This is a genomic window from Escherichia sp. WS338 (genome assembly GCF_046486405.1).
GTDB classification, from domain to species: Bacteria; Pseudomonadota; Gammaproteobacteria; order Enterobacterales; family Enterobacteriaceae; genus Escherichia; species Escherichia coli.
Genome location: NZ_JBJQLL010000013.1, coordinates 57672 through 114880, shown reverse-complemented (window position 1 = coordinate 114880; position 57209 = coordinate 57672). Strand labels below are relative to the sequence as shown.

Annotated in this window: 55 protein-coding genes and 1 pseudogene (1 of these 56 only partly in view); 34 read left to right on the top strand and 22 right to left on the bottom strand. The window is 50.6% G+C overall.

Going from position 1 to position 57209, the window contains the following annotated elements:
- Nucleotides 1–798: the 5' portion of a nitrogen regulation protein NR(II) gene (glnL, locus tag ACJHWT_RS13870; RefSeq protein ID WP_000190577.1), read on the bottom strand. Its footprint begins 252 nt before the window's first position; the window shows 798 of its 1050 coding nt (coding positions 1–798); its start codon is at nucleotides 796–798; the stop codon falls past the left edge of the window.
- 173 nt (nucleotides 799–971) lie between these two features.
- Complete coding sequence (gene glnA / locus ACJHWT_RS13865) at nucleotides 972–2381, bottom strand: glutamate--ammonia ligase (RefSeq protein ID WP_001271708.1); 1410 nt, start codon at nucleotides 2379–2381, stop codon at nucleotides 972–974.
- A gap of 372 nt (nucleotides 2382–2753) precedes the next feature.
- Between glnA and typA the strand changes: the two genes are divergently transcribed.
- From typA to ACJHWT_RS13845, 4 genes are all read left to right on the top strand, one after another.
- Complete coding sequence (gene typA / locus ACJHWT_RS13860) at nucleotides 2754–4577, top strand: ribosome-dependent GTPase TypA (RefSeq protein WP_000570668.1); 1824 nt, start codon at nucleotides 2754–2756, stop codon at nucleotides 4575–4577.
- A gap of 216 nt (nucleotides 4578–4793) precedes the next feature.
- The gene (locus ACJHWT_RS13855) at nucleotides 4794–5504 is read left to right on the top strand and encodes a GntR family transcriptional regulator (RefSeq protein WP_000829798.1); all 711 of its coding nucleotides are present in this window, start codon (nucleotides 4794–4796) and stop codon (nucleotides 5502–5504) included.
- 7 nt (nucleotides 5505–5511) lie between these two features.
- Nucleotides 5512–6492, top strand: coding sequence for a sugar phosphate isomerase/epimerase family protein (locus tag ACJHWT_RS13850; protein ID WP_000256394.1), 981 nt, complete (start codon nucleotides 5512–5514; stop codon nucleotides 6490–6492).
- A 101-nt stretch (nucleotides 6493–6593) separates the two neighbouring features.
- The gene (locus tag ACJHWT_RS13845) at nucleotides 6594–7859 is read left to right on the top strand and encodes an MFS transporter (RefSeq protein ID WP_000956312.1); all 1266 of its coding nucleotides are present in this window, start codon (nucleotides 6594–6596) and stop codon (nucleotides 7857–7859) included.
- 59 nt (nucleotides 7860–7918) lie between these two features.
- Here ACJHWT_RS13845 and ACJHWT_RS13840 read toward each other — a convergent pair whose 3' ends face one another.
- A complete protein-coding gene (locus ACJHWT_RS13840) occupies nucleotides 7919–8707 on the bottom strand; it encodes a DeoR/GlpR family DNA-binding transcription regulator (protein ID WP_000022286.1) in 789 nt (262 codons plus the stop codon).
- A gap of 39 nt (nucleotides 8708–8746) precedes the next feature.
- Nucleotides 8747–9643 carry a sugar kinase gene (locus ACJHWT_RS13835; RefSeq protein ID WP_001318158.1) on the bottom strand — a complete coding sequence of 299 codons (897 nt, stop codon included), beginning with the start codon at nucleotides 9641–9643 and terminating at the stop codon, nucleotides 8747–8749.
- A 172-nt stretch (nucleotides 9644–9815) separates the two neighbouring features.
- Between ACJHWT_RS13835 and yihU the strand changes: the two genes are divergently transcribed.
- The 10 genes from yihU (at nucleotide 9816) to fabY (ending at nucleotide 19503) form a co-directional block, all read left to right on the top strand.
- Nucleotides 9816–10694 carry a sulfolactaldehyde 3-reductase gene (yihU, locus tag ACJHWT_RS13830; protein WP_001318159.1) on the top strand — a complete coding sequence of 293 codons (879 nt, stop codon included), beginning with the start codon at nucleotides 9816–9818 and terminating at the stop codon, nucleotides 10692–10694.
- Between the two features lie 24 nt (nucleotides 10695–10718).
- Entirely contained in the window at nucleotides 10719–11606 is an 888-nt protein-coding gene (locus tag ACJHWT_RS13825; RefSeq protein ID WP_000094544.1) for an aldolase, read from the top strand.
- Nucleotides 11607–11638: 32 nt separating this feature from the next.
- Nucleotides 11639–12649, top strand: a complete 1011-nt coding sequence (locus ACJHWT_RS13820) for a zinc-dependent alcohol dehydrogenase (protein WP_000357981.1) — start codon at nucleotides 11639–11641, stop codon at nucleotides 12647–12649.
- Between the two features lie 69 nt (nucleotides 12650–12718).
- Nucleotides 12719–14152, top strand: coding sequence for an MFS transporter (locus tag ACJHWT_RS13815; protein WP_000078443.1), 1434 nt, complete (start codon nucleotides 12719–12721; stop codon nucleotides 14150–14152).
- A 98-nt stretch (nucleotides 14153–14250) separates the two neighbouring features.
- Nucleotides 14251–15600 (top strand): MFS transporter, encoded by a 1350-nt coding sequence (locus tag ACJHWT_RS13810; protein WP_001291199.1) that lies wholly within the window; start codon nucleotides 14251–14253, stop codon nucleotides 15598–15600.
- The gene (locus ACJHWT_RS13805) at nucleotides 15590–16477 is read left to right on the top strand and encodes an aldose 1-epimerase (RefSeq protein ID WP_001318160.1); all 888 of its coding nucleotides are present in this window, start codon (nucleotides 15590–15592) and stop codon (nucleotides 16475–16477) included. The genes ACJHWT_RS13810 and ACJHWT_RS13805 overlap by 11 nt, the downstream gene beginning before the upstream one ends.
- Before the next feature lie 140 nt (nucleotides 16478–16617).
- Nucleotides 16618–17217, top strand: a complete 600-nt coding sequence (gene yihX / locus ACJHWT_RS13800) for a glucose-1-phosphatase (RefSeq protein WP_001315111.1) — start codon at nucleotides 16618–16620, stop codon at nucleotides 17215–17217.
- Nucleotides 17211–18083: a virulence factor BrkB family protein gene (locus ACJHWT_RS13795; protein ID WP_000920762.1), complete on the top strand. Its 873-nt coding sequence runs from the start codon at nucleotides 17211–17213 to the stop codon at nucleotides 18081–18083. Before yihX ends, ACJHWT_RS13795 begins: the two co-directional genes overlap by 7 nt.
- Nucleotides 18080–18517 carry a D-aminoacyl-tRNA deacylase gene (gene dtd / locus ACJHWT_RS13790; protein ID WP_000560983.1) on the top strand — a complete coding sequence of 146 codons (438 nt, stop codon included), beginning with the start codon at nucleotides 18080–18082 and terminating at the stop codon, nucleotides 18515–18517. The genes ACJHWT_RS13795 and dtd overlap by 4 nt, the downstream gene beginning before the upstream one ends.
- A 44-nt stretch (nucleotides 18518–18561) precedes the next feature.
- Entirely contained in the window at nucleotides 18562–19503 is a 942-nt protein-coding gene (gene fabY, locus ACJHWT_RS13785; protein ID WP_001297068.1) for a fatty acid biosynthesis protein FabY, read from the top strand.
- Between the two features lie 63 nt (nucleotides 19504–19566).
- Here fabY and ACJHWT_RS13780 read toward each other — a convergent pair whose 3' ends face one another.
- Nucleotides 19567–20475, bottom strand: coding sequence for an alpha/beta hydrolase (locus ACJHWT_RS13780; protein ID WP_001318161.1), 909 nt, complete (start codon nucleotides 20473–20475; stop codon nucleotides 19567–19569).
- Between the two features lie 228 nt (nucleotides 20476–20703).
- Here ACJHWT_RS13780 and ACJHWT_RS13775 point away from each other — a divergent pair, with 228 nt between their 5' ends.
- The 3 genes from ACJHWT_RS13775 to ACJHWT_RS13765 all read left to right on the top strand — a co-directional run bounded on the left by ACJHWT_RS13775 (nucleotide 20704) and on the right by ACJHWT_RS13765 (nucleotide 22129).
- The gene (locus ACJHWT_RS13775; RefSeq protein ID WP_000897305.1) at nucleotides 20704–21015 is read left to right on the top strand and encodes a hypothetical protein; all 312 of its coding nucleotides are present in this window, start codon (nucleotides 20704–20706) and stop codon (nucleotides 21013–21015) included.
- The gene (gene nadS, locus ACJHWT_RS13770; RefSeq protein WP_000356397.1) at nucleotides 21016–21306 is read left to right on the top strand and encodes a NadS family protein; all 291 of its coding nucleotides are present in this window, start codon (nucleotides 21016–21018) and stop codon (nucleotides 21304–21306) included.
- A 604-nt stretch (nucleotides 21307–21910) separates the two neighbouring features.
- On the top strand, nucleotides 21911–22129 hold the full coding sequence (locus ACJHWT_RS13765; protein ID WP_001295676.1) for a CopG family transcriptional regulator: 219 nt from the start codon (nucleotides 21911–21913) through the stop codon (nucleotides 22127–22129).
- A gap of 214 nt (nucleotides 22130–22343) precedes the next feature.
- On the opposite strand, the gene fdhE is transcribed toward ACJHWT_RS13765, so the two are convergent.
- Genes fdhE through fdnG form a run of 4 tightly spaced genes read right to left on the bottom strand, consistent with a single transcriptional unit; the run spans nucleotide 22344 to nucleotide 27867 of the window.
- Nucleotides 22344–23273, bottom strand: a complete 930-nt coding sequence (fdhE, locus tag ACJHWT_RS13760; protein WP_000027720.1) for a formate dehydrogenase accessory protein FdhE — start codon at nucleotides 23271–23273, stop codon at nucleotides 22344–22346.
- Nucleotides 23270–23905, bottom strand: a complete 636-nt coding sequence (gene fdoI, locus ACJHWT_RS13755; RefSeq protein WP_000829013.1) for a formate dehydrogenase cytochrome b556 subunit — start codon at nucleotides 23903–23905, stop codon at nucleotides 23270–23272. Before fdoI ends, fdhE begins: the two co-directional genes overlap by 4 nt.
- Nucleotides 23902–24804 (bottom strand): formate dehydrogenase O subunit beta, encoded by a 903-nt coding sequence (gene fdoH / locus ACJHWT_RS13750; RefSeq protein WP_000331377.1) that lies wholly within the window; start codon nucleotides 24802–24804, stop codon nucleotides 23902–23904. The genes fdoI and fdoH overlap by 4 nt, the downstream gene beginning before the upstream one ends.
- Nucleotides 24805–24816: 12 nt before the next feature.
- Complete coding sequence (gene fdnG / locus ACJHWT_RS13745; protein ID WP_077249483.1) at nucleotides 24817–27867, bottom strand: formate dehydrogenase-N subunit alpha; 3051 nt, start codon at nucleotides 27865–27867, stop codon at nucleotides 24817–24819.
- A gap of 193 nt (nucleotides 27868–28060) precedes the next feature.
- Here fdnG and fdhD point away from each other — a divergent pair, with 193 nt between their 5' ends.
- From fdhD to ACJHWT_RS13730, 3 genes and pseudogenes are all read left to right on the top strand, one after another.
- Nucleotides 28061–28894, top strand: a complete 834-nt coding sequence (gene fdhD / locus ACJHWT_RS13740) for a formate dehydrogenase accessory sulfurtransferase FdhD (RefSeq protein ID WP_000753582.1) — start codon at nucleotides 28061–28063, stop codon at nucleotides 28892–28894.
- An 88-nt stretch (nucleotides 28895–28982) separates the two neighbouring features.
- Nucleotides 28983–29676, top strand: a pseudogene (locus ACJHWT_RS13735) (YiiG family protein); the annotation flags it as partial.
- Between the two features lie 353 nt (nucleotides 29677–30029).
- Nucleotides 30030–31424: a carbohydrate porin gene (locus ACJHWT_RS13730; protein ID WP_000749944.1), complete on the top strand. Its 1395-nt coding sequence runs from the start codon at nucleotides 30030–30032 to the stop codon at nucleotides 31422–31424.
- A gap of 40 nt (nucleotides 31425–31464) precedes the next feature.
- Here the strand turns inward: ACJHWT_RS13730 and rhaM are convergent, their stop codons facing one another.
- The 4 genes from rhaM to rhaB all read right to left on the bottom strand — a co-directional run bounded on the left by rhaM (nucleotide 31465) and on the right by rhaB (nucleotide 35799).
- Nucleotides 31465–31779, bottom strand: a complete 315-nt coding sequence (gene rhaM, locus ACJHWT_RS13725) for an L-rhamnose mutarotase (RefSeq protein ID WP_000619506.1) — start codon at nucleotides 31777–31779, stop codon at nucleotides 31465–31467.
- Between the two features lie 9 nt (nucleotides 31780–31788).
- Complete coding sequence (gene rhaD / locus ACJHWT_RS13720) at nucleotides 31789–32613, bottom strand: rhamnulose-1-phosphate aldolase (RefSeq protein ID WP_001179750.1); 825 nt, start codon at nucleotides 32611–32613, stop codon at nucleotides 31789–31791.
- Nucleotides 32614–33073: 460 nt separating this feature from the next.
- A complete protein-coding gene (gene rhaA / locus ACJHWT_RS13715; RefSeq protein ID WP_001318162.1) occupies nucleotides 33074–34333 on the bottom strand; it encodes an L-rhamnose isomerase in 1260 nt (419 codons plus the stop codon).
- Nucleotides 34330–35799 carry a rhamnulokinase gene (gene rhaB / locus ACJHWT_RS13710; RefSeq protein ID WP_000144044.1) on the bottom strand — a complete coding sequence of 490 codons (1470 nt, stop codon included), beginning with the start codon at nucleotides 35797–35799 and terminating at the stop codon, nucleotides 34330–34332. The genes rhaA and rhaB overlap by 4 nt, the downstream gene beginning before the upstream one ends.
- Before the next feature lie 287 nt (nucleotides 35800–36086).
- On the opposite strand from rhaB, the gene rhaS reads away from it, so the two are divergent.
- The gene (gene rhaS, locus ACJHWT_RS13705; RefSeq protein WP_000217148.1) at nucleotides 36087–36923 is read left to right on the top strand and encodes an HTH-type transcriptional activator RhaS; all 837 of its coding nucleotides are present in this window, start codon (nucleotides 36087–36089) and stop codon (nucleotides 36921–36923) included.
- A gap of 73 nt (nucleotides 36924–36996) precedes the next feature.
- A complete protein-coding gene (rhaR, locus tag ACJHWT_RS13700) occupies nucleotides 36997–37845 on the top strand; it encodes an HTH-type transcriptional activator RhaR (RefSeq protein WP_001346583.1) in 849 nt (282 codons plus the stop codon).
- On the opposite strand, the gene rhaT is transcribed toward rhaR, so the two are convergent.
- A complete protein-coding gene (rhaT, locus tag ACJHWT_RS13695; RefSeq protein ID WP_000063508.1) occupies nucleotides 37842–38876 on the bottom strand; it encodes an L-rhamnose/proton symporter RhaT in 1035 nt (344 codons plus the stop codon). The two genes, rhaR and rhaT, sit on opposite strands and share 4 nt — an antisense overlap.
- A 285-nt stretch (nucleotides 38877–39161) precedes the next feature.
- Between rhaT and sodA the strand changes: the two genes are divergently transcribed.
- The 3 genes from sodA to yiiM all read left to right on the top strand — a co-directional run bounded on the left by sodA (nucleotide 39162) and on the right by yiiM (nucleotide 41848).
- Complete coding sequence (sodA, locus tag ACJHWT_RS13690; RefSeq protein ID WP_001318164.1) at nucleotides 39162–39782, top strand: superoxide dismutase [Mn]; 621 nt, start codon at nucleotides 39162–39164, stop codon at nucleotides 39780–39782.
- Between the two features lie 259 nt (nucleotides 39783–40041).
- Complete coding sequence (gene kdgT / locus ACJHWT_RS13685) at nucleotides 40042–41025, top strand: 2-keto-3-deoxygluconate transporter (RefSeq protein WP_001166063.1); 984 nt, start codon at nucleotides 40042–40044, stop codon at nucleotides 41023–41025.
- A 148-nt stretch (nucleotides 41026–41173) separates the two neighbouring features.
- Nucleotides 41174–41848, top strand: coding sequence for a 6-hydroxyaminopurine reductase (gene yiiM, locus ACJHWT_RS13680; protein WP_001270237.1), 675 nt, complete (start codon nucleotides 41174–41176; stop codon nucleotides 41846–41848).
- Between the two features lie 105 nt (nucleotides 41849–41953).
- Here yiiM and cpxA read toward each other — a convergent pair whose 3' ends face one another.
- Together cpxA and cpxR are read right to left on the bottom strand one after the other, a co-directional pair.
- Nucleotides 41954–43327, bottom strand: a complete 1374-nt coding sequence (cpxA, locus tag ACJHWT_RS13675) for an envelope stress sensor histidine kinase CpxA (RefSeq protein ID WP_000580417.1) — start codon at nucleotides 43325–43327, stop codon at nucleotides 41954–41956.
- Entirely contained in the window at nucleotides 43324–44022 is a 699-nt protein-coding gene (gene cpxR / locus ACJHWT_RS13670) for an envelope stress response regulator transcription factor CpxR (protein ID WP_001033720.1), read from the bottom strand. The genes cpxA and cpxR overlap by 4 nt, the downstream gene beginning before the upstream one ends.
- 149 nt (nucleotides 44023–44171) lie before the next feature.
- Between cpxR and cpxP the strand changes: the two genes are divergently transcribed.
- The 5 genes from cpxP to cdh all read left to right on the top strand — a co-directional run bounded on the left by cpxP (nucleotide 44172) and on the right by cdh (nucleotide 49037).
- Complete coding sequence (gene cpxP, locus ACJHWT_RS13665) at nucleotides 44172–44672, top strand: cell-envelope stress modulator CpxP (RefSeq protein ID WP_001223800.1); 501 nt, start codon at nucleotides 44172–44174, stop codon at nucleotides 44670–44672.
- A 148-nt stretch (nucleotides 44673–44820) separates the two neighbouring features.
- Nucleotides 44821–45723, top strand: a complete 903-nt coding sequence (gene fieF / locus ACJHWT_RS13660; RefSeq protein ID WP_001076742.1) for a CDF family cation-efflux transporter FieF — start codon at nucleotides 44821–44823, stop codon at nucleotides 45721–45723.
- Between the two features lie 180 nt (nucleotides 45724–45903).
- Entirely contained in the window at nucleotides 45904–46866 is a 963-nt protein-coding gene (pfkA, locus tag ACJHWT_RS13655) for a 6-phosphofructokinase (protein ID WP_001318165.1), read from the top strand.
- A gap of 319 nt (nucleotides 46867–47185) precedes the next feature.
- Nucleotides 47186–48175 carry a sulfate/thiosulfate ABC transporter substrate-binding protein Sbp gene (gene sbp / locus ACJHWT_RS13650; RefSeq protein ID WP_001045701.1) on the top strand — a complete coding sequence of 330 codons (990 nt, stop codon included), beginning with the start codon at nucleotides 47186–47188 and terminating at the stop codon, nucleotides 48173–48175.
- Between the two features lie 106 nt (nucleotides 48176–48281).
- On the top strand, nucleotides 48282–49037 hold the full coding sequence (gene cdh / locus ACJHWT_RS13645) for a CDP-diacylglycerol diphosphatase (protein WP_000708998.1): 756 nt from the start codon (nucleotides 48282–48284) through the stop codon (nucleotides 49035–49037).
- A 54-nt stretch (nucleotides 49038–49091) separates the two neighbouring features.
- On the opposite strand, the gene tpiA is transcribed toward cdh, so the two are convergent.
- Together tpiA and ACJHWT_RS13635 are read right to left on the bottom strand one after the other, a co-directional pair.
- On the bottom strand, nucleotides 49092–49859 hold the full coding sequence (gene tpiA, locus ACJHWT_RS13640) for a triose-phosphate isomerase (RefSeq protein ID WP_001216325.1): 768 nt from the start codon (nucleotides 49857–49859) through the stop codon (nucleotides 49092–49094).
- Between the two features lie 107 nt (nucleotides 49860–49966).
- Nucleotides 49967–50566 carry a YiiQ family protein gene (locus tag ACJHWT_RS13635; RefSeq protein ID WP_000802221.1) on the bottom strand — a complete coding sequence of 200 codons (600 nt, stop codon included), beginning with the start codon at nucleotides 50564–50566 and terminating at the stop codon, nucleotides 49967–49969.
- A gap of 100 nt (nucleotides 50567–50666) precedes the next feature.
- Between ACJHWT_RS13635 and ACJHWT_RS13630 the strand changes: the two genes are divergently transcribed.
- The 3 genes from ACJHWT_RS13630 to uspD all read left to right on the top strand — a co-directional run bounded on the left by ACJHWT_RS13630 (nucleotide 50667) and on the right by uspD (nucleotide 52073).
- Nucleotides 50667–51107, top strand: a complete 441-nt coding sequence (locus ACJHWT_RS13630; RefSeq protein ID WP_000155257.1) for a DUF805 domain-containing protein — start codon at nucleotides 50667–50669, stop codon at nucleotides 51105–51107.
- Between the two features lie 211 nt (nucleotides 51108–51318).
- Nucleotides 51319–51618: a DUF406 domain-containing protein gene (locus ACJHWT_RS13625; RefSeq protein ID WP_000655986.1), complete on the top strand. Its 300-nt coding sequence runs from the start codon at nucleotides 51319–51321 to the stop codon at nucleotides 51616–51618.
- 26 nt (nucleotides 51619–51644) lie between these two features.
- Nucleotides 51645–52073, top strand: a complete 429-nt coding sequence (uspD, locus tag ACJHWT_RS13620) for a universal stress protein UspD (RefSeq protein WP_000323555.1) — start codon at nucleotides 51645–51647, stop codon at nucleotides 52071–52073.
- A 4-nt stretch (nucleotides 52074–52077) separates the two neighbouring features.
- Here the strand turns inward: uspD and fpr are convergent, their stop codons facing one another.
- From fpr to glpF, 4 genes are all read right to left on the bottom strand, one after another.
- Nucleotides 52078–52824, bottom strand: coding sequence for a ferredoxin--NADP(+) reductase (gene fpr, locus ACJHWT_RS13615; protein ID WP_000796345.1), 747 nt, complete (start codon nucleotides 52822–52824; stop codon nucleotides 52078–52080).
- A gap of 96 nt (nucleotides 52825–52920) precedes the next feature.
- Complete coding sequence (gene glpX, locus ACJHWT_RS13610; RefSeq protein ID WP_001250644.1) at nucleotides 52921–53931, bottom strand: class II fructose-bisphosphatase; 1011 nt, start codon at nucleotides 53929–53931, stop codon at nucleotides 52921–52923.
- A 170-nt stretch (nucleotides 53932–54101) separates the two neighbouring features.
- Nucleotides 54102–55610 carry a glycerol kinase GlpK gene (glpK, locus tag ACJHWT_RS13605; RefSeq protein WP_000136788.1) on the bottom strand — a complete coding sequence of 503 codons (1509 nt, stop codon included), beginning with the start codon at nucleotides 55608–55610 and terminating at the stop codon, nucleotides 54102–54104.
- 22 nt (nucleotides 55611–55632) lie between these two features.
- Nucleotides 55633–56478, bottom strand: coding sequence for a glycerol uptake facilitator protein GlpF (glpF, locus tag ACJHWT_RS13600; RefSeq protein ID WP_000084268.1), 846 nt, complete (start codon nucleotides 56476–56478; stop codon nucleotides 55633–55635).
- Nucleotides 56479–56903: 425 nt separating this feature from the next.
- On the opposite strand from glpF, the gene zapB reads away from it, so the two are divergent.
- Entirely contained in the window at nucleotides 56904–57149 is a 246-nt protein-coding gene (gene zapB, locus ACJHWT_RS13595; RefSeq protein WP_001296623.1) for a septal ring assembly protein ZapB, read from the top strand.
- Nucleotides 57150–57209: the final 60 nt, after the last annotated feature.

Here is a 57209-nt window from a genome sequence, read left to right as displayed (position 1 = left end):
TGTGCGGGTACGCAGAATGATTTCACCACCCTCTGGCCCCAGCGCCTGTAGCGCATTGCGCACAATATTCAGGAGCACTTGCTCAATTTGATCCGGGTCGTGCGCCAGTTCCGGCAGGCTGGGGTCGTAATCACGAATCAACCGCACGTTGTCCGGCAGTTCCATCGACACCAGCGTCACCACGCGTTCAGCCACTTTATGAATACTTTCGGTAACGCGCGTACCGGGCAGTTGCGGTCCCAACAGACGGTCGACCAGATTTCGCAGCCGGTCCGCCTGTTCGATAATCACTTTGGTATATTCGAGTAGTGACGGGTCAGGTAATGCTTTGCTGAGCAGCTGCGCCGCGCCACGTAAACCGCCAAGCGGATTTTTAATCTCATGTGCCAGGCCGCGCACTAAATCACGGGCAGCAACCTGCTGGGCGTGCTGTAGCTGTTCCTGACTTAAGCGGCGCTGGTTATCCATCGGAGCCATCTCCAGCAGGATCATGCCGTCCGGCATACGCTGGGCCGTCACAGAAAGGATATGCGAGCGCCCGTCGATGACCAGCGTCACTTCGTTATCGGTAAAGCCTTGCCCCGCCTCCAGACTTTCTTGCATCAGCTCGATATTTAATGAGAAGTAGCTCAACAGTTCCGGTAACGGTGTACCAAACAATTTGCGGGAGCTTTGGGCGAGCAGTTGTTGCGCGGCGGGGTTGGCGTAATGGATCGCCAGGTTGTCATCGATTAACAAAATACTGTTAATCAGCGAGTTGAGGATCTGCCCAGCATCGGGCTGCGTGCCTGTTGCCATAAAGCAGTCTCCTGAACAGGTTGCACCATTTTAGTGCATTATAGCTTTTTACGGATAAAAAGCGCGAAGCATCAGAGAATTGACGGAGAAAAAAGCCCATGCAGAGATGGGCTGAAAGTTTCCACGGCAACTAAATCCCGGCGTTGTTGCGCCGGGTAGTACAACTTCAACTATTAGACGCTGTAGTACAGCTCAAACTCTACCGGATGCGGAGTCATACGCACGCGGTCATCTTCTTCGCGACGCAGAGCGATGTACGCATCGATCGCTTCATCAGTGAACACGCCACCGGCTTTCAGGAACTCGCGGTCCAGATCCAGTTCGTTCAGTGCTTCTTCCAGAGAACCAGCAACCTGTGGGATCTCTTTCGCTTCTTCCGGCGGCAGGTCATACAGGTTTTTGTCCATCGCTTCGCCCGGATGGATCTTGTTCTTGATACCGTCAAGACCGGCCATCAGCAGGGCAGCAAAGCACAGGTACGGGTTAGCCGCCGGGTCCGGGAAACGGACTTCGATACGACGTGCTTTCGGAGAAGAAACCACCGGAATACGGATAGACGCAGAACGGTTACGCGCAGAGTAAGCCAGCATTACCGGTGCTTCGTAGCCCGGGACCAGACGCTTGTAAGAGTTGGTGGTCGGGTTTGCCAGGGCGTTAATCGCTTTCGCGTGTTTGATGACGCCGCCAATGTAGTACAGCGCCTGTTCAGACAGACCTGCATATTTGTCGCCCGCGAACAGGTTAACGCCATTTTTAGCCAGCGACATATGGCAGTGCATACCGGAGCCGTTATCACCGAACATCGGTTTTGGCATAAAGGTCGCGGTTTTACCGAAGCGGTGCGCTACGTTGTGCACAACATATTTGTAGATCTGAATTTCGTCAGCTTTTTTGGTCATGGTATTGAAGCGGGTAGCCACTTCGTTCTGACCAGCAGTCGCTACTTCGTGGTGATGGGCTTCAACCACCAGACCCATCTGTTCCATCACCAGACACATTTCAGAACGAATATCCTGAGCAGAGTCTACCGGCGGAACCGGGAAGTAACCGCCTTTCACTGCCGGACGGTGACCTTTGTTACCACCTTCGTATTGGGTGGAGGAGTTCCATGCGCCTTCGATATCGTCGATAGCAACGTGAGAACCGGAGATAGATGATCCGAAACGGATGTCATCGAACAGGAAGAATTCAGGTTCTGGCCCGAACAGTACGGTGTCGGCAATGCCAGTGGAACGCAGGTAATCTTCGGCGCGCTTCGCAATAGAGCGCGGGTCACGGTCATAGCCTTGCAGGGTGCCAGGTTCAAGGATGTCGCAACGGATAATCAGGGTAGAATCGGCGAAGAACGGGTCAATCACTGCGGTGGATGCGTCTGGCATCAGCACCATGTCGGATTCGTTAATGCCTTTCCAGCCGCCAATCGAGGAGCCGTCAAACATTTTGCCTTCTTCGAAGAATTCAGCATTCACCTGATGAGCAGGGATAGTGACGTGCTGTTCTTTACCTTTGGTGTCGGTGAAGCGCAAATCAACAAACTTCACTTCGTGCTCGTTCAGCATCGTCAGTACGTGTTCAGCGGACATACTTTAACTCTCCTGGATTGGTCATGGTCGTCGTGGTAACGAAATCTGCAATTATTTTGGCCGTGTCGCCGTAAAAAAGATAAAGCGAAAACTGTGCCAACTTTTAAATTGCCCCTAAAAGGCGTTATCATGCTTAACATCGTGCAAAAGGGCTGCACCATGATGTGAATGTTGCACCAATATAGTGCTTCAATGGAAACATTAAGCACCATATTGGTGCAATGACCTTTGGATAACCCTTTTTATGCTCCGTGAAAGCGATCACAAAGGGACTCTGCAATACTTGTTTGCGGAGGATGTTTGTGATCCTGTTTTGTAGTGCGATTAATCCGTGTACAATAACGCGCTATTTCTAATGCCTGAGGCAAAGTTGTGATCGAAAAATTGCGTAATATCGCCATCATCGCGCACGTAGACCATGGTAAAACCACCCTGGTAGACAAGCTGCTCCAACAATCCGGTACGTTCGACTCTCGTGCCGAAACCCAAGAGCGCGTGATGGACTCCAACGATTTGGAGAAAGAGCGTGGGATTACCATCCTCGCGAAAAACACCGCTATCAAATGGAATGATTACCGTATCAACATCGTTGATACCCCGGGGCACGCCGACTTCGGTGGTGAAGTTGAACGTGTAATGTCCATGGTAGACTCAGTGCTGCTGGTGGTTGACGCATTTGACGGCCCGATGCCGCAAACGCGCTTCGTAACCAAAAAAGCGTTTGCTTACGGCCTGAAGCCGATTGTTGTTATCAACAAAGTTGACCGCCCTGGCGCGCGTCCTGATTGGGTTGTGGATCAGGTATTCGATCTGTTCGTTAACCTCGACGCGACCGACGAGCAGCTGGACTTCCCGATCGTTTACGCTTCTGCGCTGAACGGTATCGCGGGTCTGGACCACGAAGATATGGCGGAAGACATGACCCCGCTGTATCAGGCGATTGTTGACCACGTTCCTGCGCCGGACGTTGACCTTGACGGTCCGTTCCAGATGCAGATTTCTCAGCTCGATTACAACAGCTATGTTGGCGTTATCGGCATTGGCCGCATCAAGCGCGGTAAAGTGAAGCCGAACCAGCAGGTTACTATCATCGATAGCGAAGGCAAAACCCGCAACGCGAAAGTCGGTAAAGTGCTGGGCCACCTCGGTCTGGAACGTATCGAAACCGATCTGGCTGAAGCTGGCGATATCGTTGCGATCACGGGCCTGGGCGAACTGAACATTTCTGACACCGTTTGCGACACGCAAAACGTTGAAGCGCTGCCGGCACTCTCCGTTGATGAGCCGACCGTTTCTATGTTCTTCTGCGTTAACACCTCGCCGTTCTGCGGTAAAGAAGGTAAGTTCGTAACGTCTCGTCAGATCCTGGATCGTCTGAACAAAGAACTGGTACACAACGTTGCGCTGCGCGTAGAAGAAACCGAAGACGCCGATGCGTTCCGCGTTTCTGGTCGTGGCGAACTGCACCTGTCTGTTCTTATCGAAAACATGCGTCGTGAAGGTTTCGAACTGGCGGTATCCCGTCCGAAAGTAATCTTCCGTGAAATCGACGGTCGTAAACAAGAGCCGTATGAAAACGTGACGCTGGACGTTGAAGAACAGCATCAGGGTTCTGTGATGCAGGCGCTGGGCGAACGTAAAGGCGACCTGAAAAACATGAATCCAGACGGTAAAGGCCGCGTACGTCTCGACTACGTGATCCCAAGCCGTGGTCTGATTGGCTTCCGTTCTGAGTTCATGACCATGACTTCCGGTACTGGTCTGCTGTACTCCACCTTCAGCCACTACGACGACGTACGTCCGGGCGAAGTGGGTCAGCGTCAGAACGGTGTACTGATCTCTAACGGTCAGGGTAAAGCGGTAGCGTTCGCGCTGTTCGGTCTGCAGGATCGCGGTAAGCTGTTCCTCGGTCACGGTGCTGAAGTTTACGAAGGTCAGATTATCGGTATTCACAGCCGCTCTAACGACCTGACTGTAAACTGCCTGACCGGTAAGAAACTGACCAACATGCGTGCTTCCGGTACTGACGAAGCCGTTGTTCTGGTTCCGCCTATCCGCATGACTCTGGAACAAGCTCTGGAGTTCATCGATGATGACGAACTGGTAGAAGTGACTCCGACCTCTATCCGTATTCGTAAACGTCACCTGACGGAAAACGATCGTCGTCGCGCCAACCGCGCACCGAAAGACGATTAATTTCGCTTTTCAGTCATAAAAAACCTGCCATCGCTGGCAGGTTTTTTTTTACCTGTCGTGAGCGCACACCAATGCGAGTATCTCCCTTATAAGTCTGTGATTACGTCAATAGAGAGCTTTGTCACAATTATCTGCAAAGTCATACGCCGTTAATTGCTTTCTTTTTTGGCGTAAGCGTAAGATGCCTCATCTGGTTTAAACCAAAAGGATTAAACAATGGCGGAGAATCAATCCACCGTAGAAAATGCAAAAGAGAAACTGGATCGGTGGTTGAAAGATGGCATCACCACGCCGGGTGGAAAACTCCCTTCAGAAAGAGAGCTGGGAGAACTGCTGGGCATTAAACGTATGACGCTGCGCCAGGCGTTGTTGAACCTCGAGGCAGAATCCAAAATCTTCCGTAAGGATCGTAAGGGGTGGTTCGTGACCCAGCCGCGATTTAATTACAGTCCGGAGCTGTCAGCGAGCTTTCAGCGGGCCGCAATTGAGCAAGGACGAGAGCCTTCCTGGGGGTTTACCGAGAAAAACCGTACCAGCGATATTCCCGAGACGCTCGCGCCACTGATTGCAGTGACACCATCAACTGAACTCTATCGCATCACCGGCTGGGGGGCGCTGGAAGGACATAAAGTTTTCTATCACGAAACATATATTAATCCTGAAGTTGCTCCGGGTTTTATTGAACAACTTGAAAACCACTCATTTTCTGCAGTCTGGGAAAAGTGCTACCAAAAAGAGACGGTAGTAAAAAAATTGATTTTCAAACCCGTCAGAATGCCGGGCGATATCAGCAAGTATCTTGGCGGTTCTGCGGGTATGCCAGCGATCTTAATTGAAAAGCATCGCGCCGACCAGCAAGGCAATATTGTCCAGATAGATATTGAATATTGGCGATTTGAGGCCGTAGACCTCATCATTAATCTGTAGGTGTTTTATGGTGACAATAAATAACGCAAGAAAGATTCTACAACGTGTCGACACTCTTCCTCTTTATTTACATGCTTATGCCTTTCATTTAAATATGCGGCTGGAAAGAGTGTTGCCTGCTGATTTACTTGATATCGCAAGTGAAAATAATCTACGTGGCGTCAAAATCCATGTTCTGGATGGCGAGCGTTTTTCTCTTGGTAATATGGACGATAAAGAACTCTCTGCCTTTGGGGATAAAGCCCGCCGTCTGAACCTTGATATTCATATTGAAACCAGCGCTTCAGATAAGGCATCTATTGACGAAGCCGTCGCCATTGCGTTGAAAACTGGGGCATCGTCCGTACGTTTTTATCCACGTTATGAAGGTAATTTGCGCGACGTATTATCGATCATCGCTAACGACATTGCCTATGTACGGGAAACGTATCAGGACAGCGGCCTGACTTTTACGATCGAACAGCATGAAGATTTAAAAAGCCATGAGCTGGTGTCGCTGGTCAAAGAAAGTGAGATGGAATCTCTTTCCTTACTGTTTGATTTTGCGAACATGATCAATGCAAATGAGCATCCCATCGACGCTTTAAAAACGATGGCACCGCATATTACCCAGGTCCATATCAAAGATGCCTTGATCGTTAAAGAAGAGGGTGGCCTGGGTCATAAAGCCTGTATTTCAGGTCAGGGTGATATGCCGTTCAAAGCGTTATTAACGCACCTTATCTGCCTGGGTGATGATGAGCCGCAGGTGACGGCATATGGCCTGGAAGAAGAGGTTGATTACTATGCGCCGGCGTTCCGCTTTGAAGACGAAGATGATAATCCGTGGATCCCTTATCGCCAGATGAGTGAAACACCCCTACCAGAAAATCATTTATTGGATGCGCGGTTACGTAAAGAAAAAGAAGATGCAATTAATCAGATAAATCATGTGCGTAATGTACTACAACAAATCAAACAAGAGGCAAACCATCTTCTGAACAACTAATAAGTTTTAACTCATACGCTGTTAATAAAACCATTCCATATGAATGGTCGGTATCTTATTGCCTTTAAAACAGTGATTTTAAAAATCGCTTAGGGGATGTTATGCTCACGAAAAAGAAATGGGCGTTATTTAGTCTATTAACATTGTGTGGCGGTACAATTTATAAATTACCGTCTCTGAAAGATGCGTTTTATATCCCGATGCAGGAATATTTCCATTTGACCAATGGTCAAATTGGTAATGCTATGTCGGTAAACTCATTTGTCACCACAGTGGGCTTTTTTCTGTCTATTTATTTTGCCGATAAACTACCGCGCAGATACACCATGTCATTCTCACTCATTGCGACAGGATTACTGGGTGTTTATTTGACGACAATGCCGGGGTATTGGGGCATCCTCTTTGTCTGGGCGCTATTTGGCGTTACTTGCGACATGATGAACTGGCCGGTCTTGCTCAAGTCGGTAAGTCGATTGGGCAATAGCGAACAACAAGGTCGGTTGTTTGGCTTCTTCGAAACAGGGCGTGGCATTGTCGATACCGTGGTGGCATTTTCTGCGTTGGCAGTATTTACCTGGTTTGGCAGTGGCTTATTGGGTTTTAAAGCAGGCATCTGGTTCTATTCCCTTATTGTGATTGCCGTAGGCATTATCATTTTCTTTGTTCTGAATGACAAAGAAGAGGCACCGTCCGTTGAGGTGAAAAAAGAAGACGGAGCATCGAAAAACACCAGTATGACCTCGGTGCTGAAAGACAAAACTATCTGGCTTATCGCTTTCAACGTCTTCTTCGTTTACGCGGTTTACTGTGGCCTGACATTCTTCATTCCATTCCTGAAAAACATCTATCTATTGCCCGTTGCGCTGGTGGGGGCTTACGGCATCATTAACCAATACTGTCTGAAAATGATTGGTGGACCGATTGGTGGCATGATTTCAGATAAGATCCTGAAATCGCCGAGTAAATATCTATGCTACACCTTTATCATCAGTACCGCTGCGCTCGTACTGTTGATTATGCTGCCGCACGAAAGTATGCCGGTTTATTTAGGGATGGCATGTACGCTGGGCTTTGGCGCTATAGTCTTTACACAGCGAGCCGTATTTTTTGCACCTATCGGCGAAGCAAAAATTGCTGAAAATAAAACAGGCGCGGCGATGGCGTTGGGTAGCTTTATTGGTTACGCCCCGGCGATGTTCTGCTTCAGTCTGTATGGCTACATTCTGGATTTAAATCCGGGGATTATTGGCTACAAAATTGTGTTTGGCATTATGGCCTGCTTCGCATTCTGTGGTGCGGTGGTTTCCGTAATGCTGGTTAAGCGTATTAGCCAACGTAAGAAAGAGATGCTGGCGGCTGAAGCTTGATTAATGGCCGGATGTGCTTAATCCGGCCAACGAAAACCGTATCAACCGAAATTTCAATTTCAGGATACTTCTTGCTCGGCAACCACCAGTTCAACATTCTCTTCACTTAACAACTGGCAGAAAGAATTGGGAGGCGGGGCATCAGTAAAAAAAGCCCTGACATTCCGTGCATTGCCAATTGAAACGGCAGCAGACGCGGCAAACTTCGTATGATCGGCCACTAACAATGTATTCCGCGCATGTTTAATCATCGTTCTCGCGACTAACGCTTCATTGACATCAAATTCCAGCAGGGTGCCGTCATGTTCAATGGCACCTATACTGGTGATTAAATAATCTGCGCGGAAGCCTTCAATAAAATCCACGGCTCCTGGGCCGATAATCCCGCCGTTATGAGCGCGTAAAGTGCCTCCCGGCACCATCACTTCAATATCCTGATTCTTATAAAGGATCTGTGCCACACGTAGGCTGTTAGTGATAATGCGTAAATCACGCCGGTTGAGTAATGCCCTGGCAACGGCTTCTACGGTTGTACCGATGGTGATAAAGACGGTACAGCGTTCGGGAAGGTAATCGGCGACTGCCTCAGCGATCGCCCGTTTCTCGGCGGTGAGCGAAAGTTCCCGTTGCTCAAAAGCGGTATTCATGACGCTGGAGACGCGCCCGGCCCCTCCATGATGACGGGTGATCAAGCCCTGCTCACTGAGTTTTCGGATATCCCGGCGCACGGTTTGCGTTGAAACATCCAGCAGTTGTGCCAGTTCTTCAATATTCATATAACCGCGTTCTGCGATTAGATGAACGAGTTGGTCATGGCGTGGATTACCTGTCACTTCGATGATACTCATGAATACTCCCTTGCCCCTCCTCGGTAGATGTTTACCATTTTACGCATAAAGTGACAAAAATGATTCGGTTTGCTCACGATTAGGAATGCCGGCCCGACCGCCAGGCTGGGTACATTTCATCGCGGCAACCGCACTGGCAAAACGAATAGCCTCTTTTGTTGGCATTTTTTCTGCCAACGCTACCGCGAGTGCGCCGTGAAAAACATCGCCTGCTCCAGTGGTATCAACCACATTGACAGAAAATGCCTCCTGTTGACACAAATGACCATCTTCAATCCACAACGATCCTTCAGAACCCAGCGTAACATACACTTTACCTGCTGTTTGTGTCGTTGCCTGGAACAAACCTTCTTCAGGTGACTGCAGGCCAGTCATGCGTTTCAGCCCTGGTGTTGAGAACACGGCGTGATCGGCAAGCGCGACAAGTGGAGATATATCCTGCGGTGTCATATCGGCGTCTAAAAGCGTTGTCACACCCGCAAGGCACGCTAGCGAGAATGCTTTTTCAGTACCGCTATGCCAGCGAACATCGGCCAGAATCAGATCATAACGAGAGAAATCGATCGCTTCTAACCATTCGGCATCAGTACCGAGATCAGGACTTGGATAATTAACGATAATCCGTTCGCCATGCTGATCAACGAGGATCGCTGATTGCGACGAACGGGCGTTAGGATATCGGCGGCAAAATGCGGTATTGACGCCCCAACCCTCAAGTTCTGCAAGTAAGGTATTTCCACAACTGTCATCGCCGACGCGACCGATGAAATCAACCTCCACACCAAGCTTTGCGATTGCAACAGCGGCTGTTGCTGCCGGGCCGCCACCAATCTCAAGATAATGATTTGCCTGATATTTCCCGCCGCCCTCCGGCAGAGTGGGCAAAGAATAAATTCTGTCCTGAACTGTGATACCCACGCATGCAATTCTGGTCATATTTGTCTTGTCCTGTTTAATTTTGTCGTCTTTGTTCAATTTAAATGACACAAATGATCAAATTAGTGATGCGTGTCGTGTTTTTGAACATAAATTACAAATATGCTCAAAAACAGACGAAAACGAATTTTCAATTGTCATTATTTTGTCAATGTCAGACAGGAGAGTATTCATGGCAACCATTGCATTTCTCGGGCTGGGGCAGATGGGTAGCCCAATGGCTAACAATCTATTGCAAAAAGGGCATTCATTGCAGGTATTTGATGTCAATGCACAGGCCGTCGATGCGCTAGTTACGCAGGGGGCCACTGCGGCACAAACCCCAGCGGAAGCGGCAGCAGGCGCTGAATTTATCATCACTATGCTTCCCAATGGTGACATTGTTCGACAGGTTCTGTTGGGGGAAAAAGGCGTCTGTGAGGCTGTTTCATCTGACGCGTTATTGATTGATATGTCGACTATTCATCCCTTACAGACCGATGCATTAATACGGGAGTTACAAGAAAAAGGCATCAGTATGATGGACGCTCCCGTGGGCAGAACGTCCGTGAATGCGATTGATGGCTCATTGCTGATTTTAGCGGGTGGCACTGATGAGCAGATTGCACGTGCACGCCCGATTCTCATGTGCATGGGTAATGAGCTGGTCGAGGCTGGCGGCCCAGGAATGGGGATCCGCGTGAAGCTAATTAACAACTATATGAGCATTGCGCTTAATGCGCTGTCCTCCGAAGCCGCTGTGTTATGTGAGTCACTGGGATTAAATCTTGATGTCGCAATTAAGGTGATGAGTGGTACGGCAGCAGGGAAAGGACATTTTACGACCACCTGGCCTGGCAAAGTGCTGAAAGGCGATCTTTCTCCCGCCTTCATGGTGGACCTGGCATTGAAAGATCTGCGTATTGCAGTTGACGTCGCTCGGAAAACGGGGGCGCCGCTCAATATGGGGATTGCAGCAGAAAGTTATTACGCCGCAGCAAGTCAAGACGGCAAAGGGCGGCAGGACTGGAGCGCCCTGCTAAATCAGGTTCGCCAGCAGGCTGGTCTTTAATTTTATCTATTAACAGGAGTTTCTATGTCATCCCACTTCACCCCATTTACGCTGAAAGATATCTCCCGCCCAGGTGGTGGATTCGCCATGTTAGCTGTCGATCAGCGTGAGGCCATGCGCCTGATGTTTGCGGCAGCAGGGCAGCCAAAACCCATCGCCGACAGTGTACTCACCGATTTTAAAGTTGCCGCGACCCGAATCCTTTCTCCTTATGCTTCTGCCGTTCTGGCGGATAAACAATTTTGTCTTGAACAAATAGTCGAGCAGGGCGCTGTGGCTAATTCTTGCGGCCTGATTGTCGCTGCCGATCTTTTTATCCCAGGTAATGGCATCCCGGTTGATAGCGTTGAAATAGATATGTCCGTCGACCCGCATAAAGCCCGTGAAATGGGGGCTAAGGCAATGAAATTACTTGTACTCTGGCGTGAAGATGAACCCGCAGAGGAACGTCTGGCAATGGTTGATAAATTTGTTCGTCGCTGCCGTAGTGCCGGGCTGGTTAGCATTATTGAACCTGTGGTGCGTCCACCTCGTCGCGGTTGGGACTTTGATCGTGAAAGCGCCATTGTTGCCGCCGCCGCAGAGCTTGGTGGAACAGAGGCTGATCTTTACAAAGCCGAGATGCCATTAGGGGGCAAAGGCGATGAAAAAACCTTACTTGCCGCCTGTCAGCAACTTAACGATCAGATGAAGATGCCGTGGGTAATTCTTTCTTCTGGCGTTGATGCCGATATTTTTGGCCGTGCAGTAAGTATTGCCATGAAAGGTGGTGCGTCGGGCTTCCTGGCTGGACGAGCGGTTTGGGCGTCGGTTGTTGGTGCACAAGATCCACAAACCATGCTGCGCGATGTCTCCGTTCCACGCTTGCAACGGCTGGCTGAAATTGTCGATGAAGGTATCGCGCAACGCTAATCCCCTATGGATATCTATTCTGGAGAATAACAATGGATAAAATTACCCAGGTTTTATTTTCAGATATTGGGAAAGTCACCACTCAATATGTTGAAGTGCCACACCAGCAACTTAAACCGCACGAAGTACGGATTGCGCCCGTGTTCTACGGGATATGCGGTTCGGATCTGCATGTTCTGAAAGGCGGTCATCCGTTTGCCAAACCGCCTGTCGTCCCCGGTCATGAAATTGCAGCGCGCGTTACGGAAGTGGGCAGCGACGTTAAAAATGTACAGCCGGGCGATCATGTTGTGGTCGATCCCATCATGGCTTGCATGGAATGCCGAGCCTGCAAAGCAGGACGTTTTAATCTTTGTGAACCACCGCAGGTTGCTGGTTTTCGCGCACCGGGCTTTGCTCGCTCACAACACATTGTTCCTGCGCGTAATTGCCATGTCGCACCAGCCTCTTTACCGCTAAAAGTGTTGGCCTTTGCCGAACCGGCGGCTTGTGCTCGTCACTGCGTTAACCGAATGCCGAAAGCTTCTCTGGAAAGCGTACTGGTGATTGGTGCCGGAACGATAGGCTTATCCATCGTGCAGGCACTGCGCATTATGGGGGCAGGTAAGATTACCGTGATTGAACCTGACGCTGCCAAACGCGCGCTGGCGTTAAAACTGGGCGCAGCAGAAGTTTGGGCACCAGGTGAGCTGGCCGCAGATGTGCGATTTACGGGGGCGATTGATGTCGTTGCAGCGCAGGCCACGCTTAACGATGCATGTACCCGTGTATATGCCGGAGGCACCGTCGTGTGCATGGGCGTACCAAGTGGGCCGCGTGAAATACCATTACCGATGATGCAACGTTTCGAGCGTGACTTGCTCAACTCTGGCATGTACATCCCTGAAGATTTCGATGCTGTTATCGAATGGCTGGCGGATGGGCGGTTTGATACCAGTGAACTGGTTACCGATTTATTTGCCATTGAGGATGCAGCGGCGGCATTCGAACGCGCGCAGCAAAATGACTCCATAAAGGTCATGCTGCAATTTGCGCCGGAATGATTTTCTAAATCTCTGTCTGGCGCTGCGTCACGTCAGCGCCACCCTACAACAATTAAAAAGGACACTGCGATGAGTCAAATCACCAGTACTGCAACTTATTCAATTAGTCGGCCACAGGACGTGATTGATATTGTTAATAAGAACTCTGCAATCAACACCAGTATCGGCGTTATTTTTATTGCTTTGGGCGGCATATTGATTGATGCCTACCAGGCGGCGATGGTGGGGTTTGGTAATAAATACATTGCCGCTCAATTCGGCATTTCGCCGGGTCTTGCTGCAACCGTCAATGCATCAGTATTAATCGCCGCGTTAATTGGCGGTTTATTAGCGAACCGAGTAATAAACCGCTTTGGGCAAAAGCGGGCATTTATTATTGGCATGGGGCTGTGCACCATCGGTGCTGCAGCGGTAGCTATTGCTCCCAGTATCTGGTGGGTGCTGGTGTGCCGCGTCATCATGGGCTTTGGTTTAGGCATCGACTTCCCTTTGGCAACTAATGCCGTGGCAGAGCTTCGTGGTTCAACGTCGAAGAAAACCGGAACGTCGGTCAACCTCTGGCAAATGGCCTGGTATGTTTCGACAACCGTTGTTTATTTGGTGCTTTTGCCGCTGCTTCTGTCTGGTATCGCTGAAGAACAATTGTGGCGTTACGGAATATTCATCGGAGCTATTTTTGCAGTCATCTTCATGATTTTGCGTTACTTCTTTATTGGTGAATCCGCAATGTGGGCCGCACGCGTTGGGCGTTACCAGGAAGCGTGCGACATTCTGGGAAAACGTTATGGTGTTCAGGCTCGCGTTGCGGCATCGGGTACAACAGAAGCGAAATTCTCGGAAAAAGCAGAGAATAAATACAGTGGTGGATATGGCATCTTATTTAATGATCGTTACCGCAAACGCACCATTCTTGGCTGTGTCGTGGCAACCATGCAGGCGTGGCAATATAACGCCGTAGGTGTTTATCTTCCTCTTACGTTGGCGGGAATAATAAGTGGCGGGCTTACTGGCGCGTTGACCGGTTCTGCCGTCGTGAATGCCCTTTGTGGGGTGACAGGTGGGATGATCGGCTCGTTTATTCTCCAACGACTGGGTACTCGCCGACAGTCGATGTATGGATTTGCTGTTGTGACCTTAGCATTGCTGTCGTTAGGCGCACTGGCAACGACTAATCCCTGGCTGTCTTTAGGGTTATTGGGATCAATTATTTTCTTCCATTCAGCGGGTCCTGGTGGGCTGGGCATGACCATTGCCACACTCTCTTATCCTCCCGCTATTCGCCCTACTGGGGTCGGATTTGCCCGCGCTATTATGCGCACAGGGGCAATTGCAGGACTCATTTTCTGGCCGATGCTGTGGGGTGCGTTGAAAACTGAAGCGTTTTACTGGTTGGCAATCGTGCCATTCCTGGGATTCCTGACCTGTGTATTGATTAATTGGGAACCACTGGGTGCAAATGTTGATGCTGAGGACGCAGAGGTTCTGGCTGAATTGAAGAAATAATTTAATGCGCATCGGTTTAAGCCGATGCGCATTAATTCAAACTGCCCACGTTTAGTGGTTCGTATCCCAGATTTCTCGCCTACCAGGAGAGGAAAATTATGTCTGAAAAGTTACCCGCACCGCGTGAAGGGCTTTCCGGTAAAGCCATGAGACGTGTCGTTATGGGCAGTTTCGCAGGCGCGTTAATGGAATGGTATGACTTCTTTATTTTTGGCACGGCAGCAGGACTGGTATTTGCACCGCTGTTTTATCCAGACAGCGATCCTTTTATAGGTCTTATAGCTTCCTTTGCGACCTTTGGTGTTGGTTTTCTGACTCGTCCTTTAGGTGGCATCGTCTTTGGTCATTTTGGCGATAAAATCGGGCGAAAAATAACACTTATCTGGACGCTGGCTATTGTCGGTTGCTCTACATTTTTGATTGGTTTTATTCCGACGTATCAGGAAATTGGCATTTGGGCACCGCTTGTATTAATGGTGCTGCGTTTGATTCAGGGCTTTGGTCTTGGTGGCGAGTACGGCGGAGCGGCATTGATGACCATAGAATCAGCGCCCGAATCCCGACGCGGATTTTTAGGTTCACTCCCGCAAACGGCTGCGTCTGTGGGTATTATGCTGGCAACCGGTATTTTTGCTCTCTGTAACCATTTTCTTACTTCGGAGCAGTTTCTCTCCTGGGGATGGCGCATTCCGTTTTGGCTTTCTGCGGTGATGTTGATCGTTGGGCTGTTTATCCGCCTGCATACCGAAGAAACGCTGGATTTTCAAAAGCAAAAAACGACGAATAATAAAGAAAAGTCCGTTCCTCCGTTGATTGAATTATTCAAAAAACATCCACGAAATATTTTATTGGCACTGGGTGCGAGGCTGGCGGAAAGTGTCTCCTCTAATATTATTAACGCCTTTGGTATTGTCTATATTTCCAGCCAATTAGCATTGTCGCGAGATATTCCCCTGACGGGTATGTTGATTGCCTCGGCGATCGGTATTTTCAGTTGTCCATTGGTTGGATGGTTATCAGATCGTATAGGTCAAAAAAGTCTGTATTTGTCGGGAGCAGGATTTTGTGTCCTGTTCGCGTTTCCTTTCTTCTTATTACTGGATAGCAAAAGTACGCTCATCATCTGGTGCAGTATGATCCTCGGCTACAACTTAGGTCCGACGATGATGTTTGCCGTGCAGCCAACACTTTTCACCCGCATGTTCGGTACCAAAGTACGATATACCGGCCTTTCTTTTGCTTATCAATTTTCCGCGATTCTTGGCGGACTAAGCCCCCTTATCGCCTCAAGTTTGCTGGCGCTAGGGGGAGGAAAACCGTGGTATGTCGCTCTGTTTTTATTTGCTGTCTCAGTTCTTTCCTTTGTTTGCGTCTGGCTGATTGAGCCGACCGATGAACAAGAAACCGCTTCTTACCGCTACATCAGGGAACAATCTCATGAAAACTGAACGAAAAAACGAGCATTACCTGGCGCTACAACAGGCGTTTGACGCGCCATGGCCTGGGCCTGTAGGAGAGTTAGTGACGCTGGAAAAAGGCAATATTCACCTGCAGATTTATCCGCATGATGGTGCCAGGATAACCTCGTTAAAGGCATTTGGTTCTGAAGTATTACGCCAATGGCAGCCGCAGCGCAGAGCTTTTCAGTATGGCTGTTTCCCAATGGTGCCGTGGGCAGGGCGACTGGGGAGTGCGACGCTGAATGCTGGTGGGCAATGTTATTCTTTACCCGCCAATAAACCACCACATGCGTTGCATGGTATGGCTTGTTACTCAACGTGGGAAATCATCGACAAAACAGCAGATTCCCTGACTTTACGTATGCCCCTGGCTTCACCGTGGCCCTGGCAAGGGGAAGTGATTCAGACTTTTTTGCTGGAGAACGATGCGCTGGTTTTGCAACTGGAAGTCCATTCATATGCCGATACATTCCCGGCCTCCGCAGGCTGGCATCCGTGGTTTGCGAAAAAGCTGACTCCGCAAAATACAGAATCGTTGCAGGTGCTTTTTGATGCGGACTGGCAAGAAGAAGCGGGTAGTGATGAACTGCCAACTGGAAATCGTATCTCTCCTCAAGTCGGTCCCTGGGATGACTGTTTTGGTTTTTATGACGGGGTGAAGGTTAAGTTACTGTGGCCTGGTAAACTCGCGATGACCATGACCTCTTCTGCAAACAGTCTGGTGGTATTTGATAAACAGCCCGATGCCACCTGTATTAACCCGCTGACTCAGGCACCTAACGCAATAAATCTAACGCCGGAATTTGTGACACCAGATAAGCCGCTGGTCATCGAAACTCGTTGGCAATTTACACCTGAATCTTAACCATTCATCTATTGCGAAAAAGCCAGTGAAATTACTCTGCTTTTTCGCAATCAGCATCACAAGATTACCCTTATTGCCACATAGCCAAACCCATCCTTTCCCGCTACAGTTAATTTCTTGTGGCGCGAAAGGAGGCAAAAATGCTCTATATCTTTGATTTAGGTAATGTGATTGTTGATATCGACTTTAACCGTGTGCTGGGGGCCTGGAGCGATTTAACGCGTGTTCCACTGGCTACGCTTAAGAAGAGTTTCCACATGGGCGAGGCGTTTCATCAGCATGAGCGTGGGGAAATTAGCGACGAAGCGTTCGCAGAGGCGCTGTGTCATGAGATGGCCCTGCCGCTAAGCTACGAGCAGTTCTCTCACGGCTGGCAGGCGGTGTTTGTCGCGCTGCGCCCGGAAGTGATCGCCATCATGCATAAACTGCGTGAGCAGGGGCATCGCGTGGTGGTGCTTTCCAATACCAACCGCCTGCATACCACCTTCTGGCCGGAAGAATATCCGGAAATTCGTGATGCTGCTGACCATATCTATCTGTCGCAAGATCTGGGGATGCGCAAACCCGAAGCACGAATTTACCAGCATGTTTTGCAGGCGGAAGGTTTTTCACCCAGCGATACGGTCTTTTTCGACGATAACGCCGATAATATAGAAGGAGCTAATCAACTAGGCATTACCAGTATTCTGGTGAAAGATAAAACCACCATCCCGGACTATTTCGCGAAGGTGTTATGCTAAAAACCATTCAGGACAAAGCCAGGCATCGTACCCGTCCACTATGGGCCTGGCTAAAACTACTCTGGCAACGCATTGATGAGGACAACATGACAACCCTGGCAGGTAACCTTGCCTATGTGTCGTTGCTCTCATTAGTGCCGCTGGTTGCCGTTGTTTTTGCGCTTTTCGCCGCTTTTCCCATGTTTTCCGACGTCAGCATTCAGTTGCGTCACTTTATTTTTGCCAACTTTCTGCCTGCTACTGGCGATGTTATTCAGCGGTATATCGAACAATTTGTTGCCAATTCCAACAAAATGACCGCCGTCGGGGCGTGCGGGCTGATCGTCACGGCGTTATTGTTGATGTACTCCATCGATAGCGCGTTGAATACCATCTGGCGCAGTAAACGAGCGCGACCAAAAATTTACTCGTTTGCCGTGTACTGGATGATTTTAACGCTGGGGCCGCTGCTGGCAGGGGCCAGTCTGGCGATCAGTTCCTATCTGCTCTCCCTGCGCTGGGCGAGCGATCTCAATACTGTCATCGACAACGTGCTGCGTATTTTTCCGCTGCTGTTGTCGTGGATCTCCTTCTGGTTGCTGTACAGCATTGTTCCTACCATCCGCGTACCTAACCGCGACGCGATTGTCGGCGCGTTTGTCGCTGCACTCCTGTTCGAAGCAGGAAAGAAAGGTTTCGCGCTTTATATCACCATGTTCCCGTCATATCAGCTCATTTACGGCGTGCTGGCGGTGATCCCCATTCTCTTTGTCTGGGTCTACTGGACATGGTGTATCGTCTTGCTTGGCGCGGAAATTACTGTCACTCTCGGGGAATACCGCAAATTAAAACAAGCTGCTGAACAAGAAGAAGACGACGAACCATGATTGCATTAATTCAACGCGTAACCCGTGCCAGCGTCACCGTGGAGGGAGAAGTGACGGGCGAAATTGGCGCGGGACTTTTGGTGTTATTGGGTGTCGAAAAGGATGACGACGAACAGAAAGCAAACCGTCTGTGCGAGCGTGTGCTCGGCTACCGCATCTTTAGCGATGCCGAAGGCAAGATGAATCTCAACGTGCAACAGGCGGGCGGCAGTGTACTGGTGGTTTCCCAGTTTACCCTCGCCGCAGATACCGAACGGGGGATGCGCCCAAGTTTCTCCAAAGGCGCATCACCGGATCGCGCAGAGGCGTTATATGACTATTTCGTCGAACGCTGCCGTCAGCAAGAGATGAACACGCAAACAGGACGCTTCGCTGCGGATATGCAGGTATCGCTGGTCAATGATGGCCCCGTGACATTCTGGTTGCAGGTATGAGCCAGCTTCCAGGGTTGTCACGGGAAACAAGAGAGAGTATCGCTATGTATCACCTTCGGGTTCCACAAACAGAAGAAGAATTAGAGCGTTACTATCAGTTTCGCTGGGAAATGTTGCGTAAGCCCCTGCATCAACCGAAAGGTTCGGAACGCGACGCGTGGGATGCGATGGCGCATCACCAGATGGTCGTCGACGAGCAGGGTAATCTGGTGGCGGTAGGCCGACTGTATATTAATGCCGACAATGAAGCGTCCATTCGCTTTATGGCCGTTCATCCCGACGTGCAGGACAAAGGGTTAGGAACGCTGATGGCGATGACCCTCGAATCTGTGGCGCGTCAGGAAGGTGTTAAGCGCGTGACCTGTAGCGCCCGCGAAGACGCGGTGGAGTTTTTCGCCAAGCTGGGGTTTGTTAATCAGGGAGAAATCACCACGCCAACCACCACGCCGATTCGCCATTTTTTGATGATTAAACCCGTTGCCACTCTGGATGATATTTTGCATCGCGGCGACTGGTGCGCGCAGCTGCAACAGGCGTGGTATGAACACATCCCGCTGAGTGAAAAAATGGGCGTGCGCATTCAGCAATATACCGGGCAAAAATTTATCACCACCATGCCGGAAACAGGCAATCAGAATCCGCATCACACGCTGTTTGCCGGGAGTTTATTCTCGCTGGCAACGCTCACCGGTTGGGGGCTTATCTGGCTGATGCTGCGCGAACGCCACCTCGGCGGAACGATTATTCTGGCGGATGCGCATATCCGCTATAGCAAGCCGATTAGCGGCAAACCTCATGCGGTAGCCGACCTTGGTGCCTTAAGCGGCGATCTCGACCGTCTGGCGCGCGGACGAAAAGCACGGGTGCAGATGCAAGTAGAAATCTTTGGCGACGAGACGCCGGGTGCAGTGTTTGAAGGCACGTATATCGTTCTGCCCGCGAAGCCATTTGGCCCGTATGAAGAGGGTGGGAACGAAGAAGAGTAGGGGCGTTTTACTTGACTGAAAAGGTTTTCAATCTGAAAACCTTTTCTGGGCCCTGGTCCGGAGTTACCTTCCCGCTCTCCAGGCAACATCCCGTAGCGCCGATCGCGCAGCCTCACTGATACCACCTAACTGAAAAAATCCGTGGATAACGCCAAGGTAGCGTTGGCAGGTGCATTGCACTCCTTGCCCTGTCATGCGGTGATACAACGCTTCACCTTCATCGCAAAGTGGGTCGTATTCAGCGGTAATGATATGTACAGGTGGCAAGCCATTGAAATCATCGCGCCAAAGAGGGCTGGCTTCAGGATGCCTGCGTTCAATGCCTGGCAGGTACATCTCAAAGCCGCTCAGTAAAGTGTCGCGTGTGATGATGTAATCGTGACCATTGCGTATGTAGCTTTCGAAATGCGCAGTCGCATCAAGCATGGGATAAATTAAGATGAGTTGTGCCGGTTGCCACTCGCCAGCACGCTTTAATCGCAAAGCTGTTACCAGCGCCAGATGTCCGCCCGCACTGTCACCGGCAAGAGTTATCCGTTGTTTATCAACGCCGAGTCGTTCGGCGTGTTGCCAGACTAATTCTGCACCTCGTTGCGCATCATCATGGGCGGCGGGGAAAGTATGTTCCGGTGCCAGCCGATACTGGACGGCAATAACCCGACATTGCCCGTAATAGGCTAACTGGCGCAGCTGGTTGTCGTGAGTTGCGAACCCGCCGCTAACAAAACAGCCACCGTAGTAATAAATTATCGTCGGGAGTAATGTCGGGGCATTCAGCGGTGACACTATTCGTAAGGTCATCGCTTCAAGTTCGATAGTCTGAATATCTACCCGCGTTTCTGTCTCACCCGCAAGGACAGCGCTGGCGATATAGCCCTCCCTGCGCTGCGCAATACTTTGTTGACGCGATGAGGGGCGACCCGCAGCGATAAACTCTTCGACTAACTCTGCAATTCCTTTTTCCAGTGCCATAGTAGAACTCATTTTGCTGTATGAATGTACAGTTTTATACACCCGTTTTTACTGGATGGATACAGGGAAATTCACGGGCGTGAAAAATCTGGAAAGCGCCTCGCAAATGTAAAGACAAACCCGGCAGAGACGTGGTTTTGCTGGAGCACTATCAGTAAGCTAGTGGTTTCAAGGGTACGTCAATGACGTACAAAAAGGATTGTTACTCTAAGCCAATGGCGTATAATTATGCTCTTCATCGAAACGGAAATTTTTACTGAAGATGTTCAAAAACTGCTGACCGACGATGAATTCAGTCGTTTTCAGTTTTTCCTGGCCTTGAATCCTGACTATGGTGAGGTAATACCTGAAACTGGTGGGTTAAGAAAGGTTCGATGGGTGTCAGGAGGAAAGGGGAAACGTGCTGGTGTCAGGGTTATTTACTTTCATCAGGTTAAACATTATGAGATCAGATTACTGCTTATTTATCGTAAGGGTATTAAAGATGATCTGTCTCCCCAGGAAAAAGCAATGCTCCGGTTGTTAAATACGAGGTGGTAAATGGATAAGGCACTTTTTGAGCGGTTGACTCACAGCATGGCCCAGATGAATGAAATTATTGAAGGAACGCGACAGCCTTCGCGGACTTTTGAAGTTGATGCTATGAAAATCAAAGAAATACGCCGCGCTTCAGGGTTGTCACAATCTAAATTTGCCGATCTTATTTCTGTAAGCGTAGACACGTTGCGTAACTGGGAGCAGGGGCGACGTTCACCGACCGGGCCTGCAAAGGCTTTGCTGCGAGCGATTGCCAATGATCCGCAACATGTGCTGCAAGCACTTAACCGTTAGAGGCATGGTTATGCCATACAGAAAGCACCAGCATTCAGAACTCCTGTGAAAGCGGCGTAGTGCCACCTGCTCAGGAGTTTTGCTATGACCCGTAATCGTGCTGACCGTTGCCACCCTATGATGCGATTAAAAAAACTCATCGTCGCGCCGATGATTGACGTCAATGCTATCGGATGATGTCAGGGGTGTTCCGGAAGGAATTCCTTGTTTCCCGAACTGTTACCAACAAAATTATAACGATGAGCAAGTTAAGACCGGTTGGTAGCAGTACTGACCGGTCTGTGATGGATGATTAATTTCACCTTAAATCCGGGTGCTGTTAGGATGCTGACATTTTTCGGCTACACCATTCAGATTATGCAAATAAAGATCCAATCAAAAAATAAACATCCCTGTATATAATATATTCATAGCACCTATAATTCATTTTGGGCGATAACTAAACCATTTTTGAGTAACAAATGAAACAACTGCAACGGACTTATTATTTCTGGAAAACGCCTCGCAAAAACAAAACAACATGCAAAAATCCGCTTTCGTTAATTAATTTTCCGGCGTAATTTTCGCACATACATTAATGAGTAATATATGTAAGGTATTGGTAATGGCGATGAATACGGTTTTTCTTCATTTATCAGAAGAGGCAATTAAACGGCTGAACAAGCTTAGGGGCTGGCGTAAGGTTTCACGATCTGCAATTTTACGCGAAGCGGTAGAGCAATATCTGGAACGTCAGCAATTCCCGGTGCGTAAAGCAAAGGGAGGCAGGCAAAAGGGGGAGGTAGTTGGTGTTGATGATCAGTGTAAGGAGCATAAGGAATGACAAAAAATTTATTATTCTTGAATATAAAAACCAGATGCCCTTATTCTGGTATTAATACAAGACTGTTTTACTTGAACTTATAATAACTGTAACTGTTACATCATATCTGGAAAACGCCTCGCAAAATACGAGAGATTTTGCGGGAATAGCAGGTGTCGTCACACCCTATGAGCTGTAATCCGGGCGACCAGCGCCACCCGGAAAACGTCAGAGATTACTCCCCTTCACCCGGGAACAGGAACGGGTTGATGGAACTGCGGGCGTAGCCTTCTTGCTCCATTCGCGCGTCCAGTACCAGAGAGGCGAGGTCATCTGCCACGGCTTCAACTTTCGGTTCTTTTTCCTGATAAAGAATCTTCAGGTAAGTGCCACAGTCATCGCAGCTTTCGGCTTTAATCGCGGCCTGTTCGTCATCCAGCGACCAGTAATGCAGTTTGCCGCTCTGCTCGCAGTTGCTGCATTTTACGCGCACCACGTGCCATTCGGTTTCACACAGGTTGCAATGCAGGTAACGCAGACCCTGAGTGGTGCCAATTTGCACCATGCTGGACACCGGCATAGAGCCACATACCGGGCAATATTGACGTTGTTCGCCGTATTCAGCGCGGGCTTTGCCGGGGATCAGATTAGCCATCTGCGCCCAGTAGAGCGACAGCGCAGCCCAGATAAACGGCGCTTTATCGCTGCTGACGGACGAGAAATCAGAGGCAAACAGTGCGCTGGCCATATCTTCCAGCTCCTGAGTCGATGCCTTCTCCAGATTCTCAATCACTGCCAGCGCCGGGCCGCTCATTTCAGGTTTCAGCTCAGCAATCAGCGCCATCAGCAGCTTTTGCCAGTGCTTATCACGCGGCAGAACGTGAATATCCAGCGGGGGCTTGCCTTGTGCGCTGGCTTCTTTAATGCGCGTGGTCAGATCCATCTCCAGCGGATGGTCGTACAGCACCACTTCCTGGGCGTGGGCGATAAGCGCAGCAAAGCGCAGGTAATCACCCAGCGGATTATTTTCTGCCAGCTCGCGCAGACGCTCGGCGCGGCGGTTGTATAAATTCTTGAGCCGAGGGAACAATAACGGCGGAATCATATCCGCCGTACGTTTCTCGCTCGAACCCAGCTCATCTTGCGGGATTATGCGAATACTCATTCAGCTTTCTTTTCCGTTGTCTTGCGGACCTCACGGTACCAGCGCGGGTGATGTTTCTTCGCCCAGGCGCTGGTAACCCATCCTTCCACCATGGCGGTAATCGTGCCTTTCACCCAAAGGGCGGCGTAGATATGCACCATGATAACCACAATTAACGCCACTGCGGCAAATGAATGCAGCATTAACGCGAATCGGATCACCGGGATTGAGAAAGCAGGCGCAAAATAAGGACGCCAGATAATCACGCCGCTCACCAGCAGCAGAACCAGGAAAATAATCGCCGCCCAGAAAACGCATTTCTGACCGAAGTTATAACGCCCGGTGTCACCTACTTCCTCGTTGACGACGATCTTACGAATATTCTTCGCCCAAAAGATATCATCCCGATTGATTAGGTTGTGATGCCAGTAACGGAAAAACATGATGATGAACGAGGCAAACATAACCACGCCGACAAACGGGTGCAGAATGCGCGCCAGCTGCGGTGTGCCCATGATTTGCATCAACCAGTTGAAGGACGGGAACAAAAAGCCCAGCCCGCTCACCGCCGCCAGGATGAAGCAGAAGGCGGTGATCCAGTGGTTGATACGTTCCGGCGCGGTGTAGCGCACGATGGTGTCACGTCGTTTCATTTGCGCTCCTCGTCTTTCTCTTCGTGCAGATTATTCTCTTCCTCATCCGCACGGTTCGGACCGACACCCACGTAGTGGAAGATACTGGCCGCAAAGGTAGCCGCAAAGCCAACAGCCGCGAGCGGTTTCCAGATGCCTTTCCAGAATTTCACGGTTTCGCTGATTTCCGGGTTCTCCGGCAAGCCATGATACAGATTTGGCTTGTCAGCATGGTGCAGCACGTACATAACATGTGTACCACCGACGCCTGCCGGGTCGTACAGACCCGCATTGTCGTAACCGCGAGTTTTCAGCTCCGCCACGCGCTCGCTCGCCAGCGTTTTCATCGACTCTTTCGTACCGAAGTGAATCGCGCCCGTTGGGCAGGTCTTCACGCAGGCCGGTTCTTGCCCAACCACCACGCGGTCAACGCACAGCGTACATTTGTAGACGCGGTTGTCTTCCGGGTTGAGGCGCGGAATGTCGAACGGACAGCCCGCAATGCAATAACCGCAGCCGATGCACTGCTCGGACTGGAAGTCGACGATACCGTTGGCATACTGAATAATTGCTCCTTCCGCCGGGCACGCTTTCAGGCAGCCTGGATCGGAACAGTGCATACAGCCGTCTTTGCGGATCAGCCATTCCAGTTTGTCGTTCTGCTCCACTTCCGAGAATCGCATCACCGTCCACGATTTGGCACTTAAATCATTGGGGTTGTCGTACACCCCAATGTTATTGCCGACGGTATCGCGAATGTCGTTCCACTCTGAACACGCCACCTGACAGGCTTTACAGCCGATACAGGTGGTGACGTCGATGAGTTTCGCCACTTCTTCCTGGAAGTCCCGCGCCTGAGGCGCGGGGGTCAGACCGTTAGTCGCGGAACGACGAATGATATCTTGAGATTGATAAGCCATATGTCGTCTCCGTTACACCTTTTCCACATTCACAAGGAAGGACTTAAACTCCGGCGTCTGCGTGTTCGCATCACCCACGAATGGCGTTAACGTATTGGCAATAAAGCCTTTTTTCGCAACGCCTTCATAGCCCCAGTGAATCGGAATACCGATGGTATCGATATCTTTGCCGTTCGCTTTCAGCGTGCGAATACGTTTGGTCACCACCGCTTTGGCTTTGATATAGCCACGGTTGGAGGAGACTTTCACAGTATCGCCCTGGGCAATGCCAAGTTTATTCGCCAGCGACTCCCCGATTTCCACAAACTGCTCTGGTTGCAAAATCGCATTCAACAGCGCGTGTTTGGTCCAGTAGTGGAAGTGCTCGGTCAGACGATAGGTGGTTCCGACATACGGGAACTTATCGGCTTTACCCAATGCTTCGGCGTCGTCTTTAAAGATACGCGCAGCCGGGTTCGAGATAACGTTTGGATGCAGCGGGTTAGTTCCCAGCGGCGTTTCAAACGGCTCGTAGTGTTCCGGGAACGGACCTTCCGCCATCTTATCGAGGGCAAACAGACGTCCCATGCCTTCCTGCTGCATGATAAACGGCCCTACGCCGCTGCCCGGAGGCGCTGCGCTGTAGTCCGGAATATCCCAGCCGGTCCACTTAGTGCCGTCCCATTTCAGCAACTGACGCTTCGGATCCCATGGGTTACCCTGCGGATCTGCGGAGGCGCGGTTATACAGAATGCGGCGGTTAAGCGGCCATGCCCATGCCCAGCCCAGCGTGTTACCGAGGCCAGACGGATCGGCGTTATCACGACGCGCCATCTGGTTACCTTCTGGCGTCCAGCTACCGGCGAAAATCCAGCAGCCACAGGAGGTCGTACCGTCATCGCGCAGTTGGGCGAACGAGCTAAGTTGTTGGCCTTTCTTGACGATAACCGCACCGGTTGCCGGATCGGTAATATCGGCCAGCGCCTTACCGTTGCTCTCCATCGCCACTTCTTCCGACTTCGGCTCATGCGGAATGGCGTAGTTCCAGGTCATATTCAGCACCTGGTCCGGGTTTGCGCCACCCTGTTCGGCATACATCTTGCGCAAGCGCAGGAAGATACCGGAGAGGATCTCGCCATCAGTCAGCGCAATCCCTGGGGCGTCCGCACCTTTCCAGTGCCACTGTAACCAGCGACCGGAGTTAACGATTGAACCGTTCTCTTCTGCGAAGCAAGTCGATGGCAGACGGAACACTTCGGTCTGGATCTTCGACGAGTCAACTTCGTTCAGCTCACCGTGGTTCTGCCAGAAGTTAGAGGTTTCAGTGTTCAGCGGGTCGATGGTGACGAGGAACTTCAGTTTCGACAGACAACCGATCACTTTGTTTTTGTTCGGGAATGAGGCAACAGGGTTAAAGCCCTGGCAGATATAGCCATTGACCTTGCCTTCTTTCATCATCTCGAAGTATTGCAGGACGTCGTAGCCTTTATCCCACTTCGGCAACCAGTCAAAGCCCCAGCTATTTTCCGCCGTCGCTTTATCACCAAAGAATGCCTTCATCATTGAGACGAAGAATTTCGGGTAGTTGCCCCAGTAGTTGACCTGGCCTTCCAGCAGTGGTTTTGGCGTGTTGGCAGCGAGGTAAGTTTGCAGATCGGTCTGCTTCTCGCTTGGCAACGTCATGTAACCTGGCAGACTCTGCGACAGCAGCCCCAGGTCGGTCAGCCCCTGAATATTGGAGTGACCGCGCAGGGCGTTAACGCCGCCGCCAGCCATCCCCATATTGCCGAGCAGCAACTGGATCATCGCCATCGTACGAATGTTTTGCGCACCAATGGAGTGTTGCGTCCAGCCGAGCGCGTAAAGGAACGAGGCAGTTTTATCGTGAGCACTGGTCTCAGCGATGTATTCGCAGACTTTCAGGAATGCGTCTTTTGGCGTACCACAGATGTTTTCAACCACATCTGGCGTGTAGCGGGAAACGTGCTGTTTCAGCAAGTTCCACACGCAACGTGGATGTTGCAGGGTAGTATCGCGTTTGGCGAAGCCGTTTTCGTCCAGTTCGTAAGTCCAGGAGGATTTATCGTACTTACGTTTTTCCGCGTCATAGCCGGTGAACAGGCCATCTTCAAAGCCGTAATCCTCACGCACGATCAGGCTGGCGTTGGTATAGGCTTCGGTGTATTCGCGGTTGAATTTTTCATTGTTCAGCAGGTACAGCAATACGCCTGACAGGAAAGCAATGTCAGTACCGGAACGAATAGGGGCATAGTAGTCAGCTACCGCCGCCGTACGCGTAAAGCGAGGATCGATCACAATCAGCTTCGCGCCATTGTGAATTTTGGCTTCCATCGCCCAGCGGAACCCGACCGGGTGAGCTTCAGCGGCGTTACCGCCCATCACCACGACGAGGTTGGCGTTCTTGATGTCGACCCAGTGGTTGGTCATCGCACCGCGACCAAATGTTGGAGCAAGACTTGCTACCGTTGGTCCGTGTCAGACACGCGCCTGGTTGTCGACCGCGAGCATACCCAGCGCGCGGGAGAATTTTTGCGTTAAATAGCCGGTTTCGTTACTCGACGCGGAAGCACACAGCATCCCGGTGGAGAGCCAGCGGTTAACGGTCACGCCTTCGGCGTTTTGCGCAATGTAGTTAGCATCGCGGTCTTCTTTCATCAGTTTGGCGATGCGATCAAACGCCTCTTCCCAACTGATTTGCTGCCATTTATCAGAACCTGGCGCACGGTATTCCGGAAACTTCAGACGGCTTTCGGAGTGGATGAAATCCACCAGGCCAGCGCCTTTCGGACAAAGTGCACCGCGGTTGACCGGGTGATCCGGGTCACCTTCGATATGGAAGATAGATGCTTTGGCGTTTTTTGCTCCGTCACCGAGGCTGTACATCAACAGCCCACAGCCTACGGAACAATAGGTGCAGGTATTACGGGTTTCGCGGGTGCGCAGCAGTTTATACTGCCGGGTTTCCGCGAGTGCTACGCTGGGTGCAAAACCCAGTGCCGCTGCCGTGGTGCCTGCCATACCGCCAGCGCAGATCTTAAAGAACTGCCTTCTGCTGACCTGCATGGATTGCTCCTTGTTTCGACATTGTCACGTCCCATTTACATTCGCTTGCTGCGTGTACAGGGAGTGGGAGTTATTTTTCTTTGCGGAAGGGGCCGCAAAGGTCCAGAATTGGCTCAATTTCCCTCCATCCAGGAAGGGTTTGTAACAGAATACCATAATGTTGGTGTGTGTGTTCTTATCTGGTTAAGAGAAAGTGAAAAAAACACAGCAAAAAGAAATCGAAAATGTGACAAATATCACAGGTGTTCGTCAAATTGAGTTATGGCGGCATGATGATTTACAACACCCACGGTTAGATGAGGTGGCGGAAGAAGTTCCCGTTGCGCTGGTCTACAACGGTATTTCGCATGTGGTGATGATGGCGTCGCCCAAAGACCTTGAGTACTTTGCGCTCGGTTTTTCGCTTTCAGAGGGGATTATCGAAAGTCCGCGCGATATCTTCGGCATGGATGTCGTTCCTTCCTGTAATGGTCTTGAAGTACAAATTGAGCTTTCCAGTCGCCGCTTTATGGGGTTGAAGGAGCGTCGCCGGGCACTGGCGGGACGTACGGGATGTGGCGTGTGCGGCGTGGAGCAACTTAATGACATCGGAAAACCGGTGCAGCCGCTACCGTTCACCCAGACGTTTGATCTCAACAAACTGGATGATGCATTACGTCATCTCAATGATTTTCAGCCAGTGGGGCAACTGACCGGTTGTACTCACGCCGCCGCCTGGATGTTGCCATCTGGCGAACTGGTCGGCGGGCATGAAGACGTGGGTCGCCATGTGGCGCTGGACAAACTGTTAGGCCGCCGGTCACAAGAAGGGGAAAGCTGGCAGCAAGGTGCGGTGCTGGTTTCCAGCCGTGCCAGTTATGAAATGGTGCAAAAGTCAGCGATGTGTGGCGTAGAGATTTTGTTTGCGGTGTCTGCCGCGACCACACTTGCTGTAGAAGTGGCTGAACGCTGTAATTTGACGCTGGTGGGCTTTTGTAAGCCGGGTCGGGCAACGGTTTATACCCATCCGCAGCGTTTGAGCAATTAATTAAAATAAGTCCTGCGATATATATTAAATTGCAGGACTTATTCATTTCGTGAATTTTATTATTTTATTTATAAACAAAACGCGTGTAGTGGCGTTAACGCCTGCGTTGCAACCTATTGATGGCGTGGCGGTGAGTTATATTGATGCTGCCGTAGCGTTGGGTAATACCATTAACGAAATGGATAAATATTACATCCAGGAAAATTATAAAGACGATGCGTTTGCGAAAGGGAAAACGCTGCACCAGACATTCTTAAAAAATCTGGAAGCCTTTGAACCTGTAGCAGAATCTTATCTTGCGGCGATTCAGGAAATTAATGACAAGCGCCAGCTTACGGAATTGAAAAATATTGAAGAAAGAGAAGGGAAAACATTCCACTACTACTACTCTCTGGCAGTCATGATTTCAGCGAAACAAATTAATAACCTGATATCGCAAGATAAGTTTGATGCAGAAGCGGCAATGAAGAAAGTGTCTGAACTGGAAACGCTGGTGGCGCAGGCCAAAGAAGCGGATAAAAGCGGCATGAATTTCTCGTTTATTAATTCGGCAGGCCAGTATCAACTCGAGGCTAAAAAATACGTTCGCCGCATCAGAGATAAAGTCCCGTACTCTGACTGGGATAAAGAGCAACTTCAGGACGCAAACTCAAGCTGGATGGCCGAAGACTCATTTCCCGAGAGCATTATGCGAGTACAACGAAATGGTCGATGAAATATTTCAGTCAATTGTAATCGCGGAGCGGGTTTGTGATGAGCGCGGATATGTCACGAAGTCGTGACAATATAAAGCAGAGTGAAGGATAAATTTTGTGAATAAAGTATCATTATTTAATGATTTTGTGAATGTTTAAATGTCTCAGATAATTTGTTTAAGCGTTATTTATATTTGTGGCTTATGAGTCAGCGTGAATCATATCTAATATTTTTTACGATATTTAGTTAAAAACGGCACTATTGTTATATTCCTCACGTTCCAGGAAATCAGCGGATTTACTCATATTATATGGCGGGATACTATCCATCGGCCTGCTGAAGTTGGATTAAAAATTCGAAAGTGCACACCTTATATTTCTCTATATACGTATTCCTTTTGGAAAGCGTAGGGTCTCTTTTATTTCAGGGAACGTAAATAATGAAAAAATCGACATTATCTTTAGCCATCGGTTTATTATTGGCATGTAGTACCGGAATGGCAAAAACACAGCATTTAACGCTGGAACAACGCATGGCATTGCTGGAAGAACGCCTGGAAGCGGCAGAAATGCGGGCAGCAAAAGCAGAGAGCCAGGTTAAACAGCTGCAGACACAACAAGCCGCTGAGATCCGCGAAATTAAGGCTGCCCAGGGCAATACGCCGGTAAATGGACAGGCAACGGCGGAATCTGCAAAGAAAAATTCCACCTCACCTAATCTTTTGCTCTCAGGTTATGGCGATTTAAAAATCTACGGCGACGTAGAATTTAATATGGATGCGGAAAGTAATCATGGCCTGCTGGCAATGACCAACGCTGATGTGAATAGCGATCCCACTAATGAACAGTGGAATCTCAATGGTCGTATTCTGTTAGGTTTTGATGGTATGCGAAAACTGGATAATGGTTATTTCGCCGGGTTCTCCGCACAACCGCTGGGGGACATGCACGGTTCAGTAAATATCGATGATGCGGTATTCTTCTTTGGCAAAGAAAACGACTGGAAGGTCAAAGTAGGTCGTTTTGAAGCCTACGATATGTTCCCGCTGAATCAGGATACCTTTGTTGAACATTCCGGTAATACTGCGAACGATCTTTATGACGATGGCAGCGGTTATATCTATATGATGAAAGAGGGCCGCGGGCGCTCTAACGCTGGCGGTAATTTCCTCGTCAGCAAACAACTTGATAACTGGTATTTTGAATTAAACACGTTACTTGAAGACGGAACATCTTTATATAATGACGGTAATTATCATGGACGCGATATGGAGCAGCAGAAAAATGTTGCTTATCTGCGTCCAGTAATTGCCTGGTCGCCGACGGAAGAATTCACCGTTTCCGCAGCGATGGAAGCGAACGTAGTAAATAATGCTTATGGTTATACCGATAGCAAGGGTAATTTTGTCGATCAGTCCGATCGTACCGGCTATGGTATGAGCATGACCTGGAATGGCCTGAAAACGGATCCGGAAAATGGCGTCGTAGTTAATCTTAATACCGCCTATTTAGATGCTAATAATGAGAAAGATTTCACTGCCGGGATTAACGCGCTGTGGAAACGTTTCGAGCTCGGTTATATCTACGCGCACAATAAGATTGATGAATTCAGCGGTGTAGTTTGTGATAACGACTGCTGGATTGATGATGAAGGGACGTACACCATTCACACCATTCATGCGTCTTATCAGTTCGCTAATGTGATGGATATGGAGAACTTTAATATTTACCTCGGGACGTATTACTCCATTCTGGATAGCGACGGTGATAAAAAACACGGTGATGATACTGATGACCGTTACGGGGCACGCGTTCGCTTTAAATACTTCTTCTGATGAAGGCGCGGTGCTGGATATTTTCCGGCACCGCAACTCATTAAGGCAGGTAAAACACTTCTTGCAGCTCGCTACTGACTGGGCTGTTATCCGGGTTAGTTGGCATAACGTCGGTCATATATTTCCACCAACGTTGGCAAACATCAGTACTGGCTACCGCATTCCACCGTTCTTCAGATTCAATCTCTACCGTGGCAAACAGCAGATTACGCGCTTTGTCGAGGTAAATGGCGTAGTTATGCGCACCGTGAGATTTCAACACTGCTTCCAGTTCCGGCCAGATTGGATTATGACGACGCTGATACTCTTCGTGGGCGTCGGGGTTAACCTGCATGACAAAGGCTTTGCGGATCATGTTTGCTCCTTACAGCGCCAGCGCACTGGCGAGTGGTGTAACGCCGAAACGCTGGCCGAGCGCTATCAGCTCTTCACGACTGATGGTCTGTTTCATGCCGCCCATCGAATAAACCTTCACTAATACTTGTGCTGATTTTTCTGCGGTGTCGATTAAACCGAATGTTTCATCCAGTGTCGGACCGCTGCCGAAGACGCCGTGGAAGGGCCACAACACCAGCGAATGTTTTTGCATTTCCTGTGCGGTCGCCTGGCCGATTTCGTCGGTGCCGGGCACCATCCACGGCAAAATGCCGACGCCATCCGGGAACACTACCAGACATTCGGTGCTGCCTTCCCACAGTTGGCGAGTGAAGACCGCGGTGTCGTTTTCCAGTACGTAGGTAAGGGCGATCAGGTTGGTGGCATGGCAGTGCATGATCACCCGATCTTTACCGTTGGTGGCTTTAATGCGTTCGCAGTGGGAGAGGAAGTGCGCCGGGAGTTCAGTGGTTGGAACGGCTTCGTGAGTTAGCCCCCAGAGAATGTGGTAGCCCGCGCCGTCGCTGTCGACTTTTACGACGCCTAAGTTAGCCGCAGGATCAAGCTGGACGTTACGGAAGAATTTGCCCGAGCCGGTGACAATAAACGGTGTATTTGCCAGTAAAGGCATGGGCTGGCTGAGCGGGATATAGCGCGGTTGTTGGTGAAAATTGTCGTGATATGGTGCGATATCGGCGTCATCCAGGCGCAGCGTCAGGTTGCCGCCGTTGCGCTCGTCCCAGCCTTTCAGCCAGGCATCGGTGGTGGCTTTGATCATTCCCTGGACAAACCAGGACTGGGTTATGTTTTGCATGTTCTGTGTTCCTGTTAATTGGACGTCCGTGCCTGTTGCCGGATATACGATCTGTAGGCCGGATAAGGCACTCGTGCCGCATCCGGCAATCAATGCCTGATGCGACGCTGTCGCGTCTTATCAGGCCTACAACTATTGCCGACCCGTAGGCCGGATAAGGCACTCGTGCCGCATCCGGCAATCAATGCCTGATGCGACGCTGTCGCGTCTTATCAGGCCTACAACTATTGCCGACCCGTAGGCCGGATAAGGCACTCGTGCCGCATCCGGCAATCAATGCCTGATGCGACGCTGTCGCGTCTTATCAGGCCTACAACTATTGCCGACCCGTAGGCCGGATAAGGCACTTGTGCCGCATCCGGCAATCAATGCCTGATGCGACGCTGTCGCGTCTTATCAGGCCTACAACTATTGCCGACCCGTAGGCCGGATAAGGCGCTTGCGCCGCATCAGGCAGTGTTTACCCGCGGCGACTCAAAATTTCTTTCTCATAAGCCCGCACGTTCTCCAGCCATTCGCTACCCGCTGGCGTATCGTGACGCTGACAATACATTTCCCATACCGCCTGCCACGGCAACGATTTCTGCTCTTCCAGTAGCGCCAGACGCGCAGTGTAATCGCCCGCCGATTCCAGCTTGCGTAGTTCAGCGGTAGGTTCCAGTAACGCACGTAGCAGGGCTTTTTTCATATTGCGTGTACCAATGACCCACGCGGCAATGCGGTTGATAGAGGCATCGAAGAAGTCGAGGCCGATATGCACCCGGTCGAACAGATCGTGACGAACAATCTCACTGGCAATCGCCTGGGTTTCATCATCCAGCAGCACTACGTGATCGCTGTCCCAGCGAACCGGACGGCTGACGTGCAGCAGCAACTGCGGCACATACAGCATGGCGGCGGAAATCTTGTCGGAAATCACTTCAGTCGGGTGGAAATGCCCGGCGTCCAGGCACAGCGCCGTCTGGCGGCTGGTGGCATACCCCAGGTAAAACTCATTGGAGCCAACCGTGTAGCTCTCCGCGCCAATGCCAAACAATTTGCTCTCAACGGCGTCGATATGGTGCGCCGGATCCAGCTTCTCGCTGATCACCTCATCCAGTGCTGCCAGCAAACGCTGGCGCGGAGCGAGACGGTCAACGGTGATATCTTTCATGCCATCCGGGATCCAGATGTTCATCACCGATGGCGTGCCAAGTTGCTCGCCAAAATAGGCCGAAACGCGGCGGCTGGCCTTGCAGTGATCAATCCAGAACTGGCGAATGCTGTCGTCGGCATGGGAAAGCGTAAAGCCATCGGCGCTTAGCGGATGCGAAAAACAGGAGGGGTTAAAATCCAGACCGAGCTGATTGGATTTCGCCCATTCAACCCAGTTTTTGAAGTGCTCTGGTTTGATTTGGTCGCGCGAGACTGGCGTATCGGATTCCAGATAGATGGCATGTAAATTAAGCCGTTTCGGACCCGGAATCAGCCGCATAGCTTGTTCCAGATCGGCACGTAGCTCGCTGGCATTACGCGCTTTGCCCGGATAATTGCCAGTAGCCTGAATCCCCCCGGTCAGCGAACCTTCCGGGTTTTCAAAACCGGAAACATCATCGCCCTGCCAGCAATGCATTGACACGGGTAAACGATCAAGTTGGCGCAGCGCCTCCTCGACATCAATCCCTACCGCTGCGAAACGCTGTTTCGCCAGCTCCCAGGCCTGTTCCAGTTGAGTGGTCATGCGCAAAGCTCCTTTGTCTGTCGTGTAGAGTGAATCTGCGCCACATAGTGGGCAATTTCACTGTCAGGATTAGGGGTAAAGGTGGTCAGATTCGCGGTGGTGCTGACGACCTGACGGAAATCATCCACATTGTTGAGTTCATCCAGCGTCATTAACTGGATGCCGATATTGCCGAGCGTCGAGGCTTCAACTGGCCCGGCGATCACCCGAATACCGCAGGCATCGGCACATAACTGGTTGAGCAGCGCGTTCTGGCAGCCGCCGCCGACAATATGCAGTTGCGAGAAATCTTCGCCGCGTAGCTGCGCCAGTTCATGCAACACATCGGCATACAGCAGCGCCAGACTGTCGAAAATACAGCGCGCCAGTTCAGCATCACTTTCCGGGATCGGTTGCGCCGTTTCCCGACACGCAGCCTGAATTTCGCTGCACATCTCGTCAGGATTAATAAAGCGATCGTCATTGGGATTGATGATGAAGCGGCAAGCCGGCAGTGCCTGTGTCGCGGCGATAAGCGCCGGGAGATCGTTGATTTGCCGCTCCTGAAGCACCCGCTGAAGCAGCCATAAGCCCATAATATTTTTCAGCACCCGATAGCGACCTTCCGCCCCACCTTCATTGGTGATATTGGCGGCCAGCGCCGTGTCATTGGTAAATGGCGTCTGGCTTTCGAAGCCCATCAATGACCAGGTGCCCGAAGAGAGATAAGCGGCGTGTGAACCGTTTAACGGCGAGGCGATAACCGCGCTGGCGGTATCATGGCTGGCAACGGCGACCACCGGAATCTCATTACCCTGCGGGCAAATCCAGTGACCTATGACATTACCCGGATGCGTCGGGCGACCAAACCAGGCTTTGTTGGCACCGCTCCACGCCAGTAGCGACTCGTCCCAGTCGTCGCTATTGATATTGACCAGTTGCGTGGTCGTGGCGTTGGTGTACTCCCAGTTCATCTCGCCGGTCAGGCGATAACTAAAGTAATCCGCCATCAGCAGAGCGTGAGCAATGTGTGGAATAAGTTCAGGTTGTTGCTCTGTCAGTGCATGCAACTGATAAAGCGTATTGAAGGGCAGAAACTGGATGCCGCTACGTTGATAAATATTGCGTTTGCCGAGTTGTTGTTGTGCCTGCGCCATCAGGCCATTGGTGCGGCTATCGCGATAAGCAACGGGCAGGCCCACGCGCTGACCCTGTTGGTCGAGCAGCACAAAGTCCACGCCCCAGGTATCAATCCCAATGCTATCGATACGAATCCCTTCCTCGCACACCTTGTTTAGCCCAAGGCGAATGGCACTTTCCAGGCTATCCACATCCCAGGTGACATAACCGTTCTGGCTATGCAGCCCATTTTTAAAACGATGGATTTCGCGCAGCGTCAGGCTGCGGCATTCACGCTCGTAACGCGCCAGCATCACGCGCCCACTGGATGCGCCGAGATCGACGGCGACACAATTGCGAAAGGTCATAATGTGATCCTGCTGAATTTCATTACGACCAGTCTAAAAAGCGCCTGAATTCGCGACCTTCTCGTTACTGACAGGAAAATGGGTCATTGGCAACCAGGGAAAGATGAACGTGATGATGTTCACAATTCGCTGAATTGTGGTGGTGTGATGCTCACCGCATTTCCTGAAAATTCACGCTGTATCTTGAAAAATCGACGTTTTTTACGTGGTTTTCCGTCGAAAATTTAAGGTAAGAACCTGACCTCGTGATTACTATTTCGCCGTGTTGACGACATCAGGAGGCCAGTATGACCGTATTACATAGTGTGGATTTTTTTCCGTCTGGTAACGCGTCCGTGGCGATAGAACCCCGGCTCCCGCAGGCGGATTTTCCTGAACATCATCATGATTTTCATGAAATTGTGATTGTCGAACATGGCACGGGTATTCATGTGTTTAATGGGCAGCCCTATACCATCACCGGTGGCACGGTCTGTTTCGTACGCGATCATGATCGGCATCTGTATGAACATACCGATAATCTGTGTCTGACCAATGTGCTGTATCGCTCGCCGGATCGATTTCAGTTTCTCGCCGGGCTGAATCAGTTGCTGCCACAAGAGCAGGATGGGCAGTATCCGTCTCACTGGCGCGTTAACCACAGCGTGTTGCAGCAGGTGCGACAGCTGGTTGCACAGATGGAACAGCAGGAAGAGGAAAATGATTTACCCTCGACCGCCAGTCGCGAGATCTTATTTATGCAATTACTGCTCTTGCTGCGTAAAAGCAGTTTGCAGGAGAACCTGGAAAACAGCGCGTCACGTCTCAACTTGCTTCTGGCCTGGCTGGAGGACCATTTTGCCGATGAGGTGAATTGGGATGCCGTGGCGGATCTATTTTCTCTTTCGCTGCGTACGCTACATCGGCAGCTTAAGCAGCAAACGGGACTGACGCCTCAGCGTTACCTGAACCGCCTGCGACTGATGAAAGCCCGACATCTGCTACGCCACAGCGAGGCCAGCGTTACTGACATCGCCTATCGCTGCGGATTCAGCGACAGTAACCACTTTTCGACGCTTTTTCGCCGAGAGTTTAACTGGTCACCGCGTGATATTCGCCAGGGACGGGATGGCTTTCTGCAATAACGCGAATCTACTCAACGTATTTGTACGCCATATTGCGAATAATCAACTTCGTTCTCTGGCCGAGGTAGCCACGGTGGCGCATCAGTTAAAACTTCTCAAAGATGATTTTTTTGCCAGCGACCAGCAGGCAGTCGCTGTGGCTGACCGTTATCCGCAAGATGTCTTTGCTGAACATACACATGATTTTTGTGAGCTGGTAATTGTCTGGCGCGGTAATGGTCTGCATGTACTCAACGATCGCCCTTATCGCATTACCCGTGGCGATCTCTTTTACATTCATGCTGACGATAAACACTCCTACGCTTCCGTTAACGATCTGGTTTTGCAGAATATTATTTATTGCCCGGAGCGGCTGAAGCTGAATCTTGACTGGCAGGGGGCGATTCCGGGATTTAGTGCCAGCGCAGGGCAACCACACTGGCGCTTAGGTAGCGTGGGGATGGCGCAGGCGCGGCAGATTATCGGTCAGCTTGAGCATGAAAGTAGTCAGCATGTGCCGTTTGCTAACGAAATGGCAGAGTTGCTGTTCGGGCAGTTGGTGATGTTGCTGAATCGCCATCGTTACACCAGTGATTCGTTGCCGCCAACATCCAGCGAAACGTTGCTGGATAAGCTGATTACCCGGCTGGCGGCCAGCCTGAAAAGTCCCTTTGCGCTGGATAAATTTTGTGATGAGGCATCGTGCAGTGAGCGCGTTTTGCGTCAGCAATTTCGCCAGCAGACTGGAATGACCATCAATCAATATCTGCGGCAGGTCAGAGTGTGTCATGCGCAATATCTTCTCCAGCATAGCCGCCTGTTAATCAGTGATATTTCAACCGAATGTGGCTTTGAAGATAGTAACTATTTTTCGGTAGTGTTTACCCGGGAAACCGGGATGACGCCCAGCCAGTGGCGTCATCTCAATTCGCAGAAAGATTAATTCGCCATGCCCATGCCGACGATGTTGGCGGCGACAATAATCACCACACAACCGAGGCTCAACACCGTTACCGGACGGCGACCTGCATTGTTCCACTCTTTCAGCACCAACCCGACGATACCGCCGCACAATACATAGAAGCTCATATGCAGCATCCAACTGATGTAGTCATACTGCGCCGGAATACGCGCGTGGCCCCAGGCATAGAAAAAGAATTGCAGATACCACATCAACCCGCCCAGTGCTGAGAGTAACACATTGTGAATGATCAGCGGTTTTGCCAGCGAGAAGTCGGCTTTTAGCGACAAATCCTTCACTTTTGCCAGACGAATGAAGCAGAAACCGAGGTTAATGATCGCGCCGCCGCCCATGATGACAACATAGCTTGGCAGAGCGACATACAGTGGATCGACGCCCAGTGCAGCAGCGGCTTCATGCATCGGTTTTGCGGCGTTCATCGCAAAGGACATCCCGGCAGAGAAAATGCCGCACATCACCGCCAGCACCAGCCCTTTTTTCAGGTTGAACTCTTCGGCTTTAATGCCCATCTTGCGCTCTTTCAACTGCCCGGCGCGAGTTACAATCCCTACGCCAATCAGCGCCACCAGAACGCCGAGCAACGTCATGCGTCCGCCTTCGGTATTAATCAGCACATCGAAATTGCCGTTGATAATTGGCGTCATCAGCGTACCGACAATCAACGTAATGCCAATGGCGATGCCAATTCCCATCGACATGCCGAGATAACGCATGGTCAGGCCGTAGTTGATATTACCGATCCCCCACATAGCGCCGAACAGAAAAACAGGCAGCAGCGTAGAGAGACTAAACGAGCTGTAATACGCCCAGAAATTCGGTAGTAACAGGGCGCTGATGGCCCACGGCAGGATAATCCACGAAACAATCCCACCGACTGACCACATGGTTTCCCATGACCATTTTTTTACTTTTTTGAACGGAGCGTAAAAACAGGCTGCACTGGCCGCGCCGATCAAATGCCAAAATATCCCCATCGTAATCGCGTTACTCATCTTCTTATCCTCATCATTTTTTCGTCGCGTCACATCTCCGACGAGATGAGTGTAAAAATTGAGCTGTCGATTAACCTTTCGCCTGTTGCCGCCGCTGCCGATTTACTGGCAATCACGGCATTAAGTGGGTGATTTGCTTCACATCTTGGGCATTTTCCTGCAAAACCATACCCTTATGAAAAGTACGGCATTGATAATCATTTTCAATATCATTTAATTAACTATAATGAACCAACTGCTTACGCGGCATTAACAATCGGCCGCCCGACAACACTGGAGATGAATATGAGTTATACCCTGCCATCCCTGCCGTATGCTTACGATGCCCTGGAACCGCACTTCGATAAGCAGACCATGGAAATCCACCACACCAAACACCATCAGACTTACGTCAACAACGCCAACGCGGCGCTGGAAAACCTGCCAGAATTTGCCAACCTGCCGGTTGAAGAGCTGATCACCAAACTGGACCAGCTGCCAGCAGACAAGAAAACCGTACTGCGCAATAACGCTGGTGGTCACGCTAACCACAGTCTGTTCTGGAAAGGTCTGAAAAAAGGCACCACCCTGCAGGGCGACCTGAAAGCGGCTATCGAACGTGATTTCGGTTCCGTTGATAATTTCAAAGCAGAATTTGAAAAAGCGGCAGCTTCCCGCTTTGGTTCCGGCTGGGCATGGCTGGTGCTGAAAGGCGATAAACTGGCGGTGGTTTCTACTGCTAACCAGGACTCCCCGCTGATGGGTGAAGCTATTTCTGGCGCTTCCGGCTTCCCGATTGTGGGCCTGGATGTGTGGGAACATGCTTACTACCTGAAATTCCAGAACCGCCGTCCGGACTACATTAAAGAGTTCTGGAACGTGGTGAACTGGGACGAAGCAGCGGCACGTTTCGCGGCGAAAAAATAATCATTTGATGCCTGCTGCAATGAGGCGTTTACGCCGCATTGCAGCTTAAAAAATGAACCATCGCCAACGGCGGTGGTTTTTTTGTGATCAATTTCAAAATAAAAACAATGATCCGATAAAAATAAAACAGCGTTTCAATTGATGTGGTTTTGATCACTTTTATTGATCAAATGAATGTCTATCTTCGTTTCCATCAACACTGATGCTCCGTTGAGGAATGACGCATCAGCCCTTAAAAATATGCCGACAGGTGATGGAAATGCAGATAAAACGCTCGATTGAGAAAATCCCGGGGGGGATGATGCTCGTCCCGCTATTCCTTGGCGCACTGTGCCACACCTTCTCGCCGGGGGCGGGGAAATATTTTGGATCATTCACCAACGGGATGATTACCGGTACGGTGCCCATTCTGGCGGTGTGGTTTTTTTGCATGGGGGCGTCAATAAAATTAAGCGCGACGGGAACGGTATTGCGTAAATCCGGTACGCTGGTGGTAACAAAAATTGCCGTCGCGTGGGTGGTTGCGGCAATTGCCTCGCGCATTATTCCGGAACATGGTGTTGAAGTTGGATTCTTTGCCGGACTTTCAACGCTGGCGCTGGTGGCGGCGATGGATATGACCAACGGCGGACTTTACGCTTCCATCATGCAGCAGTACGGCACAAAAGAAGAAGCTGGGGCATTTGTGTTGATGTCGTTGGAGTCCGGGCCGCTCATGACGATGATTATTCTGGGCACTGCCGGGATTGCCTCGTTTGAACCGCATGTTTTCGTCGGCGCAGTATTGCCGTTCCTGGTGGGCTTTGCCCTGGGGAACCTTGACCCTGAGTTACGAGAATTTTTCAGCAAAGCGGTGCAGACGCTTATTCCATTCTTTGCCTTCGCACTGGGCAATACCATTGATTTGACTGTAATTGCCCAGACAGGTTTGCTGGGGATCCTGTTGGGTGTGGCAGTAATTATCGTGACCGGTATTCCGTTGATTATCGCCGATAAATTGATTGGCGGTGGCGATGGCACTGCCGGAATTGCCGCTTCCAGTTCCGCAGGGGCCGCGGTAGCGACACCTGTGCTGATTGCAGAAATGGTGCCTGCGTTTAAACCTATGGCTCCGGCAGCAACTTCGCTGGTCGCGACGGCGGTCATTGTGACTTCGATTCTGGTGCCAATTCTTACCTCTATCTGGTCACGTAAAGTCAAAGCCAGAGCGGCGAAAATCGAAATTTTAGGTACGGTGAAATAAACCAACTTCCTTAATCCCCACAGCCGGATGAACTAACGTTCGTCCGGTTTTCAATTGCGTTTCTGCCTGGATACTTACCGCGAAAACAGCACGCCTGACATAAAATAAATATGGTCTAATGGGGAAATTTCTCGTGGAGAGGGAACAGATGCGATATCCGGTTGATGTATACACAGGCAAGATTCAGGCTTATCCCGAAGGCAAACCCAGCGCAATTGCCAAAATCCAGGTTGATGGTGAGTTGATGCTGACGGACCTGGGGCTGGAAGGTGACGAACAGGCGGAGAAAAAGATCCACGGCGGGCCAGACAGAGCGCTGTGTCATTATCCTCGTGAGCATTATCTCTACTGGGCGCGGGAATTTCCGGAACAGGCGGAGCTGTTTGTTGCGCCTGCGTTTGGCGAAAATCTCTCAACCGACGGTCTGACGGAAAGTAATGTTTATATTGGTGATATTTTCCGCTGGGGAGAGGCATTAATTCAGGTCAGCCAGCCACGCTCACCTTGCTATAAACTCAATTACCATTTTGATATCAGCGATATAGCGCAGTTGATGCAAAACACGGGTAAAGTGGGGTGGTTGTATAGCGTAATTGCACCAGGGTTGGTATCTGCTGATGCGCCGCTGGAGTTGGTTTCCCGTGTCAGCGATGTGACCGTGCAGGAGGCTGCCGCCATCGCATGGCATATGCCGTTTGATGACGATCAGTATCACCGTTTACTCTCCGCCGCAGGGTTATCGAAAAGCTGGACGCGAACGATGCAAAAGCGCCGACTTAGCGGCAAGATCGAAGATTTTTCCCGCCGATTGTGGGGAAAATAACCCCCGGAGTGTAGGCCTGATAAGACGCTATCAGCGTCGCATCAGGCATCCTGCTCAAATGCCGGATGCGGCGTAAACGCCTTATCCTGCCTACAAATGCGGAGTTTAACTCCGCTTATACAGCGGCAACCAAATCACCAGCCGTAAACCGCCCAGCGGGCTGTCTTCTGCCTTCACCCAGCCACGATGCTGCTGAATGGCGGTTTCTACAATCGCCAGCCCCAAACCTGTACCGCCAGATTCACGATCGCGTGCTTCATCGGTCCGATAGAATGGACGGAAAATCTGTTCGCGATCTTCCGGGCTAACGCCAGGACCATCGTCGTCCACCGTAATGGTGATACCGTCTTTATCTACCGCAAAGCCCACTTCAATCTTCGTATGGGAATAACGCAGAGCATTACGAACAATGTTTTCCAGCGCACTTTCCAGGGCGTTCGGGTTGCCGTACAGCGGCCACGGCCCAGGTGGGAAGTTAACCGTCAACGACTTGCCCATTTGCTCGGCTTCGAACGCCGCGTTATCCAGCACTTCACTCCACAACTGGTTGGCTTTGATGGTCTCGCTAACCAGCGCATTTTTCTGCTGATTACGTGACATCACCAACAGATCGTTGATCATGCTGTCCAGACGTTGCGCTTCGGTTTCAATACGCTCCAGTTCCTTGCTTTCACCGCTACGACGGCGCAGTAACGCCGTACCCAGTTGCAGACGCGTCAGCGGGGTGCGCAGTTCGTGAGAGATATCAGAAAGTAGACGCTGCTGAGAGGTCATCATGCGCTCCAGCGCGGTGACCATCTGGTTAAAACTGGCACCGGCGGCAAGGAATTCCTGTGGCCCCGCTTCCAGTTCCGGGTGCTGGCGTAAGTTTCCCTGGGCAACTTCATCGGCAGCGTTTTTCAGCTTACGCGCCGGTTTTGCCAGACTCCAGGCCAACCACAACAGCAGCGGCGTACTGACCAGCATGGTGACAATCAGCAGTAATAGCGGGCGGTCAAACAGTAAGTTGATGAAATCGGATTGAGAACTGCTGGCCGGACGAATCAGATAAAGTTGGTAATTATCTTCGCCATCACGCACGGAGAACGGACCGACCAGTTCCACGCGGCCATACTTTTTCTTCTGCGGATGATCGGCGTTATCGGCCTGACCAATAAAGTTACGAATGATCTGCATTTCGCTGCGTTCAGCGCCGATCACGCGGCCTTCGGTGGTCACCAATAACAAACGCTGTCCTGGCGGTGCCCACTTATCAATCGCCCGGAACAGACGCCGCCACCACATTAAATCGTTGGGCGGATCGTTCGCCAGCTCCGCTTCAACATGCTGCTCAATCATCAGACCCTGACGCTGTTCGCTATCCAGAAGCTCGGTCATCTGGCGTGAATCGAGCTTGGGTAACATCAAAACCAACATCAACACCAGCGCCAGCGTCAGCCAGAAGATGGCGAAGATGCGCGCGGTTAAGCTGCCTATCATGAAGCAGAAACCATCAGATAGCCACGACCACGCAGGGTTTTAAACCACGGGTGACCATCCTTACGATCCGGCAGTTTACGACGCAGGTTGGAAATATGCATATCGATAGCGCGGTCGAAAGGCGTCAGGCGCTTGCCCAGCACTTCCTGGCTTAAATGCTCACGGGAAACCACCTGACCCAGATGCTGTGCCAGCAAATAGAGCAGGGTAAACTCAGTACCGGTTAACTCCAGTGTTTGCCCGTCGAAGGTGGCTTCCTGGCGACCAGGATTGAGACTTAAGGCATCAACTTCCAGTGTCGGTGAACCGTTGTCGTTGTTTTGCTGTTGTTCGCTCCAGTGCGAACGGCGCAGGATCGCGCGAATACGTGCCACCAGCTCACGATCATTAAACGGTTTCGGGAGATAGTCATCTGCGCCCAGCTCAAGGCCGAGAACGCGATCAAGTTCACTGCCGCGCGCCGTCAACATAATGACAGGCGTCTGGTGTGTCTGGCGAAGTGCTTTTAATGTGTCGATACCATTTTTCTTCGGCATCATTACATCAAGCAAAAGTAAATCAATGCTGTCGTCCAGAAGATCAAGCGCCTGTTCCCCATCGTGGGCAACAATCACGTTGAAGCCTTCCATCTCGAGCAGCTCCTTTAATAGGGAAGTCAGCTCTCGGTCATCATCAACTAACAGGATTTTATTCATTGTTTAAATACCTCCGAGGCAGAAATTACGTCATCAGACGTCGCTAATCCATGACTTTACGTTGTTTTACACCCCCTGACGCATGTTTGCAGCCTGAATCGTAAACTCTCTATCGTTGAATCGCGACAGAAAGATTTTGGGAGCAAATGATGCGCATAGTTACCGCTGCCGTCATGGCCTCAACGCTGGCAGTCAGTTCATTAAGCCACGCTGCTGAAGTCGGTTCAGGCGATAACTGGCATCCGGGTGAAGAACTTACGCAGCGCAGTACGCAGAGCCATATGTTCGACGGCATAAGTTTAACCGAACATCAGCGTCAGCAGATGCGAGATCTTATGCAACAGGCCCGGCACGAACAGCCTCCTGTTAATGTTAGCGAACTGGAGACAATGCATCGCCTTGTCACCGCAGAAAATTTTGATGAAAACGCTGTGCGCGCGCAGGCAGAAAAAATGGCGAATGAGCAAATTGCTCGTCAGGTTGAGATGGCAAAAGTCCGCAACCAAATGTATCGCCTGTTAACGCCGGAGCAGCAAGCGGTTTTAAACGAGAAACATCAACAACGAATGGAGCAGTTGCGCGACGTGACGCAATGGCAAAAAAGTTCATCGTTGAAGCTATTGAGTAGTAGCAACTCACGTTCCCAGTAGTAAACCCTGTTTTCCTTGCCATAGACACCATCCCTGTCTTCCCCCACATGATGTGGGGGTTTTTTTTATCCTCAATTTGCCTACTGCTTAATGCATTGCAGATGATTTGCTTCCGTTATACTACCGTCAGTTGATAGCGGGAGTATTTATGAATCAATCTTATGGACGGCTGGTCAGTCGGGCGGCGATTGCTGCAACGGCGATGGCTTCACTGCTATTGCTGATTAAAATTTTTGCATGGTGGTATACCGGGTCGGTGAGTATTCTCGCCGCGCTGGTGGATTCGCTGGTGGATATCGGCGCGTCGTTGACGAATTTACTGGTGGTGCGATATTCCCTGCAACCTGCCGACGATAATCACTCGTTTGGTCACGGTAAAGCTGAGTCCCTCGCGGCGCTGGCGCAAAGTATGTTTATCTCCGGTTCAGCACTATTCCTGTTTTTGACGGGTATTCAACATCTGATATCTCCAACACCGATGACAGATCCAGGCGTCGGGGTTATCGTGACAATTGTGGCGCTAATTTGTACGATTATCCTTGTCTCGTTTCAGCGTTGGGTGGTGCGCCGGACGCAAAGCCAGGCGGTGCGGGCTGATATGCTACATTACCAGTCTGATGTTATGATGAACGGTGCAATTCTGCTGGCGCTGGGGTTGTCCTGGTACGGCTGGCATCGCGCCGATGCTCTGTTTGCATTGGGAATCGGCATCTATATTTTATATAGCGCGTTACGCATGGGATATGAGGCGGTACAGTCATTACTGGATCGCGCATTGCCTGATGAAGAACGGCAAGAAATTATTGATATCGTGACTTCCTGGCCGGGTGTTAGCGGCGCTCACGATCTTCGCACGCGGCAGTCAGGGCCGACCCGCTTTATTCAGATTCATTTGGAAATGGAAGACTCTCTGCCTTTGGTTCAGGCACATATGGTGGCGGATCAGGTAGAGCAGGCTATTTTACGGCGTTTTCCGGGATCGGATGTGATTATCCATCAGGACCCCTGTTCCGTCGTACCCAGGGAGGGTAAACGGTCTATGCTTTCATAATCAGTATAAAAGAGAGCCAGACCCGCATTTTGTGTATAAAATACCGCCATTTGGCCTGACCTGAATCAATTCAGCAGGAAGTGATTGTTATACTATTTGCACATTCGTTGGATCACTTCGATGTGCAAGAAGACTTCCGGCAACAGATTTCATTTTGCATTCCAAAGTTCAGAGGTAGTCATGATTAAGAAAATCGGTGTGTTGACAAGCGGCGGTGATGCGCCAGGCATGAACGCCGCAATTCGCGGGGTTGTTCGTTCTGCGCTGACAGAAGGTCTGGAAGTAATGGGCATTTATGACGGCTATCTGGGTCTGTATGAAGACCGTATGGTACAGCTAGACCGTTACAGCGTTTCTGACATGATCAACCGTGGTGGTACGTTCCTCGGTTCTGCGCGTTTCCCGGAATTCCGCGACGAGAACATCCGCGCCGTGGCTATCGAAAACCTGAAAAAACGTGGTATCGACGCGCTGGTGGTTATCGGCGGTGACGGTTCCTACATGGGTGCAATGCGTCTGACCGAAATGGGCTTCCCGTGCATCGGTCTGCCGGGCACTATCGACAACGACATCAAAGGCACTGACTACACCATCGGTTTCTTCACTGCGCTGAGCACCGTTGTAGAAGCGATCGACCGTCTGCGTGACACCTCTTCTTCTCACCAGCGTATTTCCGTGGTGGAAGTGATGGGCCGTTATTGTGGCGATCTGACGTTGGCTGCGGCTATTGCCGGTGGCTGTGAATTCGTTGTGGTTCCGGAAGTTGAATTCAGCCGTGAAGACCTGGTAAACGAAATCAAAGCGGGTATCGCGAAAGGTAAAAAACACGCGATAGTGGCGATTACCGAACATATGTGTGATGTTGACGAACTGGCGCATTTCATCGAGAAAGAAACCGGTCGTGAAACCCGCGCAACTGTGCTGGGCCACATCCAGCGCGGTGGTTCTCCGGTGCCTTACGACCGTATTCTGGCTTCCCGTATGGGCGCTTACGCTATCGAGCTGCTGCTGGCAGGTTACGGTGGTCGTTGCGTAGGTATCCAGAACGAACAGCTGGTTCACCACGACATCATCGACGCTATCGAAAACATGAAGCGTCCGTTCAAAGGCGACTGGCTGGACTGCGCGAAAAAACTGTATTAATGATTTCGGAAAAAGGCAGATTCCTTTAGCCTGAAACCGATGACAGAAGCAAAAATGCCTGATGCGCTTCGCTTATCAGGCCTACATGAATTCTGCAATTTATTGAATTTGCGAACTTTTGTAGGCCGGATAAGGCGTTCGCGCCGCATCCGGCATGGACAAAGCGCACTTTGTCAGCAATATGAGGCGGATTTCTTCCGCCTTTTTAATCCCCCAACATATACCCGCAAGTTATAGCCAATCTTTTTTTATTCTTTAATGTTTGGTTAACCTTCTGGCACGCTTTGCTCATCACAACACAACATAAGAGAGTCGGGCGATGAACAAGTGGGGCGTAGGGTTAACATTTTTGCTGGCGGCAACCAGCGTTATGGCAAAGGATATTCAGCTTCTTAACGTTTCATATGATCCAACGCGCGAATTGTACGAACAGTACAACAAGGTATTCAGCGCCCACTGGAAACAGCAAACTGGCGATAACGTGGTGATCCGTCAGTCCCACGGTGGTTCAGGCAAACAAGCGACGTCGGTAATCAACGGTATTGAAGCTGATGTTGTCACGCTGGCTCTGGCCTATGACGTGGACGCGATTGCGGAACGCGGGCGGATTGATAAAGAGTGGATCAAACGTCTGCCGGATAACTCCGCACCGTACACTTCCACCATTGTTTTCCTGGTGCGTAAGGGCAATCCGAAGCAGATCCATGACTGGAACGATCTGATTAAACCGGGTGTTTCGGTGATCACGCCTAATCCGAAAAGCTCTGGTGGCGCGCGCTGGAACTACCTGGCAGCCTGGGGCTACGCGCTGCATCACAACAATAACGATCAGGCAAAAGCACAGGATTTTGTTCGGGCACTGTATAAAAACGTCGAAGTTCTGGATTCTGGCGCGCGCGGCTCCACTAATACCTTTGTCGAGCGCGGGATTGGCGATGTACTGATCGCCTGGGAAAACGAAGCTCTGCTGGCAGCGAATGAGCTGGGGAAAGATAAATTCGAAATCGTCACGCCGAGTGAGTCTATCCTCGCAGAGCCAACCGTGTCGGTGGTCGATAAAGTGGTCGAGAAAAAAGGCACCAAAGAGGTGGCGGAAGCCTACCTGAAATATCTCTACTCGCCAGAAGGTCAGGAAATTGCCGCGAAAAACTACTACCGTCCGCGCGATGCTGAGGTGGCGAAAAAGTACGAAAATGCGTTTCCAAAGCTGAAGTTATTCACCATTGATGAAGAGTTCGGCGGCTGGACGAAAGCGCAAAAAGAGCATTTTGCTAACGGCGGTACGTTCGATCAGATTAGCAAACGCTGATTTCTCCAGGATAATTATCAAACCCGGTGGTTTCTCGCGACCGGGTTTTTTATTTGTCACGATTTTGCGTTACCCTTGCATCTCTTTGAGGTACAGGGAAAAAAAGATGAAAAAAGCGGGTCTTCTTTTTTTGGTGATGATAGTTATCGCCGTTGTGGCTGCCGGTATTGGTTACTGGAAATTAACCGGTGAAGAGTCGGATACATTACGTAAGATTGTCCTTGAGGAATGTTTGCCCAATCAGCAGCAAAATCAAAATCCTTCGCCATGTGCGGAAGTCAAACCCAATGCCGGATACGTGGTTTTAAAAGATCTTAATGGCCCACTGCAATATCTGTTGATGCCAACGTATCGTATTAACGGTACTGAAAGTCCTTTGTTGACCGATCCTTCAACGCCGAACTTCTTTTGGTTGGCCTGGCAGGCGCGTGATTTTATGAGCAAAAAATACGGCCAGCCGGTTCCCGATCGCGCGGTTTCTTTGGCGATCAACTCTCGCACCGGGCGTACGCAAAACCATTTTCATATTCATATCTCTTGTATTCGTCCTGATGTGCGCGAACAGCTGGATAACAATCTGGCGAACATCAGCAGCCGCTGGTTGCCACTGCCAGGTGGTTTGCGCGGGCATGAATACCTGGCGCGTCGGGTAACGGAAAGCGAACTGGTACAACGCAGCCCATTTATGATGCTTGCAGAAGAAGTGCCTGAGGCGCGGGAACATATGGGAAGCTACGGGCTGGCGATGGTGCGGCAGAGTGATAACTCATTTGTATTGCTGGCGACACAACGAAATCTACTGACGCTTAACCGTGCTTCAGCCGAGGAAATCCAGGATCATCAGTGTGAGATTTTGCGTTAAGGCGAGGAGTTAAGGAAAGTAAGTGCCGGATATGAAATCCGGCACCTGTCAGACTTAAGCCTGTTTAGCCGCTTCTGCAGCTTTAACGATCACTGCGAAAGCGTCAGCTTTCAGAGAAGCACCGCCAACCAGCGCGCCGTCGATGTCTGGTTGAGCAAACAGTTCTGCAGCGTTAGACGCGTTTACAGAGCCGCCGTACTGAATGATCACTTGTTCAGCGATGTTAGCGTCAACTTTAGCGATGTGGTCACGGATGAATTTGTGAACAGCCTGTGCCTGAGCCGGAGTTGCAGATTTGCCAGTACCGATTGCCCATACGGGTTCGTAAGCGATAACCGCACCTTCGAATGCCGCAGCACCCTGAGTTTTCAGTACCGCGTCGATCTGACGTGCACAAACTTCTTCAGTTTTGCCCGCTTCGTTTTCAGCTTCGGTTTCACCGATGCACAGAACCGGAGTCAGACCCTGCTCTTTCAGCACCGCGAATTTTTTCGCGATCAGTTCGTCAGACTCTTTGTGGTAAGTACGACGTTCAGAGTGGCCGATGATGATGTACTGTGCGCCGATGTCTTTCAGCATAGCAGCAGAGGTTTCACCGGTGAATGCGCCGGACAGGTTCAGGTCCACGTTTTGCGCACCCAGCATGATGTGGCTGCCTTCAGCTTCACGCTTCGCCATATCGATGTACATTTCCGGTGGTGCGATTGCAACCGCACAGCCAGCAACACCTGCCAGCTCTTTACGCAGGTTAGATACCAGCTCGTGAACCATGTGGCGGCTGCCGTTCAGTTTCCAGTTACCCATCACTAAAGGATGTCGCATTTTAATTCTCCACGCTTATAAGCGAATAAAGGAAGATGGCCGCCCCGCAGGGCAGCAGGTCTGTGAAACAGTATAGAGATTCATCGGCACAAAGGCTTTGCTTTTTGTCATTTATTCAAACCTTCAAGCGATTCAGATAGCGCCAGCTTAATCGGTTCAACAGCGAAGGTCAGCCCCTTTTCGCCGTTGTCCGCGACAACATAACGCAGTGCACCTTCTGTCTCGGTGTAATAACGTTTGTTTTTCCCCGCCGTTAGTAGCGCCTGCAGTTTTTTCTGGCTTTGAGTTTTGGTCATTAATGGGGTGAGTGTGCGGATCACCGCTGCCATGTATGCCTGAGCTTTCGCTTTCGCGGCTTTTTGCTCTGGCCCCTGGATGGGTAGCCAGGTCATTTGAATGCTTTTGATTTTTAAGGTACCGCGCTCCAGCGCAGTAGAAGCATACAAGTTCTCGTTAATTTTACTTGCTGCACGAGTGAGATTGGCTTTGTCGGGACTGCTGTCGATGGCACGAAATTCGTTCAGTGGCAGGCTGGGATTCTGGCTGTTAAAGTCTTCTCGAAACTGGCTGATGGAGAGATCGAAAGTAGGGGCTCCAGCCAGCAGATAAGGCGCGGTCGTTGCCGTATCTGGTGTTTGTGCATGCGCCGTTGTTGTAACGGTTAATGCAGAACATAAGAGAAAAAACAGCGTACACCCTGGCTTCATTGACAGTACCTTTTGTTATGACTGGCTCCGATTAAAACGATATCTGTCGCCCTTGTCAAAAGGGTAGAATCCTGGAAAAGACAACCATCAAGGAACTTACATGACCATACAGCAATGGTTATTCTCATTTAAAGGGCGTATTGGACGCCGTGATTTCTGGATTTGGATAGGCCTGTGGTTCGCAGGCATGCTGGTGCTTTTCTCACTGGCGGGTAAAAATTTACTCGATATTCAGACCGCGGCGTTTTGCCTTGTGTGCTTGCTTTGGCCAACAGCGGCAGTAACCGTTAAGCGCTTGCATGATCGCGGGCGTTCCGGCGCATGGGCATTTCTGATGATTGTGGCGTGGATGCTGCTGGCGGGTAACTGGGCAATTTTACCGGGTGTCTGGCAATGGGCGGTGGGGCGTTTTGTCCCGACATTGATTCTGGTGATGATGCTTATCGATCTTGGTGCGTTTGTTGGCACACAAGGCGAAAATAAATATGGTAAAGATACCCAGGATGTGAAGTATAAAGCCGACAATAAATCAAGTAATTAACCTTTAATATATCTCTTATCGCTATTTTTTTCCGGGATTGTTATTTCCACGATGCAAGTGACAATGCCCGGAAAATCCTTCTGAACTCTTCACCTTAAGCAATATCAAAAAAAATGGTAATCCATAAGATCATTACTTGTTTGTTCTTCCTTTAACGGCGCATTATTCTTAAGTCGTAATCGACAGAGAGGCGAATATACAGAGGTGCCCTATGAAAGATGTCGTAGATAAATGCAGTACTAAAGGATGTGCGATTGATATCGGTACGGTGATTGATAACGACAACTGTACCAGTAAGTTTTCGCGCTTTTTTGCCACCCGCGAAGAAGCAGAGTCCTTTATGACCAAACTGAAAGAGCTTGCCGCCGCTGCATCCTCTGCAGATGAAGGGGCCAGCGTGGCCTATAAGATTAAGGATCTGGAAGGGCAAGTTGAGCTTGATGCGGCCTTCACCTTCTCATGCCAGGCCGAGATGATTATTTTTGAGTTATCACTGCGTTCGTTAGCTTGATGGAGTTGCTTTAGAAGGAGTTAAATATGGCTTATAAACACATTGGCGTGGCAATTTCCGGGAATGAAGAAGATGCCTTACTGGTGAATAAAGCCCTGGAGCTCGCCAGACATAATGACGCTCACCTGACGTTAATTCATATTGATGATGGCTTAAGCGAGTTGTATCCGGGTATCTACTTCCCTGCAACAGAAGATATTCTTCAATTGTTGAAGAATAAGTCGGATAACAAGCTGTATAAACTGACGAAAAATATTCAATGGCCGAAGACAAAACTGCGTATTGAACGCGGAGAAATGCCGGAAACACTGCTGGAAATTATGCAAAAAGAGCAGTGCGACCTCCTTGTCTGTGGTCATCACCACTCATTTATCAACCGTTTGATGCCGGCATATCGCGGGATGATCAATAAGTTGAGTGCGGATCTCTTGATCGTGCCGTTTATCGACAAGTAACCGCTTACCAGTAATGCTCCGCTGTCATATGGCCCGGTCGGCGACGTAAATGTTTCGTCATCTGCCGGGTCTCCTTCAGCAACTGTTGTGTATCGCGCACCATCTGTGGATTGCCGCACAGCATCACATGGCTGGTTTCTTTATTCATCGGCAGGCCAACCGCGCTTTCCAGTTCACCACTTTCAATTAACGCCGGTAATCGCCCAGTGAGCGAACCCGCAGCCGTTTCCCGACTGACCACCGTCTGAATGCGCAGTTTCCCCTCGTAGCGTTTTTCCAGTTCCTGCATCAGAGGTAGATAGCTTAAGTCGGCGGCATATCGTGCGGCGTGAACCAGCACCATGTTTTTGAAGCGTTCTAAATCTTTGCCCAATTGCAGAATCGATAAATAAGGGCCAATCGCTGTACCGGTTGCCAGCATCCATAGCGTTTCGCAATCTGGTACTTCATCCAGCACAAAGAAGCCAGCGGCTTCGCTAACCACCTGCACTTCATCGCCCGGTTTCAGTGCCGCCAGTCGTGGACTTAATTTGCCATCGGGGACGGTGACCAGGTAAAACTCCAGATCCGGATTATCGGGCGAGTTAACATAGGAGTAGGCGCGCTGAACGCGTTCGCCTTCAATTTCAAGGCCAAGTTTGGTGAATTGCCCGGCGGTAAACGGAAGCACGGGAGCGTGAACGGTGAGACTAAACAGGGCGTCGGTCCAGTTCTGCACTTTAGTGACTTTGCCTGTTACCCAATCAGCCATGTTTTTCTCCTGTTTTGATTGACTTGCCTTATCTTCGTTCTCCGAACAAAAAAATTCCAGTCCCGAAGGACTGGAAGGCTCAATCGATCAAATCAATCAGAGGATGTGCACCTGCATTTCCGGGTCTTTACGATCCAGATAGTGGATGGACTGAATGCGACGAATGGTGCGTGATTTACCACGGATCAGCAGCGTTTCGGTGGTGGCGATATTGCCTTTGCGGCTAATGCCTTCCAGCAGATCGCCTTTGGTAATACCGGTGGCAGAGAAGATGACGTTGTCGCTGCGCGCCATATCGCCCAAACGCAATACTTTACCGGCTTCGATGCCCATCGCTTTGCAGCGTGCCAGCTCCTGCTCGCCAATGCGACGATTCTCTTCGTTGTCGCCTTTGACGTCATGACGCGCCAGCAGACGACCGTTCATGTCACCATCTAATGCGCGGATCACCGCCGCAGAAACCACGCCTTCCGGCGCGCCGCCAATGCCGTACAGTACATCGACTTCACTGTCCGGCATACAGGTGAGAATTGAGGCCGCCACATCGCCATCCGGAATAGCAAATACGCGTACGCCGAGTTGTTGCATTTCTGCGATAACGGCATCGTGGCGCGGTTTTGCCAGAATCGTTACCGTCAGTTCGCTCAACGGTTTGCCGAGCGCCGCCGCAACATTGCGCAGGTTATCCGCCAGCGGCAGGTTCAGATCAATGGTGCCTTTGGCTCCCGGTCCGACGATCAGCTTCTCCATATACATATCTGGCGCGTTGAGGAAACAGCCTTTATCGCCTACTGCCAGCACCGCCAGCGCGTTAGCCTGGCCCATCGCCGTCATGCGCGTGCCTTCAATCGGATCAACAGCAATATCTACCGCGTCGCCGCGACCAGTACCGACTTTTTCACCAATGTAGAGCATCGGTGCTTCGTCGATTTCACCTTCACCAATGACGATGGTGCCGTCAATGTTGACCTGGTTGAGCATAATACGCATGGCGTTTACCGCCGCGCCGTCCGCGGTGTTTTTATCGCCGCGTCCTAACCATTTGTAGCCAGCCAGCGCCGCTGATTCGGTGACGCGGGAAAATTCGATGGCAAGTTCTCGTCTCATAGCAAACTCTAAGCAGTAAGGAATGGCGCGAAGTGTAGCACAGGGGAAGGGCGGGATTATTGATGTGTGCGGGGTTGCCCCCGCACGGTTTCAGAGTCTGCGTGATGCCGGATGTGTATCCGACTCGTAGGCCTGATAAGACGCGCAAGCGTCGCATCAGGCAATCATTATTACTCGTCGTGTTCTTCCCATGCCATCGCGCGTTTGACCGCTTTTTTCCAGCCTGCGTAACGGTAATTACGCTCAGTGGTTTCGATGCCAGGACGGAACTCGCGTTCAATCACCGCTTTCTCTTGCAGCTCGTCAAGATTCTGCCAGAAGCCAACCGCCAGACCAGCAAGATAGGCCGCACCCAAAGCGGTGACTTCGCGCACTTCCGGGCGCTCAACGCGCGTACCGAGAATATCGGACTGGAACTGCATCAGGAAATTGTTTGCTACTGCACCGCCATCCACGCGCAGCGCGTGCAGACGAATACCGGAGTCGGCCTGCATCGCTTCCAGCACGTCACGCGTCTGATAAGCAATAGACTCCAGCGTCGCGCGGATAATGTGGTTAGCGTTCACTCCACGCGTTAAGCCGAAAATCGCCCCGCGCGCATACGGATCCCAGTATGGCGCACCCAGCCCGGTAAATGCCGGAACCACATATACACCATTGGTGTTTTGCACTTTGGTGGCGAAATATTCGGAATCGTACGCGTCGTTAATCAACTTCATCTCATCGCGCAGCCACTGAATGGATGCGCCCGCCATAAACACCGCACCTTCCAGCGCATAGTTTACTTCGCCAGTTGGGCCACAGGCGATGGTGGTCAGCAGGCCGTTTTCTGATTTCACCGCTTTCTCGCCGGTGTTCATCAGCATAAAGCAGCCAGTGCCGTAGGTATTCTTCGCCATCCCTTCTTTCACGCACAACTGACCAAACAGCGCGGCCTGCTGGTCACCGGCGATCCCGGAGATTGGAATACGCGTGCCGCCTTTGCCGCCAATGTTAGTCTGACCGTACACTTCGGAAGAACGACGCACTTCTGGCAGCATCTCGCGCGGAATATCCAGCACTTCCAGCATTTTGTCGTCCCAGTCCAGGGTATGGATGTTGAACAACATGGTACGAGAGGCGTTGGTGTAATCGGTCACATGGACACGGCCCTGAGTCATTTTCCAGATAAGCCACGTATCAACCGTACCAAACAGCAATTCACCACGACGCGCACGCTCGCGAGAGCCTTCCACATGGTCGAGGATCCACTTCACTTTGGTGCCAGAGAAGTACGGGTCAATCACCAGACCGGTATTGCTGCGGATATAATCTTCTAAACCGTCACGTTTTAAATGCTCGCAGATTTCTGCGGTACGACGGCACTGCCAGACAATGGCGTTATAGATAGGCTTGCCGGTTTCTTTTTCCCAGACAATAGTGGTTTCACGCTGGTTCGTAATACCGATAGCTGCAATTTGATCGGAACTGATATCGGCTTTCGCCAGCACTTCTACCAGCGTGGAGCTTTGGGTGGCCCAGATTTCCATTGGGTCGTGTTCTACCCAGCCTGGTTTTGGGTAGATTTGCTCAAATTCGCGCTGCGACACGCTAATGATATTGGCATCGTGATCCATTACGACCGCGCGGGAGCTGGTGGTGCCCTGGTCGAGCGCAACGATATATTTTTTTTCAGTCATGTTTAATTGTCCCGTAGTCATATTACAGCGAAGCTTTTTGTTCTGAAGGAGTTGTGGTCTCCTTTTCTTCCACAACACAGATATCGCAAGGCAAATGGCGACCAATCAGTTTGCGGTAGGCAAATGCACCTACAATCGCGCCAACGATAGGGCCAAAAAGCGGCACCAGGAAGTAAGGAATGTCTCTGCCGCCGGTAAAGGCGACATTGCCCCAGCCCGCCAGCCAGGCAAAGACTTTCGGACCGAAGTCACGCGCTGGGTTCATGGCAAAACCCGTCAATGGGCCCATAGATGCGCCAATGACCGCAATCAGTAGACCAATCAGCAAGGGAGCCAAAGGGCCGCGTGGTACACCGTTGCCATCGTCCGTTAACGCCAGGATCAGCCCCATCAGAATAGCGGTAATCACCATCTCAACTGCGAAAGCCTGCACAAAATTGATATGAGGATTAGGGTAAGTAGAGAAAGTGCCAGCCAGATCAACACTTTCAACACTGCCGCGAACAATATGATGAGTCTGCTCGAAGTCGAAAAATAAATTGTAGTAAAGCCCGTAAACTAAAGCCGCAGCACAGAAAGCGCCGGCAACTTGTGAAACGATAAAAGGGATAACTTTGCGCTTGTCGAAACAGGCAAACAGCCACAATGCAATGGTAACAGCGGGGTTAAGATGCGCGCCGGAAACCCCTGCGGTCAGGTAGATGGCCATTGCCACCCCCAGTCCCCAAATGACACTGATTTCCCACTGACCAAAAGACGCACCAGCGACTTTTAGTGCTGCAACGCAACCCACACCGAAAAAAATCAACAACCCGGTACCGAGGAATTCAGCAATGCACTGGCCTTTCAAGGTTGATGTTTGACTCATAATCGGATCCTGAAGAGTTAATGTTTGTTGTATGCGTGAAAGTCACGGACCTCCACGATGCTTGTAGGCATGCTGTAAACTTATCGTTAACGAGCAAAAACGAGAAATATCGAACTTAAAATGTGTGTGCTTCGTCATAAAATGAGCGTTATCGCGCCATTTATTCCATCTGATTGTACATGATGCATGTTTGTTAGATCATTCGCGCAACAAATTTATTAACATTTTCGATTGATGTGGATTATGTCACCAGGAGAAGGATGAAAAGTGTGGCAAACCGTAATCTGCAAGGCGTGCCGCTGGACAGCGATGGCGCGGCTTCATACAATCGGAGCTAACTAAAGTGCGCTCGTATTTATTAAGGCGTCACCGGTAATCGGGACGAGGATTTTTTATCCATCAACGCCTTGCAATTCAGGAGAGGTATGACAATGTCATTAGAAGTGTTTGAGAAACTGGAAGCAAAAGTACAGCAGGCGATTGATACCATCACTCTGTTGCAGATGGAAATCGAAGAGCTGAAAGAAAAAAACAACTCACTGTCGCAGGAAGTTCAAAATGCCCAGCATCAGCGCGAAGAGCTGGAGCGTGAGAACAACCATCTGAAAGAACAGCAGAACGGCTGGCAGGAACGTCTGCAGGCCCTGCTGGGTCGCATGGAAGAGGTCTGATTACGCTTCATCTTTCGCGTAATTTCTTTACTGTGTAGGCCAACAGGTAACGCAGAAAAA

Bases quoted from the DNA above. Each gene is read 5' to 3' on its own strand.
- glnA (WP_001271708.1), bottom strand. From the start codon at position 2,381: ATGTCCGCTGAACACGTACTGACGATGCTGAACGAGCACGAAGTGAAG.
- ACJHWT_RS13855 (WP_000829798.1), top strand. From the start codon at position 4,794: ATGGCGGAGAATCAATCCACCGTAGAAAATGCAAAAGAGAAACTGGAT.
- ACJHWT_RS13850 (WP_000256394.1), top strand. From the start codon at position 5,512: ATGGTGACAATAAATAACGCAAGAAAGATTCTACAACGTGTCGACACT.
- ACJHWT_RS13845 (WP_000956312.1), top strand. From the start codon at position 6,594: ATGCTCACGAAAAAGAAATGGGCGTTATTTAGTCTATTAACATTGTGT.
- ACJHWT_RS13840 (WP_000022286.1), bottom strand. From the start codon at position 8,707: ATGAGTATCATCGAAGTGACAGGTAATCCACGCCATGACCAACTCGTT.
- ACJHWT_RS13835 (WP_001318158.1), bottom strand. From the start codon at position 9,643: ATGACCAGAATTGCATGCGTGGGTATCACAGTTCAGGACAGAATTTAT.
- yihU (WP_001318159.1), top strand. From the start codon at position 9,816: ATGGCAACCATTGCATTTCTCGGGCTGGGGCAGATGGGTAGCCCAATG.
- ACJHWT_RS13825 (WP_000094544.1), top strand. From the start codon at position 10,719: ATGTCATCCCACTTCACCCCATTTACGCTGAAAGATATCTCCCGCCCA.
- ACJHWT_RS13820 (WP_000357981.1), top strand. From the start codon at position 11,639: ATGGATAAAATTACCCAGGTTTTATTTTCAGATATTGGGAAAGTCACC.
- ACJHWT_RS13815 (WP_000078443.1), top strand. From the start codon at position 12,719: ATGAGTCAAATCACCAGTACTGCAACTTATTCAATTAGTCGGCCACAG.
- ACJHWT_RS13810 (WP_001291199.1), top strand. From the start codon at position 14,251: ATGTCTGAAAAGTTACCCGCACCGCGTGAAGGGCTTTCCGGTAAAGCC.
- ACJHWT_RS13805 (WP_001318160.1), top strand. From the start codon at position 15,590: ATGAAAACTGAACGAAAAAACGAGCATTACCTGGCGCTACAACAGGCG.
- yihX (WP_001315111.1), top strand. From the start codon at position 16,618: ATGCTCTATATCTTTGATTTAGGTAATGTGATTGTTGATATCGACTTT.
- ACJHWT_RS13795 (WP_000920762.1), top strand. From the start codon at position 17,211: ATGCTAAAAACCATTCAGGACAAAGCCAGGCATCGTACCCGTCCACTA.
- dtd (WP_000560983.1), top strand. From the start codon at position 18,080: ATGATTGCATTAATTCAACGCGTAACCCGTGCCAGCGTCACCGTGGAG.
- fabY (WP_001297068.1), top strand. From the start codon at position 18,562: ATGTATCACCTTCGGGTTCCACAAACAGAAGAAGAATTAGAGCGTTAC.
- ACJHWT_RS13780 (WP_001318161.1), bottom strand. From the start codon at position 20,475: ATGGCACTGGAAAAAGGAATTGCAGAGTTAGTCGAAGAGTTTATCGCT.
- ACJHWT_RS13775 (WP_000897305.1), top strand. From the start codon at position 20,704: ATGCTCTTCATCGAAACGGAAATTTTTACTGAAGATGTTCAAAAACTG.
- nadS (WP_000356397.1), top strand. From the start codon at position 21,016: ATGGATAAGGCACTTTTTGAGCGGTTGACTCACAGCATGGCCCAGATG.
- ACJHWT_RS13765 (WP_001295676.1), top strand. From the start codon at position 21,911: ATGGCGATGAATACGGTTTTTCTTCATTTATCAGAAGAGGCAATTAAA.
- fdhE (WP_000027720.1), bottom strand. From the start codon at position 23,273: ATGAGTATTCGCATAATCCCGCAAGATGAGCTGGGTTCGAGCGAGAAA.
- fdoI (WP_000829013.1), bottom strand. From the start codon at position 23,905: ATGAAACGACGTGACACCATCGTGCGCTACACCGCGCCGGAACGTATC.
- fdoH (WP_000331377.1), bottom strand. From the start codon at position 24,804: ATGGCTTATCAATCTCAAGATATCATTCGTCGTTCCGCGACTAACGGT.
- ACJHWT_RS13730 (WP_000749944.1), top strand. From the start codon at position 30,030: ATGAAAAAATCGACATTATCTTTAGCCATCGGTTTATTATTGGCATGT.
- rhaM (WP_000619506.1), bottom strand. From the start codon at position 31,779: ATGATCCGCAAAGCCTTTGTCATGCAGGTTAACCCCGACGCCCACGAA.
- rhaD (WP_001179750.1), bottom strand. From the start codon at position 32,613: ATGCAAAACATAACCCAGTCCTGGTTTGTCCAGGGAATGATCAAAGCC.
- rhaA (WP_001318162.1), bottom strand. From the start codon at position 34,333: ATGACCACTCAACTGGAACAGGCCTGGGAGCTGGCGAAACAGCGTTTC.
- rhaB (WP_000144044.1), bottom strand. From the start codon at position 35,799: ATGACCTTTCGCAATTGTGTCGCCGTCGATCTCGGCGCATCCAGTGGG.
- rhaS (WP_000217148.1), top strand. From the start codon at position 36,087: ATGACCGTATTACATAGTGTGGATTTTTTTCCGTCTGGTAACGCGTCC.
- rhaT (WP_000063508.1), bottom strand. From the start codon at position 38,876: ATGAGTAACGCGATTACGATGGGGATATTTTGGCATTTGATCGGCGCG.
- sodA (WP_001318164.1), top strand. From the start codon at position 39,162: ATGAGTTATACCCTGCCATCCCTGCCGTATGCTTACGATGCCCTGGAA.
- kdgT (WP_001166063.1), top strand. From the start codon at position 40,042: ATGCAGATAAAACGCTCGATTGAGAAAATCCCGGGGGGGATGATGCTC.
- yiiM (WP_001270237.1), top strand. From the start codon at position 41,174: ATGCGATATCCGGTTGATGTATACACAGGCAAGATTCAGGCTTATCCC.
- cpxA (WP_000580417.1), bottom strand. From the start codon at position 43,327: ATGATAGGCAGCTTAACCGCGCGCATCTTCGCCATCTTCTGGCTGACG.
- cpxR (WP_001033720.1), bottom strand. From the start codon at position 44,022: ATGAATAAAATCCTGTTAGTTGATGATGACCGAGAGCTGACTTCCCTA.
- cpxP (WP_001223800.1), top strand. From the start codon at position 44,172: ATGCGCATAGTTACCGCTGCCGTCATGGCCTCAACGCTGGCAGTCAGT.
- fieF (WP_001076742.1), top strand. From the start codon at position 44,821: ATGAATCAATCTTATGGACGGCTGGTCAGTCGGGCGGCGATTGCTGCA.
- pfkA (WP_001318165.1), top strand. From the start codon at position 45,904: ATGATTAAGAAAATCGGTGTGTTGACAAGCGGCGGTGATGCGCCAGGC.
- sbp (WP_001045701.1), top strand. From the start codon at position 47,186: ATGAACAAGTGGGGCGTAGGGTTAACATTTTTGCTGGCGGCAACCAGC.
- cdh (WP_000708998.1), top strand. From the start codon at position 48,282: ATGAAAAAAGCGGGTCTTCTTTTTTTGGTGATGATAGTTATCGCCGTT.
- tpiA (WP_001216325.1), bottom strand. From the start codon at position 49,859: ATGCGACATCCTTTAGTGATGGGTAACTGGAAACTGAACGGCAGCCGC.
- ACJHWT_RS13635 (WP_000802221.1), bottom strand. From the start codon at position 50,566: ATGAAGCCAGGGTGTACGCTGTTTTTTCTCTTATGTTCTGCATTAACC.
- ACJHWT_RS13630 (WP_000155257.1), top strand. From the start codon at position 50,667: ATGACCATACAGCAATGGTTATTCTCATTTAAAGGGCGTATTGGACGC.
- ACJHWT_RS13625 (WP_000655986.1), top strand. From the start codon at position 51,319: ATGAAAGATGTCGTAGATAAATGCAGTACTAAAGGATGTGCGATTGAT.
- uspD (WP_000323555.1), top strand. From the start codon at position 51,645: ATGGCTTATAAACACATTGGCGTGGCAATTTCCGGGAATGAAGAAGAT.
- fpr (WP_000796345.1), bottom strand. From the start codon at position 52,824: ATGGCTGATTGGGTAACAGGCAAAGTCACTAAAGTGCAGAACTGGACC.
- glpX (WP_001250644.1), bottom strand. From the start codon at position 53,931: ATGAGACGAGAACTTGCCATCGAATTTTCCCGCGTCACCGAATCAGCG.
- glpK (WP_000136788.1), bottom strand. From the start codon at position 55,610: ATGACTGAAAAAAAATATATCGTTGCGCTCGACCAGGGCACCACCAGC.
- glpF (WP_000084268.1), bottom strand. From the start codon at position 56,478: ATGAGTCAAACATCAACCTTGAAAGGCCAGTGCATTGCTGAATTCCTC.
- zapB (WP_001296623.1), top strand. From the start codon at position 56,904: ATGACAATGTCATTAGAAGTGTTTGAGAAACTGGAAGCAAAAGTACAG.